Raw genomic sequence first — 57,671 nt, 5'->3', positions numbered from 1 at the left:
TGGTGACTGCCTTCCGTGCTCGGGCCGAGCGTATGCGATGGTGGTCGGTGCCCACCGCGAGCGGTGGGCACCGACCCAGTCACCTCCGGAGGAGGTGAGTTCTCACGCGGACTGGTGGAACGTCCGGGTGAGGATGTCGAGCTGCTGCTCACGCGTCAGCTTGACGAAGTTGACCGCGTAGCCGGAGACCCGGACCGTGAGGTTGGGGTAGTTCTCCGGGTGCTCGATCGCGTCCTCGAGGGTCTCACGGTTGAGGACGTTGATGTTCGCGTGGAACAGGCCCTCCCCCATCCCTGCGTCGAGGATGCCGACGAGGTTGGCGACCTGCTCGTCCTTGGTGCGTCCCAGGCCGGACGGGGTGATCGTGTTCGTCAGCGAGATGCCGTCGAGCGCGTCGTTGTAGTCGAGCTTGCCGACCGAGAGCATCGAGGCGACCATGCCGTGGGTGTCCATCCCGTTCTCGGGGTTGGCGCCCGGGGCGAAGGGCTCGCCCTTGCGGTGACCGGAGGGGAAGCTTCCGGTCGCCTTGCCGTAGACGACGTTCGACGTGATCGTCAGGACCGACTGCGTCGGGACTGCGTCGCGGTAGAGCGGCAACGCACGGATCTTGTCCATGACCGTCTTGACCACGAGCTGGGCGATGACGTCGGCGCGGTCGTCGTCGTTGCCGTAGACGGGGAACTCACCCTCGGTGACGTAGTCGATGACCAGGCCGGTCTCGTCGCGGATGGGGGTGACCTTCGCGTGCTTGATGGCCGAGAGGCTGTCGGTGACGATCGACAGACCGGCGATGCCACAGCCCATGGTGCGGACGATCTCGGAGTCGTGCAGCGCCATCTCGATGGACTCGTAGGCGTACTTGTCGTGGCTGTAGTGAATGATGTTGAGCGCCTCGACGTAGGTGCCCACGACCCAGTCCAGCATGGCGTCGTACTTGGCCCACACCTCGTCGTAGGTGAGCGGCTCGTCCGAGGCGATCGCGTCGAAGCCCGTCACGATCTGCTTGCCGGTCATCTCGTCGCGTCCGCCGTTGATCGCGTAGAGCAGGCTCTTGGCCGCGTTGACGCGTGCGCCGAAGAACTGCATCTGCTTGCCGACCCGCATCGGGGAGACACAGCAGGCGATCGCGGCGTCGTCACCCCAGTGCTGGCGGATCTGGGTGTCGGACTCGTACTGGATGGCCGAGGTCTCGATGCTGATCGCGGCGCAGAAGTCCTTGTACCCCTGGGGCAGCTTGTCGTCCCAGAAGATCGTGATGTTGGGCTCGGGCGCCGGGCCGAGGTTGCGCAGGGTCTGCAGGAGGCGGAACGAGGTCTTGGTGACCTGCGTGCGGCCGTCGTCGCCGAAGCCTGCGTCGGACCAGGTGGCCCAGTACGGGTCGCCCGAGAAGATCTGGTCGTAGTCGATCGTGCGCAGGAAGCGCGTGATGCGCAGCTTGATGACCAGCGCGTCGATGAGCTCCTGCGCCTCGGACTCGGTCAGGGTGCCCTCGGCGAAGTCACGCTCGACGTAGGCGTCGAGGAAGGCCGAGAGGCGGCCGATGCTCATGGCCGCGCCATCCTGGGACTTCACGGCGGCGAGGTAGCCGAAGTACGTCCACTGGACGGCCTCCTTGGCGTTGGCGGCCGGGCGACCGAGGTCGAAGCCGTACTGCTCGCCGAGGTTCTTGAGCTTCTTGAGCGCCTTGACCTGCTCGGAGTGCTCCTCGCGGAAGCGGGCCCAGTTCTCCGAGAACGGCTGGTCGACGACGGAGTCCTTGTCCTTGAGCTTCTCCGACATGAGGAAGTCCACGCCGTAGAGGGCGACCCGGCGGTAGTCGCCGATGATCCGGCCGCGGCCGTAGGAGTCGGGCAGGCCGGTGATGATGTGGGAGGAGCGGGCCGCGCGGATGCGCGGGGTGTAGATGTCGAAGACACCCTCGTTGTGGGTCTTGCGGTACTTGGTGAAGATCTCCTTCACCTTGGGGTCGGGCTCGAGGCCCGCCTCCTTGATCGCGGTCTCGACCATCCGCCACCCGCCGTAGGGCATCATCGCGCGCTTGAGCGGGGTGTCGGTCTGCAGGCCGACGATGACGTCGTCGTCAGCGCTGATGTAGCCGGCCGGGAAGGCGTCGACGTCGGCGGGGGTGTGGGTGTCGACGTCGTAGACACGCTTGGCCCGCTCGACCGAGAGGAAGTCCTTCTCGAGGGTGTCCCAGATGGCGAGGCTCTTCGCCGTCGGGCCCGCGAGGAACGACGCATCACCCTCGTAGGGGTGGTAGTTGCGTTGGATGAAGTCGCGGACGTCGACGGCCGCGGTCCAGTCACCCTCGCTGAAGTTGCGCCATGGCTGGGGAGTGCTGGCACCCGTCGTGTTGGTGGTGCCTTCTGCTGTGGTGGTCATCGCCGTCTCCTTGGGGAATCCCTCGACCTGTTGATCTTGTCTTCAACACTAGGAAGAGAATGATGGGACGACTTGGGACCAAAGGCCCGAGAGTGCCTGGAACGCTGAGGTGTGCATCACACCCAGCCGCGGGCTTCCTGACCGCTCTCGCCGCCCATCTCGCCGCCGCTGCGCCGCGTCGGCGAGATCCACCCGGTGAGAGCGATGACGGCCTCCGCCACGGTCGTGATCGTCGCGCCGGTCGTGTCCACCCGCGCGACCCAGTCTGGGGTGCGTGACCGCAGGTCAGCGCTCCACCGGGCACTGCGAGCCAGGTGCTCGTCCAGCCCGGAGCCCTGCTCGCGCGCGCCCAGCCGAGCTGCGAGCTCCGGGCCGTCCGCCTCCAGCAGGACGGCCGTGACCTCCGCCCGCGGATCGACCGCATCACGGAGCTCGTCGGCCTCCAGCACGCTGACGGTGTTGACGTAGACAAGACGGCGCTGACCGACCTCGCGGTAGGTGCTCCACAGCGCCTGGAGGTTCGTCAGCGTGAGCCAGGGCCTCCCGGAGTCCATCGGTCCCGGGTAGCTCGCGTCGAGGTTGTCGCCGTCGATGAGCGCGTGGGCCACCCGCGCGCGCCGCAGCGCGGCGCTGACCTCGAAGGCCACACTCGACTTGCCCACGCCGCTCGCGCCGCCGAGGAAGAGGATCTGAGTGGGGGTCGCCGTCATGGCCCTGATCATGGCGCGGGCGCACCCGGCACGCAAGGCCCGACGACGCGGCGTCAGACCGGGCCGAAGGTCACTTGTGCTCTGGGTCACCCCGTGCGGGCACCACACGCGGGCGCTCGACACACGTCCGCGCCCGGCCCGCGGGCTGCGGGCAGGGCGCGGACGAGCGCGGACGAACGGCTCAGACGTACTCGGCGTAGGCCGGGAGGTCCAGGGCCCCGTTGCCGGACAGGCCGATGACGATGACCTCCGGCTCGGTGACCGTGCGGGCGTAGGCGAGCGCAGCCGCGAGCGCGTGGGTCGACTCCGGCGCCGGCACGATGCCCTCGACCCGGGCGAAGAGGATCCCGGCGGCGAAGGCGTCGTCCTGCTCGATCGCGACGGCCTCCATGAGACCCAGCTCAACCGTGTGGGAGACCATCGGCGACATCCCGTGGTAGCGCAGCCCACCGGCGTGGATCGCCGGGGGCACGAAGTCCGTTCCGAGAGTGTGCATCTTGAGCAGCGGCGTGAGGCCAGCGACGTCGCCGTGGTCGTAGCGGTACTCTCCCTGGGTCAGCGAGGGGCACGCGGCCGGCTCGCAGGCGACGACTCGGGTCGTGGTGCCCTCACGCAGATTCTTGCCGATGAAGGGGAAAGACAGCCCCGCCAGGTTCGACCCTCCCCCGGCGCAGCCGAAGACGACGTCGGCCTGGGCCTCCCCGGCCTGGTCGAGCTGGTCCAGGGCCTCGATCCCGATGACCGACTGGTGCAGCATGACGTGGTTGAGCACGCTGCCCAGGGAGTAGTGCGCGTTCGGGTCGCCGACGGCGACCTCGACGGCCTCGCTGATCGCCATGCCGAGCGACCCGGTCGTGTCCGGGGTCGCGGCGAGGATGGCCCGGCCGGCCTCGGTGAGGTCGGAGGGCGAGGAGTGGCACACGCTCCCGTACGTCTCCATCTGCATGCGGCGGTACGGCTTGGAGTCGTAGGAGGCGCGCACCTGCCACACCTCGCAGGTCAGCCCGAGCATGGAGCAGGCCATGGCCAGGGAGGCTCCCCACTGCCCCGCGCCGGTCTCGGTCGTGAGCTTGGTGATGCCCTCGATCGCGTTGTAGTACACCTGCGGCACGGCGGTGTTCGGCTTGTGCGAGCCGACCGGGCTCACGCCCTCGTACTTGTAGTAGATCCGCGCGGGCGTGCCCAGCTCACGTTCGAGCCGGTGGGCGCGCACGAGCGGGGCCGGGCGCCACTGCGCGTAGATCTCGCGGACGACCTGCGGGATCTCGATGTACCGCTCGGTCGACACCTCCTGGGCGATGAGCGCCATCGGGAACAGCGGCGCGAGGTCGGCCGGTGTCAACGGCTCACGCGTGCCCGGGTGCAGGTGCGGTGGCACGGGCGTAGGCAGGTCGGCGTTGAGGTTGTACCAGTGCGTAGGAACGTTCGCCGGGATGGAGAAGCCAATCGGCTCGAGGGAACGTGGGGTCGCAGAGGCGGGCATGGAGATCCTTCTGTCGCGGGTTCGCCGGCGGGCGACTCCCCGCCTCGAAGGCCGCGGGACCACCCGTCGTTGGGCAAGGTCCGCGCACGCTTGAGGGGCCGACCGTTACCGGGTCGGCCACCAGAGGCGCGCGCTGTGAGTGATCACGGACACAGCATATAGCCGCCGGGCAGATCGACGTCGCAGGTCAGCGCGCGAGCGCGTCGAGCACGTCGCGGGCGATGTCCGGGGCGCCCAACCGGTTCGCGGCCACGATCTGCGCGCGGGTCGCGTGATCGAGGAACGCCGTCGGCAGCCCGACCGTGTGCACCCGGGTCCGCAGCCCGGCCTGGCTGGCCCGCTCCCCCAGCAGCGCGCCGATCCCGCCCTCGGCGAGGCCGTCCTCGATCGTCACCACGAAGTCGTGCTCGCCGCTGAGCTTGACGAGCGCGTCCGGCATGGGCAGCACCCAGGTCGGTGCCGCGACGGTTGTGGCGACGCCGTGCGCGGCGAGCAGCTCGCTCACCTCGAGCGCGGTCGTCGCCATCGAGCCGATGCCGACCAGGAGCACCCGGACAGACGCCTCGCCGGGATCCTGACGGGAGAGGATGTCCACGCCGTCGAGGGAGTCGATCGCCGGCAGCGCCTCCCCCATGCTCCCCTTCGGGTAGCGCACGACGCTCGGCGCGTCGTCGATGTCGACCGCGCGGCGCAGCGCGGCCCGCAGCGTCGGCTCGTCGCGCGGCGCGGCCAGGTGCAGACCCGGGACGATGCGCAGCATGGCCATGTCCCACATGCCGTTGTGGCTCGCGCCGTCGTCGCCGGTGATCCCGGCGCGGTCGAGCACGAACGTGACCCCGGCCTTGTGCAGGGCGACGTCCATGAGGACCTGGTCGAAGGCCCGGTTGAGGAAGGTCGCGTAGAGCGCGACGACGGGGTGCAGCCCCGCGAAGGCCATGCCGGCCGCGCTCGTGGCGGCGTGCTGCTCGGCGATCCCGACGTCGAAGGTGCGGGTCGGGAACGCCGTCCCGAAGGGCGCGAGCCCGACCGGGGCGAGCATCGCGGCGGTGATCGCCACGACGTCGGGCCGGGCGTGCCCGATCGCGACGATCTCGTCCGCGAAGACCTTGGTCCACCCGAAGCGGGACGGTGCCACGGGCAGCCCGGTCTCGGGGTGGATCTGCCCGACGGCGTGGAAACGGTCGGCCACGTCCTGCTCGGCCGGGGTGTAACCGCGGCCCTTCTCCGTGATGACGTGCACAAGGACCGGGCCACCGAAGGCCTTGGCGGCCCGCAGCGCCCGCTCGACCGCGCCGATGTCGTGCCCGTCGACGGGGCCGATGTACTTGATCCCGAGGTCCTCGAACATGCCCTGCGGGGCGACGACGTCCTTGATGCCCTTCTTCAGCCCGTGCAGGGCGTCGTAGGCCGCACGCCCGGGAGGGCCAGAGCGGTTCAGCGTGCGCTTGCCCCAGGACAGCACGTTCTCATAGCCGCGGGTGGTGCGCAGCGTGTCGAGGTGGTGGGCCATGCCACCGATCGTGGGGGCGTAGGAGCGACCGTTGTCGTTGACGACGAGCACGAGGCGACGGTCCGGGCCGGCGGCGATGTTGTTGAGCGCCTCCCAGGCCATGCCGCCGGTCAGGGCGCCGTCGCCCATGACGGCGACCACGTGCCGATCGGTCAGCCCGCGCACGACGTTCGCCTTGGCGATCCCGTCCGCCCAGCTCAGCGCGGTCGAGGCGTGGGAGTTCTCGACGATGTCGTGGGGCGACTCGGCGCGGCTGGGGTAGCCCGACAGGCCCTCGCGCCTGCGCAGGTTGGCGAAGTTCTGCCGACCGGTGAGCAGCTTGTGCACGTAGGACTGGTGGCCGGTGTCGAAGACGAAGGAGTCCGAGGGCGAGGAGAACACCCGGTGCATGCCGATCGTCAGCTCGACGACGCCGAGGTTGGGCCCCAGGTGCCCACCGGTGCGCGAGACGGACTGCACGAGGAAGTCGCGGATCTCGGCGGCCAGCTCCTCCGCCTGCGCGGGTGTGAGCCGCCGGAGATCATCAGGTGACTGGATCGATTCCAACAGCCCCATGGTGTTCCTCCTCAGCTGCCGCAGCAGCTCGGGGGCGAGCTCGCGCACGGCGTGGTCGTGCGGGATGCACAAGGAACCACTCTATTGGGCGACCGGCACGGCTGCGCCCCGATGACGGCGTCGGGCATGGAAATTCGAGGAAAACCGCAGAACGGTCGGCAGAATCACACACGATCCTCACGATCGGTCCTCCCGGCCGTCGCCGGTTCGTAGACTGAGGTCATGCGCTTCTTGGACGGACAGCAGCCCACGACCGACCTCACCTATGGCGACGTGTTCCTCGTCCCGGCCCGGTCCGAGGTGACCTCACGCTTCGACGTCGACCTCGCCAGCCACGACGGGACCGGAACGACGATCCCGCTCGTGGTCGCGAACATGACCGCGGTGTCGGGGCGGCGGATGGCCGAGACGATCGCCCGGCGCGGCGGCATCGCCGTCATCCCCCAGGACATCCCGACCGATGTCGTGGCCGACGTCGTGGCGACGGTCAAGGCGAAGGACCTGGTCGTGGAGAGCCCTGTCACCGTCGCCCCCGGGGACACCGTGCACAATGCGCTGACGCTGATCGGCAAGCGGTCCCACGGCGCGGCGATCGTCGTCGACGGAGGCCGCCCGGTCGGCATCGTCACGGCCTCGGACTGCCTCGGGGTGGACCGGTTCACGCAGGTCCGCGAGGTCATGTCGGCGAACCCGACGCTGATCGACGCCGCCGTGCTCGCCGGCTCAGGAGCAGCCGGCATGCGCGCGGCCTTCGACCAGCTGCACGCCTCCCGGCGCAAGCTCGCCCCGGTCGTGCGCGACGGCGAGCTGGTCGGCGTGCTGACCCGGGTCGGCGCGCTGCGCTCGAGCATCTACGAACCCGCAACCGACGCCCAGGGTCGCCTGCGCATCGCCGCGGCGGTCGGCATCAACGGCGACGTGGCCGCCAAGACCGCCGAGCTGCTCGCCGCCGGGGTCGACGTGATCGTCGTGGACACCGCCCACGGGCACCAGGCCAAGATGCTCAGCGCGCTGGCCGCCGTGCGCTCGGTCTCCCCCGACGTGCCCATCGTGGCCGGCAACGTCGTGACCGCCCAGGGGGTCACCGACCTCGTGGCGGCCGGCGCCGACATCGTCAAGGTCGGCGTGGGCCCCGGTGCCATGTGCACCACCCGGATGATGACCGGCGTCGGGCGCCCCCAGTTCTCGGCCGTCCTGGAGTGCGCCGCGCGCGCCAGGGAGCTGGGCAAGCACGTCTGGGCCGACGGCGGGGTGCGCCACCCGCGCGACGTCGCGCTCGCCCTTGCCGCCGGCGCCTCCCAGGTGATGGTCGGCTCCTGGTTCGCCGGCACCCACGAGAGCCCCGGCGACCTGCACGACGACGGCAGCGGCCGGCTCTACAAGGAGAGCTTCGGCATGGCCTCGGCCCGGGCCGTAGCCGCGCGGACGGCGGGCGGCTCACCCTTCGACCGGGCCCGCAAGGCGCTCTTCGAGGAAGGCATCTCCTCCTCCCGGATGTACCTGGACCCCGCGCGCCCCGGCGTCGAGGACCTCGTCGACGAGATCACCTCGGGGCTGCGCAGCGCGTGCACGTATGCGGGCGCCACGAGCCTGCCCGAGTTCGCCGAGCGCGCGGTCGTGGGCATCCAGTCCGCGGCCGGTTACGAGGAGGGTCGCCCGCTGCCCGCCGGGTGGTGAAGCCATGACCGAGTCCGTCCGCGCCCAGCTCGACCGCCTCGTCCGGTCCGGCCTCGTGTGGGACCGGGCCCTGTCCCACACGGACGCGCAGGCCCGGGCGGCGGCGGTGCTCGTGCTGTTCGGTGACATCGGACCGGCGGCGGGCGCCCTTGGGACTCCCGGCCGCACGGCCGGTGGTGGCGCGCCGGCCGTGGACCTGCTGTTCGTCGAGCGGGCGGCCTCGCTCAACCATCACCCCGGTCAGATCGCCTTCCCCGGCGGGCGGATCGACCCCGAGGATTCGGGCCCGGTGGCCGCCGCGCTGCGCGAGGGCGCGGAGGAGACGGGCCTGGACCCGGCCGGCGTCGACGTCGTCGGCGTGCTGGGCGACCTGCCGCTGCCGGTCAGCAACCACGTGGTCACCCCGGTCCTGGCCTGGTGGGATGTGCCGTGCGCGGTCGCGGCCATGGACCCCGCCGAGTCCGCAGCCGTGTTCCGCGTCCCCGTCGCCACGCTGCTCGACCCGGCAAACAGAGGGACGGCCGTGATCCACCGCGGGACGCGCGTCTTCGACAGCCCAGCCTTCGCGGTCGAGGACCGGATCGTCTGGGGCTTTACCGGACTTGTCCTCGACGGGCTCTTCGACGCCCTCGGGTGGACGCAGCCGTGGGAACCGCGGCCCATCGACGTGCCGGCCTGAACTGTCGCGGCCTGGCCGCTCGGTGTCCCGCCGGTCGATAGCATGGCGGCATGACCCACTCACCAGCCTGCTCCCTGACGACCGGTCGGCCGACCGGGTGCACGCGCCCCGCTGTCGAGGCCGACGCGTGAGCCCTGCCCGCACCGTCCTGGTCGTCCAGCACGCCGCCTGGGAGGAACCCGGGATCATCGCCCGAGCCCTCGACTCGCGCGGCCTGACCTGGCGCGCGGTCACGGCCCTGGACGATCCGAACCCCGATCTGCCGGACGTCGCCGAGCTCGACGGTCTGGTTGTGATGGGCGGGCCGATGGGTGCGCTCGACGACGCCGCCCACCCGGGTCTCGCGGCCGAGCGTCGGCTGCTGGCCGAGGCGACCGCCGCCGGGGTCCCGGTCCTGGGCGTCTGCCTGGGCATGCAGCTGCTGGCCGTCGCGCTCGGCGCCCGGCTGCATACGGGCCGCGGGTCCGAGGTCGGCATGGCCCCGGTCGCACTGACCGGCGCCGGTCTGCGTGACCCCATGCTTTACCCGCTCACGGTCGACGCCACCCCGGACCCCGTCGTGCTGCACTGGCACGGCGACGCCGTCGACGCCCCCGCCGGATCGACCGTCCTGGCGTCCTCGGATGTCACCCCCGTGCAGGCCTTCCGCCACGGCAGCGCCCTCGGCCTGCAGTTCCACCTCGAGGTGGACGGGCCTCTGCTCGCCCGGTGGCTCGCCGAGCCCGTGATGAGCGGCGACCTGTCCGCGGGCGCCGTCGCCCAGATCGCCGCCGACGCGGCCGCCCGCTTCCCGAGCCTCGTGCCGCGCGCCCACGTCGTCTTCGGCGCCTTCGCCGACGCGATCCTCAGCCGACGTGGCTGACAAGCCCGCGGCCGAGGTCGAGGTCGACGCCGCGCTCGTGCGCCGGCTGCTGGCCGACCAGTGCCCGCAGATCGACGGCCTGGGTGCGGTGGCCGAGCTTGATCTCCGCCTCGTCTCTCAGGGCTGGGACAACGCGATGCTGCGCCTCGGCGGCTCCGCCGCCGTCCGCGTCCCGCGACGCCTGTTCGGTGCGCAGCTGCTCGTCAACGAGCAGACCTGGTTGGCCGGCATGGCGACGGCGGTCGACGTCCAGGTCCCCGCTCCCCTCTTCGCCGGCACGCCGACGTCGTACTACCCGTGGCACTGGAGCGTGGTCCCGTGGATCGAGGGTCGGGAGGCCGGCGCCGTCGACCGAGCGCGGCTCGGTCCGATCGCCGCTCCCCTCGCGCGGTTCCTCACCCAGCTGCACGCCCCCGCGCCGGCCGACGGACCGGTCAACCCGGTCCGCGGCGGTCCGCTCGCCGATCGCGACGCGGTGGTGCGGGAGCGGATCAAGGCCATCGCTCACGCCCGCGGGGACGAGCTCCACGCGGTCTGGGCGCAAGCGCTCGCCTCTCCCGAGTGGGACGGCCCCGCGCTGTGGCTGCACGGCGACCTGCACCCCTTCAACATCGTGGTCGGCGGGTCCCCGGCCGGAGACGTCGAGCTGCGCGCGGTCGTCGACTTCGGCGACATGAGCTCCGGCGACCCGGCCTGCGACCTCGCGACCGCGTGGCTGACCTTCGACGCCGCGGGCCGGGCGGTCTTCCGGGCCGAGGTCGAGGCCCGCTGCGCCGTCGAGGAGAGCACGTGGCTGCGGGCGCGCGGCTGGGCGCTGATCATGGCGACCGCCATGGCGGCCCACAGCGACGACGACCCCACCTTCGCCCGGCTCGGCGCGCAGGCGCTGGACCAGGTGCTCAGCGGGGACTGACCCGCGCCGTCCGCGCGCTGCACTCGGCTCCGCTACGTGGTCTCCGGGTACCACACACGCTCGCCGTCGACCGCGGCGAAGCTTGTCATGGCGTGAGGTTTCGTCGACGTGGAGGACATGATGTCTGCGACCTCGATGCCTCGGACCAGCAGGGCGTCCCCGATCAGCGAGCGATGGCAGCGCCACGGGACCGCCTCGGCGCACATGACGGCAACCCTGCGCCGCTCGGCCAGGTTGATAAGCGTATCGATGCCGACGGCGAATGCCGGGGTCTGCATGTAGTCGGCATAGTTGCGAAAGCTCTTGTTCCGCCACGCCCCGTTGATCGAGTCGGTTCCCACCGGGGTATACCGCAGCCCGCCCAGCTCGGCCAGCCGTTCGTAGCCGATGCCCGCTGCAGCCAGGCTGCCCTCAAGAGCCTCTTGACCGAATTGCGGGTTGTGCCGAGAACCGGGCACGGTCCGGACGTCGACGACCTCCTGGACGGCGTTGTGCATGAGCATCCGGACAAACTCATCGATCGGATGCGTCGAATGGCCGATCGTGAAGACGAGCGGACCCGTCCTGGTCGCCGGAGTGGTCATCCCTCATTCAACGCCCACCCGACCGCTACCACAACGCCGTCCCACCCGAACGCCCACCTCCCATACCTCCCCGTCCGTAGGTGCCCGACCGGGCGGAGTCGGGAGGTGGCCGGGGCCGCTGGGGCCGGACGGCCCGCGGGCTGGGGCGGCTGGGCGGACATACGCCGACGGCGGGGCTCCCACCGGAGTGGGTGCCCCGCCGTCGGGCGGTGCTGCAGGGGGTGCTGCGGGTCAGTTGGTGACCAGCGACCGGAGCACGTACTGCAGGATCCCGCCGTTGCGGTAGTAGTCCGCCTCGCCCGGGGTGTCGATGCGCAGGTCGGCGTCGAACTCGACGACGCTGCCGTCGCCCTTCGTCGCGGTGACGTGCAGCGTGTCCGGGGTGAAGCCCTCGTTGAGGCCCGTGACACCAGAGATGTCGAAGGTCTCGGTGCCGTCCAGGCCGAGGGTGTCGGCGCTCTGACCGGCCGGGAACTGCAGCGGCAGGACGCCCATGCCGATGAGGTTGGAGCGGTGGATCCGCTCGAAGCTCTCGGTGATGACGGCCTTGACGCCCAGCAGCGCGGTGCCCTTGGCGGCCCAGTCACGCGAGGACCCGGAGCCGTACTCCTTGCCTCCGAGGACGACGAGCGGCAGGCCGGCTGCGGCGTAGTCCTGCGCGGCGTCGTAGATGAACGACTGCTCGCCCTTGATGAAGTTGAAGGTGTAGCCACCCTCGACGTTCTCCAGGAGCTGGTTGCGCAGGCGGATGTTCGCGAAGGTTCCGCGGATCATGACCTCGTGGTTCCCGCGGCGTGAGCCGTAGGAGTTGTAGTCGCGACGCTCGATGCCGTTCTCGGCGAGGTACTCCGCGGCCGGGGTGCCCGGCTTGATCGCACCAGCGGGGCTGATGTGGTCGGTCGTGACCGAGTCGCCGAGCTTGGCGAGCACGCGGGCGCCGGCGATGTCGCTGACCGGGTCCGGGGTGAGGCCCATGCCCTCGAAGTACGGGGGCTTGCGCACGTAGGTGGAATTCGGGTCCCACTCGAAGATGTCCCCGACCGGTGTCTGCAGGGCGCGCCACTGGTCGTCGCCGGCGAAGACGTCAGCGTAGTCCTTGGTGAACATGCCACGGTTGATGGCCACGTCGATCGTGGACTGCACCTCGTCTGCCGAGGGCCAGATGTCCCGCAGGAAGATCGGGTGCCCGGCGTCGTCACGGCCCAGCGGCTCGTGCTCGAAGTCGAACTCCATGGTGCCGGCGAGCGCGTACGCGATGACCAGGGGCGGAGACGCCAGGTAGTTCATCTTCACGTCGGGGTTGATGCGCCCCTCGAAGTTGCGGTTCCCGGACAGGACCGAGACCACGGCGATGTCGTGGTCGTTGACTGCGGCGGACACCTCGTCGGCGAGCGGACCGGAGTTACCGATGCAGGTGGTGCAGCCGTAGCCGACCAGGTGGTAACCGAGCTTCTCGAGGTAGGGCCACAGACCGGCCTTCTCGTAGTAGTTGGTGACGACCTTGGACCCGGGAGCCATCGACGTCTTGACCCACGGCTTCACCGTGAGGCCCTTCTCGACGGCCTTCTTGGCGAGCAGACCGGCGGCCAGCATGACGGACGGGTTCGAGGTGTTGGTGCACGAGGTGATCGAGGCGATCGCTACCGCACCGTGGAAGAGGTCGTAGGTCTTGCCCTCGGGGGTGGTGACCGGGACCGTGCGACGAGCATGACCGCCGATGGCTGGGGAGTCGGAGGCCGGGAAGGACTCCTTCTCTGCCTGGTCGACGCCGTCGAGGACCTCGGGCGCGTAGGTGGGCAGGTCACGCTGGAACGCGGACTTGGCGTGGATGAGCTCGATACGGTCCTGGGGACGCTTCGGGCCGGCGATCGAGGGGACGACCGTGGACAGGTCGAGCTCGAGGTACTCGGAGAAGAGCGGCTCCACGTAGTCAGGGGACTGTGCGTCGTGCCACATGCCCTGTTCCTTGCTGTACGCCTCGACGAGCGCGAGCTGCTCCTCGGAGCGTCCGGTCAGGCGCAGGTAGTCCATCGTCACCTGGTCGATCGGGAAGATGGCAGCCGTCGAACCGAACTCGGGGCTCATGTTGCCGATGGTCGCGCGGTTCGCGAGCGGGACCGCCGCCACACCCTGTCCGTAGAACTCGACGAACTTGCCCACCACGCCGTGCTCACGCAGCAGCTGGGTGATGGTCAGCACCACGTCGGTCGCGGTGACCGTGGGCGGAATCTGGCCCGTGAGCTTGAACCCGACGACGCGCGGGATGAGCATCGAGACGGGCTGACCGAGCATCGCGGCCTCGGCCTCGATGCCGCCGACGCCCCAGCCCAGCACGCCCAGGCCGTTGACCATGGTGGTGTGCGAGTCGGTGCCTACGCAGGTGTCGGGGTAGGCGCGCAGCACGCCGTCGACCTCACGGGTCATGACGGTGCGTGCGAGGTACTCGATGTTGACCTGGTGCACGATCCCGGTGCCCGGGGGCACGACCTTGAAGTCGTTGAAAGCCGTCTGGCCCCAGCGCAAGAACTGGTAGCGCTCACCGTTGCGCTGGTACTCGAGGTCGACGTTGCGCTGGAAGGCGTCAGCACGGCCGGCGACGTCGATCTGCACCGAGTGGTCGATGACGAGCTCGGCCGGAGCGAGCGGGTTGATCTGCGAGGGGTCCCCGCCCAGCTCGACGACGGCCTCGCGCATGGTGGCGAGGTCGACGATGCAGGGGACACCGGTGAAGTCCTGCATGATCACGCGGGCCGGGGTGAACTGGATCTCGGTGCTGGGCTGGGCGTCAGGGTCCCAGTTCGCCACTGCGTTCACGTGATCAGCGGTGATGTTCGCGCCGTCTTCGGTGCGAAGAAGGTTCTCGGCGAGAACCTTGAGGCTGAACGGAAGCTTTTCCGTTCCCTGTACTGCGGAGAGTCGGAAGATCTCGTACGAGGTACCTTCGACCTCGAGAGTTCCCTTTGACCCGAACGTGTCCACGCTGCTCACGTACGCTCCTTCATCGTTGGCGAGTATGGTGCCCGCTGACCTGGCGACGGACGCCACCCGCGGTGCACCACTTCTGTTACATGGGGGTTTTTCCCAGCCTACGCCGGGTGCTGCTCGTTGGCTGGGGCGGGCACGCGTGCCCCAGCGATGAATCCACGACCATCATACCGCATGTATCTTGACGTCAAGATACATTCTTGCTCGCCAGCCACGGCGTCAGCCAGCGGTGGATCGCCTCGACCAGGAGACAGCCGACGACGATCGCCCCGACGATCACTCCGACGGCGCTGCGGCTCGGGTGCTCGAGGTTGACCAGCTCATGGACCCACGGGATCCACAGGGTCGCGGCCGCGGCCGCACCGAGCACCACGATCATCGCGATCTTCCACGCCGCCCAGGGGCGGGCAACCACACCCACGACCCACAGCCCGACGACGATGAGCACGATGTAGACGGCTGTGCGCGCCTGGACGAGGGAGTCGACATTCCACACGACCGAGAAGACGACGAGCGCCAGCGCCCCGGTGACGATCCCCAGCGGGATGGCGAAGGACAGGCAGCGCCGCAGAAATCCGGGCAGGAACCGCTGGTTGTTCGGCGGCAGGGCGAGGAAGAAGGCCGGGATACCGATCGTCAGGGAACCGATGACTGTCATGTGTCGCGGCAGGAAGGGATACGGCCAGGCGAGAAGCACCACGACGACGGCGAGCAGCGCCGCGTAGGTCGTCTTGGTCAGGAAGAGGGTCGCGACCCGCTCCATGTTCGCCATCACCCGTCGACCCTGCCCAAGCACCCCGGGGAGGGTCGAGAACCGGCCGTCGACCAGGACGATGCGCGCGACGGCCTTGCTCGCACCCGCGCCGTTGCCCATGGCGATGCCGAGGTCGGCGTCCTTGAGCGCGAGGGCGTCGTTGACGCCGTCGCCGGTCATCGCCACGACGTGGCCCTGGCCTTGCAGCACGTGCACCAGCTCGCGCTTCTGCTCGGGGGTGACCCGGCCGAACACGTCATACTCGTCGACGATGCGGGCGAACTCGTCCGGGTCGTCGGTGGGCAGGTTGCGGGCATCGTAGCCCTCGACAACAACGCCCTCCCCGCGCAGTCCCACCCGGGTGGCGATCGCGGCGACCGTGTCGGGGTTGTCGCCGGAGATGACCTTCGCGTGCACGCCCTGCTCGCGGAAGTAGGCGAGCGTCTGGGCGGCGTCTGGGCGGATCCGCTCCCCCAGCACCGCGACGACCGCGGGCACCAGGTCGGCTCCGAGCGGCGCGTCGGTCGCGGGCAGGCCCTGCGGGCTGCGAGCGAGCAGCAGCACCCGGGCGCCGGTGTCGGCCTCGGCGGCCACGAGGGCGCGCGCCTGCTCGGCGCCTGAGTCCGTGCGGTCACCGAGCAGGATCTCGGGGGCGCCCATGACCCAGGCGCCGTCGGCCGTGGCGACCGCACTCCATTTGCGGGCGGAGGAGAACGGGACTACGCCGGTGACCGCGGCAGCTGTGACCTCGGCGACGCCAGCAGCCAGGGCCTTGGAGGTGGCGTTCCCGTCGGAGTCGGCCGCGAAGGCGGCGAGCGCGGCCATCGCCCCGGGGAGATCGGCAAGGGTCTTGAGGCCGGTGAGGGACACGGTCCCGTCGGTGATGGTTCCGGTCTTGTCGAGGCAGAGCACGTCGACCCGGGCGAGCACCTCGACCGCGGCGAGCTCCTGGACGAGAACCTTCTGGCGGGCCAGCAGCATGGATGCGATCGCGAAGTTCAGCGAGGTGAGCAGGACCAGACCCTCGGGGATCATCCCGACCACGCCGGCCACGGCCGCGACGACGGCGTCCTTCCAGTGGCCGTCCTGGAAGGCGGTCTCCCATCCCCCGGTGGCCCGCAGCTGGCTCCAGGCGAGCAGGAGCGCGATGGGCACGATCCCGAAGGACACGACGCGCAGGATCTTGTTGACGCCGTCACGCAGGTCCGACTGCACGGTCGAGTACTTCTTCGCCGCGGCGGTGATCCGGTTGGCGTAGCCGTCCTCCCCGACCCGGGTCACCCGGTAGACGGCGCTGCCCGCGACGATCGACGAGCCGGACAGCACCTCGTCGCCGACGTGCTTGTGGACCGAGCGCGACTCCCCCGTCAGCAGCGACTCGTCGACCTCGAGGCCCCGCGTCTCCAGGACCTCCCCGTCCGCGGGGACCTGGTCCCCGGTCGCGAGGTGCACGACGTCGTCGCGCACGATGTCTTCGAGGCGCACCTGCGCCTGGGCGCCGTCGCGGGTCACCCGCGCGAACGGCGCGTCGAGGATCGCAAGGTTGTCCAGGGTGCGCTTGGCCCGGTACTCGGTGACGATGCCGATCGCCGCATTGACGACGATGACCAGGCCGAACAGCGCGTCCGGCCAGCGTCCCGTCGCCAGCACGAGGACCAGGGCGATCACCAGGATGAGGTTGAACAGCGTGAAGATGTTCTCCCCGAGGATGTCCTTGAAGGTCCGGGACGTCTGGTGGGAGACCGTGTTCGTCAGGCCCTTGGACCGGCGGTCGTCGACCTCGGCCGTCGTGAGACCCGTCGTCTCGGTCGTGGTCGATCCGTTCATCGGTTCTCCTGCGCGTCGCCCTCACTACCGGCCGTCATCACAGCCGAAGGAACAACATACCGACCCCCGGTGACTTCCGGGCTGGCTGCCCGTCCCCGTGGGCGCGACGAACGATCCTCTGGCGTGCGCCCGAGCCGGTGATCTCCGATGATGATCGAGGGACAGGAGGGACGCCGTGAGCGATGCGTGGACCGTCGTCGTCGAGACCGAGCATGTGCGACGGTCCTTCGGCATGCTCACGGCCTACGTGCTCGCCCCCGAGGCGAACGCCGAGCTGCTCACCGAGTTCGCGCACCTGTCCCTCGAGGAGCAGGTCAGCCTGCTCGCCGCGACGCGGAGCCTGTGGCACGCCTTCGCCGGCGAGGCAGCAGCTTTGGGCGGGTACTCCGGCTCCGTGGCCACGGCCCTGCGCCACACCCGCACCCTGACCGCAGGGCGGTATCTCGACACGCTGCCGGCCGCCGTCGACGTCGCTCACCGGGTCGACGACGCGCTGTCTCTTCCAGGGGCGGCCAGCCTCGACGCCCGGCTCGCCGCCGAGCTCGGCGAGCACCCCACCCACGCCCTCGGCGCCCTCGGGTACTTCCTCGGGGCCACGAGCAGTGCGCTCGGAGTGTGCGCCGCCCAGCAGAAGTGCTCCGCGGCGACCCTGCTCGCCGCGATCGGGCAGCAGCTCGCGCTGTCCGACTGAGAACGCGCTGCGCGTCACGCCGCGGATTGGACCGCACCCTGATAGGCACGTCACGGTGTGAAGATGGACCGATGACGACGACAAGCGCCGTGCTGCGCGACGACGACCCCCGCCGCTCCGAGCTCCAGGCGCAGGGCTGGCAGGTGGTGGCGCAGTCCTGGGGAGCCCAGCTCGACGCCGCAGGCGCAGACCGGAACCGTCTGCAGACCCTCGTGGACCTCGCTCGCCCGGTCGGGGAAGTCCGAGAGCTCACCCGCGCGGACGTGGCCGCGATCCTCGCGCTCGACCTTGCCACGATCAGGGACTACCCCGGTGGCGTGGCCAGTGCGCACCCGGCGCTCACCTCCGACAGCGCGCAGGTGGGTCCCGAGCGCCGCGCCTTCGGCGTCGTCAGCCCGGAGGGCGACCTCGTGGCCATGACCTTCGTCGACCTCGATTGTGACATCGCCGAGACCGACTTCACAGTCGTCGCACCCATGGGGCGTGGTTGTTGCCTCAGCACGGCGGTCAAGGCCGCGTCGGTGCTCGCCCTGCTGGCGGAGGGCACTCGCGCTTTCCGCACCGGTGGGTCGGCCGAGAATCCGGCGATCCTCGCCGCCAACCACCGCGTCGGGTACGTCGTCGACGAGCGCTGGCTGACGTTCGCCAGCCCGGCCCCGCAGGACGCCGCTCAGAGCTCCTCGTAGACCGCGGAGTCCTGACCTTTGTTGCGACCGTCCGGGCGGCCGACCGCAGTGATCGCCGCGCTCGGGTGCCTTACCGCGTGAGGACCGCCACGCACTCCACGTGGTGCGTCATCGGGAAGAGATCGAACGCCCGCAGGCTCTTGAGCTCGTAGCCGTCCTTTGCCAGGTACGCGATGTCGCGGGCGAGGGCGGCCGGGTCGCAGGCCACGTAGACGATGCGGGACGGGGACAGGGCGACGATCTCCTTGATCGTCTTCGCGCCGGCACCGATGCGGGGCGGGTCGAGGACGACGATGTCGGCCCCGCCGATCGCGCCGTGGCCAGCGGTGCGCAGCACGTGGTCGACCGCACCCTCGTGGATCTCCACCTGCTCGAAGGCGTGGGCGTTGCGGCGGGCGTCCTTGGCGGCGCGGGGGTCACCCTCGATCGAGACGACCCGACCGACCTGGCCGACGGCCTTGGCGAGAGGAACCGTGAACAGCCCGGCCCCGGCGTAGAGGTCGACGACCGTCGCGTCGGTGATGTCGCCGTCGGCCCCGCCGCGGGCGGCGTCGAGCACGACCTGGGCGAGGAGCGACGGCGCCTCGCGGTGGACCTGCCAGAACCCGTCGGCGGCGACCCGATAGGTGATCTCTTCGCCGTCGACCACGACGGTCTCGGTCACGGCGCGGCGGACGTTGGGCCGCTTGTCGAGGCCTCCCCCGCGCACGACGTCGCCGTCGGCCAGGACGATCGGGTCGGCGCCCGAGGCGGGCGCGACGATCTCGATCGCGGTGCCCGGGGCCCAGCGGCGGGTGAAGACCTTCTCGGCCGTGGCCGCGGCGAGCACCTCGTCGGTGGCCAGGGGCATGGTGTGCAGCGGGATGATGGTGTGCGAACGGAACATGCGCATGCCGGCCCGGCCTGCGTCGTCGGCCACCAGGTCGATGCGGGTACGCCAGCCGAGGCCGCCGCGCTCGTCGTCGCCGGGGGCAGCCTCCACGACGACCTCGCGGTCGATCTTGGCCAGACGGCTCAGCTGCTCGCTCACCACGGCGGCCTTCCAGCGGCGCTGCGCCTCGAGCGCGACGTGGGCCAGCTCGCCGCCGCCGACGCCGTCGGGGCCGGCCTGGCGCCACGGCGAGCGGACCCGGTCGGGCGATGCCTCGAGGATCTCGATCGCGTCGGCGCGCCAGAACTTCGATGCCTCGCCCGAGTCGGTCAGACGCGCGAGGACCCGCTCACCGGGCAGGGTATGCCGGACGAAGACGACGCGCCCCTCATGCCGGGCGACGCAGTGACCACCGTGCGCGATCCGACCGATCTCGAGCTCGACGAGCTCGGCAGGGGCTGATTCGACAGGTGAGGCCACGGCGGGAGCGGGCACGTCAGAAGGCACAGAGTTGGTAGGCACCCGTCAAGTATCCCCTGCCGCCCGGCCGGGTCAGTACCCGATCCGGCGTTGCTTCTCCACGTAGCTCGTTCCCTCGAGCCCGGTCTGCCCCTTTGTCGAGGACAGCTGCCACGGGACCGAGGCGACCACGACTCCCGGGGTGAACAGCAGCCGGCCCTTGAGCCGCAGCGCGCTCTGGTTGTGCAGCAGCTGCTCCCACCAGTGCCCGACGACATACTCGGGGATGTAGACCACGACGAGGTCGCGCGGGCTCTCCCGCCGGATGGAACGCACGTAGGACAGGATCGGACGGGTGATCTCGCGGAACGGTGAGTCCAGCACGCGCAGCGGAACCGGCAGATCGAGCGTCTCCCACAGGGCGGTCAGGCGCGCGATGTCCTCGGCGTCGACCCCCACCGTGATCGCCTCGAGGGTGTTGGGCCGGGACGCCCGGGCGTAGGAGATCGCGCGCATCGTCGGCTTGTGCAGCTTGGAGACCAGCACGATGGCGTGCACCCGGCTGGGCAGCGCGCGGGAGGCGGAAGGATCCTCGCCGAGGGCGAGCTCGGCCGAGACGACGTCGTAGTGCTTGCGGATCGCTTTCATCAGCACGAACAAGAAGGCCATGGCGAGCAGCGCGATCCAGGCGCCGTGCGTGAACTTCGTCAGCAGCACGATGATCAGGACCGTGCCGGTCATCACCAGGCCCAGCCCGTTGACCATCCGGGACCGGCCCATCTGGGCCCGCACCTTCGGGTCGGTCTCGGTGCGCAGGCCATCGGTCCAGTGCCGCACCATGCCGAGCTGGGACAGCGTGAAGGAGACGAACACCCCGACGATGTAGAGCTGGATGAGGCGCGTGACCTGGGCGTCGAAGGCCCAGATGAGGATGATCGCGCCGGCCGCGAGGGTGAGGATGCCGTTGGAGAAGGCCAACCGGTCACCGCGAGTGTGCAGCTGGCGGGGCAGGTACCCGTCCTTGGCCAGGATCGAGCCGAGCACCGGGAACCCGTTGAAGGCGGTGTTCGCCGCGAGGACGAGGATGACCCCGGTGACCGCTGAGACGGCATAGAACGCGAAGGGGAAGCCGCGGAACACCGCCTCGGCCAGCTGGCCGATCACCGGGTGCTGGACGTAGTCGAGCGGGAGCGGCTGCCCGTTGGCGATGAGCTGTTCGTGCGGGTTCTCGGCGTAGTGCACGCCGGTGAGCTTGGCGAGGAAGAGGATCACCATGATCATCACCGCGGAGATCCCACCGAGCAGCGCGAGGGTCGTCGCGGCGTTCTTGGACTTCGGCTTCTGGAAGGCGGGGACCCCGTTGCTGATCGCCTCGACACCCGTGAGCGCCGCGCAACCAGAGGCGAAGGCCCGGGCGATGAGGAAGGCACCGGCGAAGCCCATGATTCCCTCATCGAAGCCCGGCTGGGCCACGAGCTCGAAGCCCGCGCTCTCGGCCATCGGCAGGTTCCCCGAGACGCTGCGCACGAAGCCGACGACGGCGGTCAGCCCGATCGCGAACATGAAGAGGTAGACCGGGACGGCGAAGAACTTCCCGGACTCCTTGACCCCGCGCAGATTCGCGATGGTCAACAGCACGACCAGGCCGATCGCAAACTGCGCCTCGTGGTCTCGAAGCGCCGGGATCGCGCTCGCCGCGTACTGCGCCCCCGAGGAGATCGACACCGCGACCGTGAGGACGTAGTCGACCATGAGCGCGCTGGCGACGGCGACGCCGGAGTTCTTCCCGAGGTTCTTCGTCGCGACCTCGTAGTCACCGCCCCCGGAGGGGTAGGCGTGGACGTTCTGTCGGTAGGACGCCACGACGGTGATCATGACCAGGACCACCGCGAGACCCACCCACGGGGAGATCGTCGTCGCGGTGAAGCCGGCTACCGCGAGCGTCAGAAGGATCTCGTCCGGTGCGTAGGCGACGGACGAGAGGGCATCCGAGGCGAACACCGGGAGGGCGATCCGCTTCGGGAGGAGGGTGTGCCCCAAGTGGTCGCTGCGGACTGGACGTCCTAGCAGCAGGCGCTTGGCGGCATCTGCGATATCCGACACGTTGAGCAATGCTAGGCCCACTTCCACGTTTCCCGTCCAGTCGCGGCGAAAACCTTTACGGAACCCTTGCGCCCCGGGGCCTGTCTTTGATGCATCCACTTCGCCCAACCTGGTATAGCGTTTCGGGTTGTGCACTTCGTCATCATGGGATGCGGGCGCGTCGGAGCCACACTGGCCCAGTCGCTCGAAAATTACGGCCACTCCGTCGCGGTCATCGACCAGAACCCCGAAGCCTTCCGCCGGCTCAGCCCCGACTTCGGCGGCAAGAAGGTGACGGGCCTCGGTTTCGACCGCGACACCCTCCATCAAGCCGGGATCGACGACACCTTCGGGTTCGCGGCGGTCTCCGACGGCGACAACTCCAACATCCTCGCCGCGAGGGTGGTGCGTGAGACGTACGGGATCGAGAACGTCGTCGCCCGGATCTACGACCCGCACCGCGCGGAGATCTACCAGCGACTGGGCATCTCGACCGTCGCGACCGTCCGGTGGACCGCGGACCAGGTGCTGCGCCGGATGCTCCCGATGGGTGCGACCGACGAGTACCGCGACCCCTCCGGCCAGATCGGACTCTGCCAGGTCGACGTCCACGAGGGCTGGTACGGGCACTCCATCCGGTCCATCGAAGAGGCGTCCGGAGCCCGGTCGGCCTTCGTCAGCCGATACGGCGACGGCGTGATCACGCATGCGGACATGGTGCTCCAGGAGAACGACATCCTGCACATGCTCGTCCGCTCCGACAGGTCCTCCGACATGGAACGGATCTTGACCCACGCACCGAAGGTGGAGAGCTGATGCGCATCGTCATCGCGGGAGCCGGTTCCGTGGGGCGTTCGATCGCCCGCGAGCTCCTGGTCTCCGAGCACGAGGTCACCCTGATCGACCGCCAGCCGACGTCGATGCGCGTCGCCCAGGTCCCGGAGGCGGACTGGCTGCTCGCCGACGCCTGCGAGCTGTCGACGCTGACCGAGGCCAAGGTCGACGAGTGCGACGTCATCGTCGCGGCGACCGGTGACGACAAGGCGAACCTCGTCATCTCGCTGCTCGCCAAGACCGAGTTCGGTGTGCCACGCACCGTGGCCCGGGTGAACAACCCGAAGAACGAGTGGATGTTCGACGAGTCCTGGGGGGTCGACGTCGCCGTCTCGACCCCGCGGATCATGACCGCCATGGTCGAAGAGGCCGTGGCGGTCGGTGACCTGGTGAAGATCTTCACCTTCCACCAGTCGGGTGCGGACATCCTGGAGATCACGCTCCCGGAAGACTCACCGCTCACCGGTCAACGGGTGGGGCAGATCGTCTGGCCGGAGGACACCGTGCTCGCCGCGATCGTCCGCGGCACCCAGCCGATCGCGCCGAGCCCCGACGACACCCTCGAGGTCGGCGACGAGCTGCTGATCGTCACAGGGCGGGATGCGTCCCAGGCCGAGCTGCAGGCGCTGCTGGTCGGCGCACCAGAATCCAGGTAGCCCACAGCACCAGGGCCCACAGCGGGATTCCCATGACCAGGCGCGCCGTCCCCAGCCAGCCGACCGAGGAGCTGAGGTAGAGCGGCACCTGGACGGCGAGCCGGAGCGCGAACATGGCGATCCACAACCAGGTCGCGATCGTGTAGCGGCGCATGACGGCGCGGTCCTTGCGCCACGCCGTCGACCAGGCCGGCCCGGCGGCGGGCTCGTCAGCGGGCTCTGCGGCCAGCGGCGCGTCCTTGGCCGGCGCCCCGGTCGAGACACCAAATCCGGCCCGGAGCGCCTCGACGACGAGGCCCACGATGGGCCAGCCGATCAGCACGGTCACGAGCAGCACGGCGAGGTAGGCACCGTTCGTCCACAGGCCGTAGGCGAAGTAGTCGGTCGCGTCCCCGGACTTCCAGGCCCAGAACACCCCGATGCCGACGCCGAGCAGCCCGCTGAAAGCCTGTGTGATGGGGGTGCGTTGGACCAGGCGTGCGGCGACCGCGAGGACCGCCACCGCGAGCGAGGAGTACAGCGCCGGGGACAGCTCACGCGTGATCGTGTAGACCACGACAAAGACGAGCCCGGGGAGCATCGACTCGACTGCGCCGCGCATGCCCCCCACGGAGTCGGTCAGCGAGAACTCCTTGGCGGTCAGCGCACGCACGCCAGCCGGCTGCGTCGGCTCCACGACGGGGTCGGTGTTCATGGTGTGCTCATTCCCCTGGGCGGACCCGCAGCTCGTAGCGCGGGTTGAAGATCGTGGGTCGGCCGTCGATCTGGCAGACGAGGCCTTCGATGCGTGCGCGGCGGCCTGGTTCGATCCCGGCGATCCGGCGCCGACCGAGCCACACCAGGTCGACCGAGGCGCTCCCGTCGAACAGCTCGGCCTCGAAGGCCTGCACCCCCTGGCGTGGGCGGAGGATGACCGAGCGGATGACCCCGGAGAGCGCAACCTGGACCCGGTTGCCCGCGGCCGCGGCCGCGATGCACCCGGTCTGGGCGAGGGAGTCCGTGCGCTCCTCGTCAGCCGCGATCTCCTCCTGGGAGGCGAGGACGTGGCTGAGCGCCGACCGCAGGCTCATCAGTGGATCTCGGTGATCTCGGGACCTCGGGTCAGGGGGTCGAACTCGGGCCCGGTCGGGTTCGGTGCCGCATCGGCGGCGGTCGCGTCGGCGTCGGCCCCGTCGGCGGCCGGCGTCACGGCGCTGGTCGGCAGAGTCAGCACCAGCAGGTCGCGCGGGGGCCGTGCGTCGTCGCCACGCACGACGACGATCTGCCCGAAGATCTCCTCGAGGGTCTTCGCGGCCTCGACGTCGACCGCGGCCTTGCCGCTGATCACTCCGCGCAGGAACCACCGGGGGCCGTCGTGACCGATGAACCGTGCCGGGCGGTGCCCCGTGCGCCCGTCCGGGGTGCGGGCGGGGAGGCGGGCGAGCAGCTCGCGGCCGAAGGGGCCAGGCACGTCGTCGACGGACCCACCCTGCTTGACGATGGACTCGGCGATCTCGGCGCGGATCTCGTCCCAGATCCCGTCCGTGCGAGGCGCGGCGAAGGCCTGCACCTGGAGCGCGGAGCCGTCGACCGAGAGGCCGGTGCCAGTCACCCGGTTGGTCTTCTGGTCCACCTCCATCCGCAGCTCCATGCCCTGGATGCCGGGGATACGCAGCGCGCCGAGGTCGATCCGCTTGCCGATGTCGGGGACCTCGGAGACGTCCCAGGGACCCACGCCCGACTCATAGGCCTCGACCACATGGACGGTCGCTGCCGCCTGGTCGGCAGACTCGGCCGCTTCGACCGGCTCAACTGCCTCGACCGACGTGCTGGACTCGCTGTCGGCCCCCGAGTCCTGCGTCGGTGCAGGGGTCTCTTTGGAACCGCGTCGGAACAGAGCCACTGGTTCGTCTCCTTCAGATCTTCGCTGGTACGCGCAAGGTAGGTCCACCCCGGGAAAGAACAGCCGAACTACACAGGGCGGGACAACACTAAGCGGTCCGTGACCATCACGTGACAAGACTAGGCCGCGGGCGCCTCGGTGAACTAGTTCTCCGCTACAGGTGAACTTGTCCAGCCGCCGCTCGAACCGAAGCCGCCCTCGCCGCGGTCGGACCCCGGGAGGCGGTCGGCCAGGACGAACCTGGCCCGGGCCACCTGCTGCACGACGAGCTGGGCGATGCGGTCACCGCGGACCAGCGTGATGGTCTCGGTGGGGTCGGAGTTGTACAGGGTGACGGCGATCTCGCCGCGATATCCGGCGTCGACCGTGCCGGGCGCGTTGACGATCGTCAGACCGTGCCGGGCGGCCAGCCCGGACCGGGGGTGGACGAAGGCCGCGTAGCCGTCGGGCATCGCGATGGAGACGCCGGTGGGGACGGTCGCGCGCTGGAGCGGCGCGAGGGTGACGTCGACGGTCGTCACGAGGTCGGCGCCGGCGTCGCCCGGGTGGGCGTAGGCGGGCACCGCGGCCGCGTCGTCGAGCAGGGTGATGAGGATCTCTGGGGAGTGCGTGGTCACGGTAGGAGACTCTAGCGCTGGCATCATGGATCCCATGACTTCTCCCGCGCCAGATCCTGCCCACGTGACGCCGAGCCCCGCCGGGGCGAGCTTCTCCGAGCGGTTGCTGCCCGGTCCGGGCGGGTGGATCGGTGTGGTGGTCACCGCGGCGATCCTCGGCCTCGCAGCGACCGTGGCCAGCACGGCCGCCGCGGTCGTGACCGGTCTGGTGGCACTGGCCGTCGGCGTCCTGCTGGCCTGGGCGTACTCCCCCGTCGTCGCGGTGCGCGACGGCGAGCTGGTCGCCGGGAAGGCGCACATCCCCCTCGCGCTGCTCGGGGAGGCCACGGTCCTGGACCGCGCCGAGGTGCTCCGGGCGATGGGCACCGAGTGGGACCCGCGGGCCTTCGCGTGCCTGCGTACGTGGGCCGGGGGCGGGGTGCGGGTCAAGGTCACCGATCCTGCGGACCCGACGCCGTACTGGATCGTCTCCAGCCGGCGCGCACGCGACCTGGCGGCCGCCCTGACCGCTCCGTGACGGCCAGAGTCGCGACCGCGACCGGGATCGACCGCCAACGACGCCGCGCGACCGTCCAGGGGACGATCGCGCGGTTCGTAAACGATTGAGTGCGAGCCTGAAGGTCAGGAAGCGCACTCCGAGCAGATCTGCTTGCCGTTCTTCTCGCTGGCGAGCTGGCTGCGGTGGTGGACGAGGAAGCAGCTCGAGCACGTGAACTCGTCCGCCTGACGCGGGAGCACGCGGACGGAGAGCTCTTCGCCGGAGAGATCGGCGCCGGGAAGCTCAAAGCCCTCGGCTGCTTCCGTCTCGTCCTCGTCCACGACTCCTGAGCTCTTGTCAGAGCGACGCGCCTTCAGCTCTTCGAGAGAATCCTCACTGAGGTCTTCCTCTGTCTTGCGGGGGGCGTCGTAGTCGGTTGCCATGTGTGGGCTCACACTCCATTGCAGATGTTTGGTGGGTGCCGAAGCGACCGCGAGGCCCCTCGGTGTGACGCAATTCGTTGCTTACGCATGTAATGCTCGGGCCACTCCAGTTGTTCCCGGGTGGCGAAGGGATTGTGCAACATTTTCGAGCCCACCGCATATCTTCGGCCTAGTGATTTTGCTCACTGTCCACAGATCGCGCCGATCTGGCTCTGAAAACGTCTTCGCGGCAGGATGGCAGCCGAACGACGGCTGAGTCCCTGCTGAGTACTGACTGGGTATCCGCCAGACCATACCTGGTTCAGGCGCCCTGGTCGGCCCCGTGCTCCTCGAGCAGCGCCACGAGCTCGGCCACGGACCCCCCCGGGCCTGCGACCGTCATGTCTGGGCTCGCCGGGATCCCCCGCAGCCCGGTGACGACTCCCCCGGCCTCCTCGACGATCAGCGCACCGGCAGCCATGTCCCACGGATTGAGCCCGCGCTCGTAGACGAGGTCGAGCGTGCCCTGGGCGACCATGCACAGATCGAGGGCCGCCGACCCGATCCGTCGGATGTCCCGGACCCGTGGCAGCACATGCGTGAGGACCTGCGCCTGAGCCGCCCGGCGCTCGCTCGCGTAGCCGAAGCCCGTCCCGACGAGGCTCTGGGACAGGTCCTTTGCGGCGTTGACCGAGATCGGCTGGCCGTCCCGGGTCGCACCACCTCCGCGCGAAGCCGTCCAGCTCGTCCCACCGCTCACGTGCACGACGCAACCGGCCAGGGCCGTCCACTCCCGCGGGTCCGCCGCGCCGGCCACGACCGCGACGGAGATCGCGTAGGCCGGCACGCCGTAGAGGTAGTTGACCGTCCCGTCGACCGGATCGATGACCCAGGTGAGCCCGCTCGTGCCGGCCACGTGGCCGTCCTCCTCACCGAGGATCGCGTCGTCCGGACGCTCGGCGAGGATGAGTTTGCGGAGCAGGACCTCCGACGCCGCGTCCATCGCGGTGACGACGTCGACCGGGGAGGACTTCGTCGCCGCGACGGTCACCTGGTCGGGCCGAGTGGTCCGCACGAGGTCCGCGGCGGCGAGGGCCGCGCGCTCGGCGAGGCTGCGCAGCGCGGCGAGCGCTGCGGCGTCGGGCAGGGTGACGGCGTGTGCTGAAGGGTCTGGGGTCATAGGATCATCTTGCCTGACGCCGCACGGGCCGACCTCGCGGAGGAGGACCTTCCATCTCCAGGCGCGGCGCACCGACCCACGTGCGCCACGGGGCCCCGAGAAGATGGCACCCTGGCACGTAAAGCAGGTGCCACAGGAGGACGCATGGTTGAGTTGAGTGCAGGTGAACTACGGCTCGTCGGGCTGCACGACGACGGGGAGCACCTCGTCCTGGCGGGTCCGGGTGGCAAGAAGCTCCGTCTACCGATCACCGATGCGCTGCGCGCAGCGGTCCGCGGTGATCGTCCGCGACTGGAGCACCTGAGGTCCCAGGGCGCAGGGGTACTGCCCCCGCGCGAGATCCAGTCCCGCGTGCGCGCCGGCCAGAGCGCCGAGGAGATCGCCGCAGATGCTGGCATCACCGTCGCCCAGGTCCGCCGCTACGAGGGCCCGGTGCTCGCCGAGCGTGCCTTCATCGCCCAGCAGGCCGCGGCCACCCGCGTCGGCCGGGACAACAGCTCACCGACCCTCGGAGACCTGGTCACCGACCGTCTCGCAGCTCGCGGCGTGGACACCGAGACGCTCGAGTGGGACGCGGCGCGCCCGGACGGTCACGGCTGGATCGTCACAGTGGCCTTCGACGTCGGCGGCCAGGAACGGATCGCCCGCTGGACCTTCGACGCGCCGGCACGCTCGCTGCACGCCCTCGAGGACGAGGCCCGCTGGCTCTCCGAGACCGAGATCGCCGACGAGCCCATCCCCCGTCGCCACCTGGCCTCGGTCCGCGCCTCGGTCTTCGACGTCGAGGCGGACGGCTCGATCCGCCCCGTGCTCGACGCGATCGATGCCCGCCTGACCGACTCCCGGCGCGCCGACCTCACCGTGGCTGTCCCGGACCCCCGTGACGTCGAGCTCGAGGAGACGTCGGCTCTGCTCGACGACCTGCAGGGGCGACGCGGCGTGCGCCAGCAGATGGACCTCGACGACGAGACCGGCTTCGAGGGCTTCGGCCCGCCGTCGACCTTCAACCTCGACGCGGACGCGCCCGGCGCGCACCCCGCCGGCGACGAGCGCGACGCCCGGGTCTACTCCCTCCCGAAGACCGCCCACCCGGCGGCCACGACCGATGACGCGGGCTCCCAGGAGCCCGCCAAGGCCGAGACGTCTGCCGACCCGACGGGACGTGCCCTGGTCCCGACTGCCGCCGAGGCACCGGTCGCGCCTGCGACGGCCCCGACCGCGACGAGCGATGCCACGCCGGCCGACGAGCCGGCCAAGCCGCGCGCGAGCCGCCGGGCCCGGTCCAAGGTGCCCAGCTGGGACGAGATCGTCTTCGGCGCGAAGCCGGAGTGAGTGCGCGGGCCGGAACACGTTCGGGCCCGCGCGCCTCTCAGACGCTGAGCGTCAGGTACGGGATGCGCATCTCGCGTGGGGTGAGCGAGCCGTGGACCCCGCGGAGCCCGAGTGAGGCGGCGCTCTGCGTCCGGGAGTCGACGACGGTCCCGGCCCCGGTCAGCGCCACGATCACGTCGCCGATGTACGGCGCGACGTGGTCGGACACTGGTCCCAGCCAGCCTGCGTCGATCACCTCGTCGCGGGTGGCCACGAGCGCGCCGTCGCCGAGCACGTCGCGCCAGCGGGCGGCGACGGCCGGTGCGCCGCTGGCCTTGCGGGAGTAGACGTGGACGGCCCGGGGCTCTCCGGCGACGATCTTGACGCCCTCGCTCAGCCCGGTGATCTGTGCCACGTCCCAGCGCTTGGAGACGTCGACGTCGACCATGCCGTGGTCGGCGGTGATGATCAGGCGGGTTCCGCTCGGCAGGGTCCGCGCGAGGCGTTCGATCTCGCGGTCAGCGGCCTCGAGGGCGTCGCCCCACTGCCAGGACCGGGCGCCCTCGTGGTGACCGATCTTGTCGACGTCTCCCCAGTACAGGTAGACGAGACCGGGTGAGATGAGCTCGTAGGAGGCCGCGTCGACGCGGTCGGCCAACGACTCCGCGTTCCAGTACCGGCCACCGCGCAGCGCCGCTCGGGTCATCCCGGACTGTGCGAACTTGGCCGGGCCCACCGTGGTCACCGCGATCCCGGCGCCGGTGATCGCCTCGAAGACGGTCCCTTCGCGCTGGACGTCCTCGGGGGCGCCGAGCCCGGTCCAGGACACCATGTTGGCGAGAGCGCCAGTGTGCGGGTTGCGGACGGTGTAGCCGAGAAGGCCGGTCCGTCCCGGTCCGGTGCCGGTTCCGAAGATCCCCATGGACACGGCCGTGGTCGAGGGGAAGCCGCAGGTCAGCTCGCCACCGTCGGCCAGCAGGGAGCGCATGAACGGCGCGTGGCCGCTGCGCTCGGTGAGGTTCTCGAAGCCGAGCCCGTCGATCAGGACCACGCACACCCGCTCCGCGGGCGCGAGCCGCAACAGCCGCTGGGCCGCCCCGAAGCGCCCGGCACCGTCGGTCACGCCCAGGCTCCCCGCGACGGCGGGCAGGACGGCAGACAGGCTGCGGCCACCGGAGTCCGGGAGAAGGAAGCCCAGGCTGCGGGCGGCGTCGGTGAGGCTCGTGGTGGGCCCCGGGATCACCGGATCCCGCCCCGGGCGGCGTGCCCGGTCGCTGCCGAGAGAGCCTTGGCGAAGGCGACCGCGGACCGCACGGCCTCCTGCCCCTCGGCCTGCGCGCTGATCCGCACGAGGACGTCGTCGTTGGCGACCGAGCCGGTCAGCCCGTGGTCGGCCTCGCACTGCGGGTCGGGGCACTGCGCGGGCTCGAGGTCGATGCGAGAGACGGCGCCCCAGCCGACCGCGAGGGTGAGTTCGGCAGGCGGCGCTCCAGGCACATGGTTCTCGGGCGAGTTGACCATGTGCGTGAGCACGACGGACTTCACCTGGGCCAGCGGGACGGCCTCGGTCGTCGCGGCGGCGCTCGACTGGGGTGCGGCGTGCTCGTCGACGTCGTGGCCGTCCAGGTGGTCACCCGCAGGATCGCCGGAGTGGTCGTCGACGTGGGCGAGGACCAGCCGGGAGGCGGTCAGCACCAGCACGGTCACGTGACGGCGCACCTCGGAGGTCGTGAACGTCGTCTCGACGTGGACGAGGTGGGCCTCGACGGGCTCGTCGGCGAGCGCAACGTCGAGGACGTCGGCGACGAGGTCGGGGTAGTAGCCCGCGCGGTTGAGCTGGCGGTGCAGGTCGGTACGGAGGTCAGGGCTGGTCGAAGACACGTACCCATAGTAGGCGCCGTCGCCGACAACGCCGCAGACGGCGCTCGGGTCGCTGCGCCGTGCCCGTCGTCAGTCGGGCAGCGCCCGGCGCAGGCCGTCCTTGCGGTTCGCCGCGCCCACCGTGATCCGCGCGCTGAGCACCGTGGCCCCGCGCTCGGCGACCACGACCGGGTAGAGCTCGAGGGACTGGACGTCGGGGTGGTTCTCGGCGAGCTCGCAGACCCGGCCGATGAGGTCCTCGATCGCGCTCGCGTCGGCCTCGGGCAGCCCCTTGTAGCCGAAGAGCCGCGGTGCGGCGCGGATGGACCGGACCATCTGCGCGACGTCCGTCGTGGTCAGCGGGGGGACCCCGTAGCTCATGTCGCCGAGCAGGTCGGTCGCGTCGCCGGAGAGCCCGAAGGACACGACCGGTCCGTAGAGCACGTCCTCGGTCGATCGTACGACGCAGGCCACCCCGCTCGGGGCCATGCGCTGCACCTCGAACTGGGCCGCCCCGCCGCCGTGCCGGCCGACGGGCAGGTGGTCCGCGAGCCCCAGGCACATCTGCTCGTAGTCGGTGCGCAGCTCGGCCTCGTCCGCGATGTTCAGGCGCACACCGCCGAGGTCGGCGCGGTGACGCAGCGACTCGGCCGTGCTCTTGAGCGCGACCGGCCAGCCCAGGTCGTGGGCCGCGGCCACCGCCCCGTCCACGTCCGTGACCCGGACCGAGCGCCACAGGTCGATGCCATAGCACCCCAGGAGCGCCCGGACCTCCTCCGCCGCGAGGTCGCTGCTGCGTGCGTCGCCCGCGTGGGCCTCGATGATGCGCCGAGCGCCGGCGACGTCAGCATCTGGGTAGACGAGCGCCTCACCGTGGTCCTGCCCCAACCACGCCGAGTACCGCACGACTGCGCCGAGGGCCTGGACGGCGTCCTCTGGGGTCGAGTACGCCGGCACTGTGACCATCGACCCGTCCGGAGCGGGCGCAGTGAGCAGGGGGACGAGCCCGTGCAGGCCGAGGATGCTGGCCACGGTCGGTCGGCCGGTGCGCGCGGCGGCACGGGCCACCGCCTCGCAGAACCGGTCGTCCTGGCGTCCGAGGACCGGGACGTGCACGGCGACGACCACGTCGCTCGCGCCGTCTTCGTAGACCGCGTCGACCGCATCGGTGACCTGGGCCTCGGTCGCACCGTCCTGGACGATCCCGACCCGCCCGGTGATCACGAGCCCGGCCGAACCGGCGGCCTCGGCGACCACGGCGGCCAGCGGCGCCGAGCTCGCCACGATCGCGACCCGGCGCCCCTGGGGCAGCTTCTGGTGGGCAAGGAGCTGGATGATGTCGATCATCTGGTGGGTGTTCTCGGCGCGGATCACCCCGGACTGACGGAACATCTCCTCGAGCGTGCGGCGTGGCGCGCGGGTCGTGCGCACGGCGTGCCCGGGCGGCACGATGTGCCCGGACCGGCCGGCCGTGACGACCACGACGGGCTTGACCAGGCCGAGCCTCCGGGCGATCCGGGAGAACTTGCGCGGGTTGCCGATCGACTCGAGGTAGAGGCCCACGACGTCGGTCGAGTCGTCGTCCTGCCAGAACTGCATGAGGTCGTTGCCCGAGACGTCGGCGCGGTTGCCCGCGGACAGGAAGGACGACACGCCCAGCCCGCGCCGGGCGACCGTGGCCAGGACGGTCACGGCCATCGGGGCGGACTGGCAGAACAGCCCGACCCGGCCGGCCGGTGGCAGGGCGGGGGCGAGGGAGGCGTTGAAGGTCACCTCGGGACGCTGGGCGAACAGCCCGTAGGAGCCTGGGCCGACGACGCGCATGCCCGCCGCGTGCGCGGACCGCACCACGGCGCGCTGCAGCACGAGGCCGTCCTCCCCCGTCTCGGCATAGCCGGGGCCCGCCACCACGACGGCGCGCACGGACAGCGGGGCGAGGGCGCGGACCACGTCGGCGGCCTCCGTCGCCGGGACGGTGAGGACGGCGAGGTCGGCTGGGCCGTCGACCTCGCCGAGGGTGTCGACGAAGGCGACGGGCGAGGCTGCGTCGGCGACCGCAGGCCGCTCCTCGATCGCCTGGCGGGCGTGGGGCGCGAGGCCGACGACGGTCAGGACGACCGGGTCGACGGCGCCCCGCGCGTCGAGCAGGGCACCGACCACCCGGACAGCCAGCTGGGTCTGGTAGTCGTCGGCCTGGGGCGAGGTGACCACGACGACCGAGCCGGGGGTGAACAGGCCCCGTATGCTGCGGGCCTCGGCGCGGTGCTCGCGGTCGGCCATGACCTGGCGGGAACGTTCCGTGGGGTCGAGGTCGATGCTCACCGACACGATCCCGTCGTCGACGTGCTGGGTGGTCTTGTATCCGGCCTCCCGGAAGACCGTGAGCATCTTGCCGTTCTGGGGCAGCACCTCGGCCGTGAACCGGCGCACGCCGACCTCGCGGGCGGCCGCGGCGAGGTGCTCGAGCAGGACCGAGCCGAGTCCGCGCCCCTGGTGGGAGTCGGCGATGTTGAAGGCGACCTCGGCCTCCCCGGGGCCGATCCGGTCGAAGCGGGCGACGCCGATGATCTCCTCGTGCGTACCCTGCCCGTCCGGGCCGGGCACGGCGGCCACCACGACGAGCGCGACCCGGTCGTGATGGTCCACGACCGTGAAGCGGGTGAGGTCCCGAGGGGACAGTCGTTCCATCGCGGCGAAGAACCGCATGTACGTCGAGCGCTCGGACTGGCGGGTGTGGAAGCGCTGCAGCGCGTCGCGGTCGCCGACCCGGATGGGGCGCAGCCGCGCGGTCGTGCCGTCGCGCAGCACGACGTCGGCCTCCCACTCGCGCGGGTAGGTGCGGTCCGACGCCGAACGGCTCGCTGGTTCATCCGGTGCGCTGGTCACAGGTACAGGCTATGGCGTGCCCGCTTCCCCCGAAGACCGGGCACACCGTCGGTCGTGGGAATATGTACTCTGCCCGCCACTCCTACCCTGACAACCGCTGAGGAGCCGAACCCGATGGCACGCAAGTCGACCGGCGCCGGTCCCACGATCGATCCAGCGGACTTCACCGAGAAGATCATCGACATCGATGTCTCGGCGGAGATGGAGGGATCCTTCCTCGAGTACGCCTACTCGGTCATCTACGCGCGCGCTCTGCCCGACGCCCGGGACGGCCTCAAGCCGGTCCAGCGCCGCATCCTCTACCAGATGGCGGACATGGGCCTCCGCCCGGACCGCGCCCACGTGAAGTCCGCGCGCGTCGTCGGCGAGGTCATGGGCAAGCTGCACCCGCACGGCGACACCGCGATCTACGACGCCCTCGTGCGCATGGCGCAGTCCTTCTCCCTGCGCCTGCCGATGGTCGACGGCCACGGCAACTTCGGCTCCCTGGACGACGGCCCCGCCGCCCCGCGGTACACCGAGGCACGGCTCGCCCCGGCGGCCCTGGTCATGACGACCGGTCTCGACGAGGACGTCGTCGACTTCGTGCCGAACTACGACAACAAGCTGGTCCAGCCCGAGGTGCTGCCAGCCGCGATCCCCAACCTGCTGGTCAACGGCGCGTCGGGGATCGCCGTCGGGATGGCGACGAACCTCGCCCCGCACAACCTCATCGAGGTGATCGCGGCCGCGCGCTACCTCGTGGCCAACCCCAAGGCCGCGCTCGAGGACCTCATGCGCTTCGTGCCCGGTCCGGACCTGCCCACGGGCGGCAAGATCATCGGCCTCGAGGGCATCCGGGACGCCTACCGCACCGGCCGCGGGTCCTTCCGCACCCGGGCGACCACCCGCGTCGAGAACGTCACGCCCAAGCGCAAGGGCATCATCGTCACCGAGCTGCCCTACCTCGTGGGCCCGGAGAAGGTCATCGAGAAGATCAAGGAAGGTGTGCAGTCCAAGAAGCTCTCGGGCATCACGGCCGTCACCGACCTGACCGACCGCTCCCACGGGCTGCGCCTGGTCATCGAGATCAAGACGGGCTTCAACCCCGAGGCGGTCCTCGAGCAGCTCTTCCGCTACACGCCGATGGAGGACTCCTTCGGCATGAACAACGTCGCCCTCGTCGACGGTCAGCCGCGCACCCTGGGCCTGCGCGAGATGCTCTCGGTGTGGGTCGACCACCGCCTCGACGTCGTGCGTCGGCGCTGCGAGCACCGCCTGGCCAAGCGCCAGGAACGCCTGCACCTGGTCGAGGGCCTGCTGCTGGCGATCGTCGACATCGACGAGGTGATCCAGGTGATCCGCACGTCCGACGACGCCGAGACCGCCCGCGGCCGGCTGCGCAGCGTCTTCGACCTGTCCGAGCCGCAGGCCGAGTACATCCTCGAGCTGCGGCTGCGCCGCCTGACGAAGTTCTCCCAGCTCGACCTGGAGAAGGAGCAGGCGGCCCTGACCGAGGAGATCGCCGAGCTCATGGCGATCCTGTCGAGCGACGCCCGCCTGCGCTCCGTGGTCAGCCAGGAGATGGCCGACGTGGCCCGTATCTACGGCACCCCGCGTCGCACGATCCTGCTCGACTCGGCCGGGGCCGGGGTGACCGGTGCGGCCGGCGCGGCCGGCCTGGCTCCCACCCGGGGCTCGGCGGTCCCGCTCGAGGTCGAGGACACCCCGTGCTCGGTCATGCTGTCCGCGACCGGGCTGCTGGCCCGCACCGCCGGCGACGAACCGGTCCTGCGCGACGACCACCGCCACGCCCACGACGTGCTGCGCTCGGTCGTCGCCACGAGTGCTCGCGCCGAGATCGGCGCGCTGACCTCGCGCGGGCGGATCATCCGGGTGTCGGTCCTGGACCTGCCCTCGCTGCCGCCCACCCAGGGCGCCCCGAGCCTGTCCGGCGGGGTGCCCACGATCGAGGTCTGCGCCGTCGACCCCGGGGAGACGGTCATCTCGCTCGTCTCCCTGGCCGAGGACGCGCCCACGCTCGCCGTAGGCACCGCGACCGGCGTGGTCAAGCGGGTCGCCCGCGGCGACTTCCCGGCCAAGGACAGCTGGGAGATCATCGCCCTCAAGGCAGGCGACACCGTCGTCGGCGCGGCCGCGGTCGCCGACGACGCCGAGCTCGTCTTCATCAGCTCCGAGGCAAGCCTGCTGCACTTCCCGGCCTCCGCCGTACGCCCCCAGGGCCGCGTAGCGGGCGGCATGGCGGGCATCAAGCTGGGCGCGGGCCACCAGGTGGTCTTCTTCGGGGCGGTCCTGCCCGACGACGGCCCGCACGCGGTCGTGACCGTCTCCGGGTCACAGGACGCGCTGCCAGGGACGCAGACCGGGGCGATCAAGGTCACGCCCTTCGAGGCGTACCCGGCCAAGGGGCGGGCCACCGGCGGGGTGCGGGCGCACCGCTTCCTCAAGGGCGAAGACACCCTCATCCTTGCCTGGGTGGGCGTGGCTCCCCCGCACGCGACCGGTTCGGCCGGGCAGCCGGTGTCGCTGCCGGAGGCCGACCCGCGCCGCGACGGGTCCGGGGTCGTGCTGGCGGCTCCGGTGCACGCGGTGGGTTAGGGCCCTTTTCTTCCGGCATGCCCTATGCTCGCATTTTGTGACGACACGCGCCGCGGTCCGCGGATCGAACTTCGCTGCCATGACTGTGGTCAACATCGCAGTGGCCTCGACCGTGCTCGCCGCGGGCCTGGGACTGCCCGAAGGGTTGGTGCTGCGGATCGGAGCTGCGGCCATCGTGGCCTTCGCGCTGACGTCGTCCCTCGCCCTTGCCCGGCGCCAGGGCATCGGTCGCGACGACGCTCGTCTCACCGCCCTGCAGCGGACGTTGTTCGTCGCGACCTGGGCGGGGATCCTCCTGTGGTCAGTCGCATCCGCATGGGACGCGGCGGCCACGTGGGCACTGCCCATCTCACTCGATCCGAGTGGCCCGCCACCTCGTGACGAGGGGCCGATCTGGACGCTGTCCACGGTCGGCCAGACCGTCGCCGCCGCCGGCTGGCTGGTGCTCATGGTCCACCTCTCGGCGCGCCTCAGGGGACACCGCCTGGGACGCTCCCGCGCATCGGCGGAGGCGCGACCGCCCTGGCACCGCCGGTGGCCGGACCTCGTCTTTACACTCATGGTCCCGGGAAATCTCGCGATGCTCGCGTGGGTCGTCTCCGGCGGCGGGTTGATCGCAGACAGCGGGGACCTCGGTACGGTCTTCGCCGTCATCATGGCGACACCGGTGCTGTTCGCCCTGCTCTTCTTCAGCACGATCCAGGCTGTAGATGCCGTGCCACGGGTGCACGGCCTGCTGTTCACCCCCGCTCAAGCGTGGCTGCAGATCGGCCTGTGGGCGAGTCTCGGCGCCTGGGGGGCAGGCTCGACGATGACCGATATCTACGGTGAGGAGGTTTCTGCGTTCCTCACCCTGTTCCCCGGGACCGTCGATGCCTCCGATGCGGTCGGCTGGATCGGGTTGGTTGGGTCTGTCGTGCTGTACACGCTCCTGCAGATCTCGTTGCGCAGGCGGCGCCTCATCTCGGTGCACGAACGGCGCGCGGCCGCCCGTCGTCTCAACCAGGCCAGGGCAGGTCGGTCGTAGCCGTCACAGACGGCCCGCCCGGGACCGACCAGGGACCGCGGTCCCCGGTGAGCACCGCCCCTCAGGTGAGCACCGCCCCGGCGGCCTCGCACGGGTCCACCTCGGGCGCTACGTCGCGCACCCCGCAGGCGACGGCCTGGAGCAGGTTGCGGAAGACCGCGCGCTGCGCGGGGGCGAGGGCGCCGAGGAGGCGATCTTCGGCGTCGTGCACGCGGCGCTGGAGCTCGGTGAGCGTCATGCGGCCGGTCTCGGTCGCGACCACGCGGCGGGCGCGGCGGTCCGTGGGGTTCTGCTGGCGCTCGACGAGACCGGACGCCACGAGGTCGTCGATCACGTACGTCATGACGGTACGGTCGATCCCCAGGTGAGCCGCGAGCGCAAGCTGGTTGGGCTGGTCACCGGCGGCGACCGCGACGAGCACCTGGTAGCCGCGGGTGCCGTGCGGGAGCTCGGCGAGCAGCGGGCCGAGCGTCGCCTGGTAGGCGCGCAGCAGGACGCCGAGGTGGCGACCGAGGTCGTCCTCGACGGTGGTCCTGCGCGCCGGCGCAAGGGTGGGCCCGGGGGCGGTGAGGTGAGTCGTCGCATGCTCCATGGTGGGAATTCTATCCGCAGACGCGTGGTTGCACAACACATCTGATCTGCATATGATCTGTTGAACAACACATCTGCTCGACGGCACGACCGCGGACAGACCAACGAGAAGAGGAACCGTGGAACTCGGCGTCTACAGCTTCGGCGACGTGCAGCGCGACCCGTCCACCGGCGCACTGGGCAGCACCGCCCAGGCCATGCGCAACCTGCTCGAGGCGATCCAGCTCGCCGACCAGGTGGGGCTCGACTACTTCGGCATCGGTGAGCACCACACCCGTGAGATGCCCGCCTCGGCCGGGGCAACCGTGCTCGGGGCCGCGGCCGCCACGACCAAGACCATCCGCCTGGGCACCGCCGTGACCGTGCTGAGCACGGACGACCCCATCCGGGTCTACCAGCAGCTGGCCACCGTCGACGCGCTCTCGAACGGCCGCGCGGAGATCACCGCCGGCCGCGGCTCCTCGATCGAGTCCTTCCCGCTCTTCGGCTATGAGCTCGCCGACTACGACGCGCTCTACGAGGAGAAGCTGACCCTCCTCATGCAGATCAACGACCTGGCCGACGGCGAGCGCATCACCTGGCAGGGCAAGTTCCGCTCCCCCCTGACCGATGCCGAGGTCGTCCCGCGCGCCGAGCGCGGCCGCCTGCCCGTGTGGCGCGCGACCGGCGGCAGCCCCGCCTCCTCAGCACGCGCCGGCCAGCAGGGCCTGCCCGTCGTCTACGGGATCATCGGCGGCCAGGCCGCCCGGTTCCGCCCGCTCGCCGAGCTCTACCGGGCCAGCGCCGCCCAGGCCGGGCACTCGGGCGCCGACATCACCGTGGCCGTGGCCAACCCCGGGTTCATCGGTGAGACCTCCCAAGGCGCCAAGGACCTGTGGTGGAAGCAGTGGAGCACCATGTGGTCCTCCCTCGGCCCCGCCCGCGGGGTCACCGGTCCCCCGCGCAGCGCCTATGACCGCGAGGCCGACGGCGGTGGCTCACTCTTCGTCGGGTCCCCGCAGGAGATTGCCGACCGCATCATCGCGCTGCACGGGCACCTCGGGCATAGCCGCCAGGTCCTCCAGATGGACGTCGGGCACCTCCCCCAGAAGGACTTCCTGAGGTCCATCGAGCTGCTCGGCACCCAGGTCAAGCCCCTGGTCGACGCCGCGCTGGGCGCCTCATGAGCACCTCGCCTGTCACGGGGGCTTCGTCTCTCGGAACGATCGCCGTCCTGGGCGCGGGGCGGGTGGGGACAGCGGTCGCCCGCCAGGCCCTGCGTGCCGGGTACGACGTGCTCATCGCGGCCTCGGGCGACCCGGCGGACATCGAGCTCATCGCGTCGATCATGGCGCCGGGAGCCCGCGCGGTGACCGCCGCCGAGGCGGCCGAGGGCGGCGATGTCGTTGTGCTCTCCATCCCGCTCGGGAAAGTCACCACCCTGGACCCCGCGACCTTGGACGGCAAGATTGTCGTCGACGCCATGAACTTCTGGGCCGAGACGGACGGCACGATGCCCACCCTCGCGGATGCCGACTCTTCCTCCCACCTGGTCGCGGACACCCTTCCCGGGGCGCGGCTGGTCAAGACGCTCAACCACATCGGGTATCACGACCTCGACACGGACCACCGGCCGGCCGGCACTCCCGACCGACGGGCACTGGCGGTTGCCGGGGACGACGCTGGGGCCAAAGTTGTCGTGGCCGGATTTATTGCCGCTATCGGGTTCGATGTGGTCGACGCCGGTCCGCTCGTGGGCGGGCTCGCGCTCGAGCCCGGGACGGCCGTCTTCACGGGGGTTCACACCCGCGCTGAGCTGGAAGACCTGCTGGGGGTGGGGGTGCGGGTCGGCTAGGTTGGCCCCGGCTCGTTGACTGACTCCCGCCGTCGACCTCACATCCGGCGCTTCGGAGACGTCTACCTGGTGACGGGCCGTCTTCCTCGTGGTGGATGTCGCCTGTTGTGTCCGGCGGTTCCTGGCTCAGACAGCGTGTCGGTGGCTCGGTCTAGTGTCGAGGTAGCGGTTGGGAAGCGCGATATTCCGCGGTTCTGGACCGATGCTCAGGGATTCGGATTGGTCGTCGGCAGGATTGTCAGACGTCCGGTCTAGGGTCAGAGCATCAGGTGGGAGCCCCGCGTTTGTCCGGGGACATGGCGGTTTCTGTGGCGGTCGACGACGGTGTCGGGTGGTGGGTCATGGCGGGTTCAGCGAGGGCGATGGTGCAGCCCGGGCTGGCGCTGTTCGCCGCGGCAGAAGTGGATGTTGACCGGCCGCAGGCTCCCGCTCTGGCGCCTCCCGCGTTTGCTTCTGTCCTTGGCGCCGGCGCGCTGGCGCCCGTGCCTGCCACTGGCGCTGCTTCTGTCGTGCCCGATGCACGCGGAGACGCCGACCCGTCCCCATCCTTGTCCTCTGCCCGAGTGCCTGGCGCCGCCTTAGGCGTGCAGCCGGTGGCGGTCTCCTCGAGGGCCCGGTGCGGGCGGATCGTGGAGCTGGACCGGTCGATCGCGGTGTTGACGGCGGAGCGGGCGTCGTTGCTGGTGGCGGAGCGGGACTGCGGGGAGTGGAAGAAGGCCGGGTACGCCTCGTTCGAGGCGTGGCGGGGGCAGATGTCGGGTGAAGGGCTGCGTGCGGCGCGCGCGCAGGTGACCGTCGCGACCGTGCTGGAGGAGTCGCCGGAGGCCGCGGAGGCGGTGGCCACCGGGGAAGTGACCATGGTGCACGCGGAGATCTTGGGTCGGGTGCGGGCCAAGGCTGAGCGCCCCGGCACCCCGGTGCTGACCCCGAGTGAGAATCGGGAGCTGTTGGACCTGGCGAAAGGTCAGGACGCGGACACCTTCGCCAAGACCGCCGACCGGTGGTGGGCGCGCCGGGACTCCCTCGCTCACGACGCCACCCATGAGGAGACCCGCCGCAAGCGGTTCCTGACCATCAGCCACACCCCGACAGGGACGTATATCAAGGGGTTCTTGGACGTGGTCGCCGGACGCCAGCTGGACGCGGCGGTGGAGGCTGCGATGCACCGCCCCGCCGACGGTGACGACCGCGACTACTCCCAACGCAAGGCCGACGCCCTCGTCGACGTCGCCGACCGCGCCATGAGCGGGGGATCGTTCAAGAACGGCGCTGCGGTCCGCCCGCACGTATCCATCATCATGACCGAAGACACCCTCGCCCAAGGAGTACGCGAACTGCGTCGCCGCGCCACCGTGGCCGAAGCCGAGGCTCAAGGCCCCGGTGCTGACCAGAGCGCGGGCCAGGGGGAGGTTGCAGGCGAGGGCGCTGGTGAAGGCACTCGTGACGGGGCGACGAGCGCGTCGGTCCAGTTCGAACCGGCGACCTTCGAGGACGGGACCCCAGTCCCACTCAGTGAGGTCGCCCGGATCCTCTGCGACGCCGACCTCACCCGCATCGTCATGACCGCCGACAACGTCCCCATCAACCTCGGACGCACCCAACGCCTCTACACCCGCGAACAACGCCGAGCCATCATCGCCCGCGACCGCGGCTGCCAATTCACCGGCTGCACCCAACCCATCCCCTGGTGCGAGATCCACCACATCGACTGGTGGACCAACGGCGGCGAAACCTCCCTCGACAACGCGATCCTCCTCTGCAGCTTTCATCACCACGAGGTCCACCGGCTCAACCTCACCATCGACCGCAACCCAAACCCAGCAGGCCGACCCGGGGGAACCCGCACGGTGCGAGTCGCCCGCGGCGGGGGCCGCGTCACTCGGACCCCAGGACCAGCCGAATGCCGGGTGGCACAGGCCCCAACAGCCCTGGTCAGCAACCGCCGCACGCCCATCGAGAGCCGACCACCCACTGCGGACCAACCACTCGCTGCGGACCGACCGTCGGCGGTACTCCGGCCACCCGCAATACTCGGGCCGCCCACGTCTGTATTGTCCCCCAGCCGGCCCCGGCCGCCCGGACGGGTTCGAGAATCCGCGAAGACCGGCTCACTCATGCAGGTACGTCCACCCGTCCAGAGCCAACCATCCGACAAGTACCGGGCCGTGAGTGGCCGTGAGCCACCTGGCGGAGTACAGGCACCGAACGGGGCGGGTCCGCCCGGCGACCGTCGGGCGTCGGGCGGGAACGGGCTCCCCTCGCAGGACCAGCCACTCGGATTTGCCTATCGAGGAGGGCCTTCGAGTCGGTCACCAGGCAAGAAGCGGTGGCCGAGGGCAGGCTGAGCGCCCTGCCACAGCGCTCCTTGGCACGTCACGGTCGTGCGCTCATCGGACGCACGTCGCTCGTCATTGCAACGCGATTCGGAGGGCTTGCGTCCACCCTGTGCCCACTGAGCGGGCGCTTTGCCACCCCACGCCGCACCCTCCCTAGACTGACCCAATGCTCACTCCCCGCGCCGCCGCCCTCAAGACAGCCATCTCCACCCGGGTCGTCGTGGCCGACGGCGCGATGGGCACCATGCTGCAGGCCGCTGACCTCACCCTCGATGACTTCCTGGGCCTCGAGGGCTGCAACGAGATCCTCAACGTCACCCGCCCCGACGTCATCGAGTCCGTCCACGACGCGTACTTTGCCGTCGGCGTCGACTGCGTGGAGACGAACACCTTCGGTGCGAACTGGTCGAACCTCGGTGACTACGACATCGACGACCGGATCTTCGAGCTCGCCGAGGCCGGCGCCAAGATCGCCCGGCGCAGCGCGGAGAAGAACTCCACCCCGGACAAACCCCGCTGGGTGCTGGGCTCGATGGGCCCAGGCACCAAGCTGCCCAGCCTCGGGCACACCACGTACGCGCACCTCAAGGGCACCTTCGCGACCCAGGCCGCGGGCCTGATCAGCGGCGGCGCGGACGCGATCCTCATCGAGACCAGCCAGGACCTGCTCCAGGCCAAGGCAGCGGTCAACGGCTCCAAGCAGGCCATGGTCGCCTCCGGCATCACGCTGCCGATCTTCGTCCAGGTCACGGTCGAGCTGACCGGTGCAATGCTCATGGGCTCCGAGATCGGCGCCGCGCTGACCACCCTGGCGGCCCTGGGCATCGACGCGATCGGCCTCAACTGCGCGACCGGCCCGGCCGAGATGAGCGAGCACCTGCGCCACCTGTCCAAGCACTCACCCGTCCCGGTCACGTGCATGCCCAACGCCGGCCTGCCCGTCCTGGGCAAGAACGGCGCGCACTACCCGCTCACCCCGGTCGAGCTCGGCGCCGCGCACGCCCAGTTCGCCCGCGAGTTCGGCCTCGGGCTGGTCGGCGGCTGCTGCGGCACGACGCCGGAGCACCTGCGGGCCGTCGTCGAGCAGGTCGGGGGGCTCCAGCTCGCCGAGCGCCACCCCGTCCCCGAGCGGGGCGTGGCGAGCCTGTACACCCACGTCGACTTCGAGCAGGACGCCTCGTTCCTGGCTATCGGCGAGCGCACCAACGCCAACGGCTCCAAGGCCTTCCGCGAGGCCATGCTCGCCGAGAACTGGGACGAGTGCGTGGCCATCGCCCGCGCACAGACCCGCGACGGCGCGCACCTGCTCGACGTCTGCATCGACTACGTGGGGCGCGACGGCGTGGCGGACGCCCGCTCGGTCGTCTCCCGCCTCGCGAGCGCGTCCACGCTGCCGCTCGTCATGGACTCGACCGAGCCGCCGGTCATCCAGGCCGGCCTTGAGCTCATCGGCGGACGCGCCGTCGTGAACTCGGTGAACTTCGAGGACGGCGACGGGCCGACGTCGCGCTACGGGCGCATCATGCCGCTCGTCAAGGAGCACGGCGCGGCCGTGATCGCACTGACCATCGACGAGGACGGGCAGGCACGCACCGCCGAGACCAAGCTCGCGATCGCCAGCCGGCTCATCGACGACCTCGTGGGCACCTGGGGCATGGACGTGGCCGACATCATCGTCGACACCCTGACCTTCCCGATCGCCACCGGCCAGGAAGAGACCCGCCGCGACGGCATCGAGACCATCGAGGCGATCCGTGCGCTCAAGGCCAAGTACCCCGGGGTGCACACGACCCTCGGCGTCTCCAACGTGTCCTTCGGGCTCAACCCCGCCGCCCGCATGGTGCTCAACTCGGTGTTCCTGCACGAGGCCGTCCAGGCCGGGCTCGACTCCGCGATCGTGCACGCCGCGAAGATCCTCCCGCTCGCCAAGATCCCCGACGAACAGCGCCAGGCCGCCCTCGACCTCGTGTGGGACAAGCGCGAGTACGACGCCGACGGCGCCATGACCCACGACCCGCTGGCCCGACTGCTCGACCTCTTCGCTGGAGTCGACACCGCCGCCCTCAAGGACCAGCGCGCCGCCGAGATGGCCGCCCTCCCCCTCGGCGAGCGCCTCGAGCGCCGAATCATCGACGGCGAGCTCAAGGGGCTGGACACGGACCTCGACCTCGCCCTGGCAGAGGGCATGAAGCCGCTCGACGTCGTCAACAACCACCTGCTCGAGGGTATGAAGGTCGTCGGTGAGCTCTTCGGCAAGGGCGAGATGCAGCTGCCCTTCGTGCTTCAGAGCGCCGAGGCGATGAAGACCGCCGTCGCGCACCTCGAGCCGCACATGGAGAAGTCCGACGAGGCCGGCAAGGGCACGATCGTCATCGGCACCGTGCGCGGTGACGTGCACGACATCGGCAAGAACCTCGTCGACATCATCCTCACCAACAACGGCTACACCGTCATCAACATCGGCATCAAGCAGCCGATCGCCGCGATGATCGAGGCCGCCGAGCTGCACAACGCGGACGTCATCGGGATGTCCGGGCTGCTCGTGAAGTCGACCGTGGTCATGAAGGAGAACCTCGTCGAGCTCAACAACCGTGGTTTCGGGACCCGGTGGCCCGTCCTGCTCGGCGGCGCCGCGCTGACCCGCACCTACGTCGAGGACGATCTGGCCGACGTCTTCGAGGGCGAGGTCCGCTATGCCAAGGACGCCTTCGAGGGCCTGCGGCTCATGGAGCCCCTCGTCCGGATCGCGCGCGGGGAGGCGCCCGACGCCGTCGGGCTGCCGCCGCTGAAGAAGCGCCGCCACGCCACGGTGACCGTGACGCAGACTCCCGACGAGGACCTGCCGGCCCGCTCGGACGTCGCTGCGGACAACCCGATCCCGACACCGCCGTTCTGGGGCTCGCGCATCGTCAAGGGCGTGCAGCTTGCCGACTATGCCGCCTTCCTCGACGAGCGCGCGACGTTCATGGGTCAGTGGGGCCTCAAGCCGGGCCGCGGCGACGACGGCGCCAGCTACGACGAGCTCGTCGAGACCGAGGGTCGCCCGCGCCTGCGGGAGTGGCTCGACCGGATCAAGACCGAGAACATGTTCGACCCCTCCGTCGTCTACGGCTACTTCCCCGCCGTCGCCGACGGCGACGACATGGTGATCCTGCACCACGAGGGGCCCGACGGCGGCTCCGGCGGCGTGGCGGGGACCGAGCGGATGCGCTTCACCTTCCCGCGCCAGCGCCGCGACCGTCACCTGTGCCTGGCCGACTTCGTCCGGCCCAAGGATGCCGGCGAGGTCGACGTCGTCGGCTTCCAGCTGGTGACCGTGGGGGCCACGGTCGACGCGCACACCGCCAAGCTCTTCGCCGCGAACAAGTACCGCGAGTACATGGAGCTGCACGGCCTCTCCGTCCAGCTCACCGAGTCCCTCGCGGAGTTCTGGCACTCGCGGATGCGCGAGGAGCTCGGCTACGCCGCCGAGGACCCGGCCGACCTGGACGGCATGTTCAAGGTGGACTACCGGGGCGCCCGGTACTCCCTCGGCTACCCGGCCTGCCCCGACATGGAGGACCGCCGCAAGGTCGTGGAGCTGCTGCGCCCCGAGCGGGTGGGGGTTGTGCTCTCCGAGGAGCTGCAGCTGCACCCCGAGCAGTCGACGGACGCGATGGTCTTCCACCACCCCGAGGCGAAATACTTCTCGGTGTGACGTCAGAGAGCAGAGCCAGTGATGTCTGCATGAGCGACATCCCATGAGCGCCGTCGGCAGCCAGGCCGGCACACCGGACTACCAGACGGCGCAACGTCCGTCGTGGTCGGCGTTGCCGCCTGCCGTCCGGTCCGAGGTCGAGGCGCGGTGCGGGAGCGCGGTCGTGTCCGCCGCGACCCAGTCGGCGGGGTTCACGCCCGGGCTCGCGTGCCGCCTCACGCTCGCGGACGGGACCGGCGTGTTCCTCAAAGGCGCCCACGAGACGACCTGGCCGTGGGTGGTCTCCTCCTACCGGACCGAGGCCGCGACCGTGGTCGCCCTCCCCGCGGCAGTCCGCGCCCCTGCCCTGCGGTGGACCGCAGAGGTCGACGGGTGGTTCCTGGCTGCGTACGAGGACGTCAGCGGCCGCCATCCGGCGCGCCCGTGGTCATCCGCCGACATCGATGTCGTGCTTGGTGCGCTCACGCGCGTCGCGGGCGCGCTGACGCCGGTGCCCGACGCCTTCGACGCCCCGGACTACCGTGAGGAGTTCTCGGCCTTCGCCGGCAACCTCGACGGGCTCGACCCACGTGTCGTCCCAGCCGACTACGCTCGCGAAGCCCGCAGGCTCGCCGACCGGGTGCTGCGAGACGCCCCGGCGACGACGCTGTGCCACAACGACCTGCGCGACGACAACCTCCTCATCGACGCAACGGGCGAGGTGCGGATCTTCGACTGGAACTTCGTCAGCGCGGCGCCCGCCTGGTTCGACCTCGTCGGGCTGGTCTGCTCGATCGCGGGCGACGGCGGTGACGCGGACGCGCTCGTGGCCAGGCACCCACTCACCAACGACGTCGACGCAGACCTCATCGACGGCACCTTGGCGCTGCTGTTCGGCTACTACGTGACGGCCGCCGTCCAGGAGGAGGTCGCCACGTCCCCGTGGCTGCGGCGCCATCAGCGCTGGTACCGGAACGCCACCTGGTCGTGGTTGTGCTCGCGCCGCGGGTGGGACCCCAGCGGGGTGCTCAGCCTCGGCTGAGACTCAGCGCTGCCGGGTCGGCCCAGGCCGCACGGCGCTGGGCCCTGCGCAGCGTGCCGAGCACGGGGCGCCCCAGCACGAGCACCGCGACGACGTTGGTCACGGCCCGCACGGTGTCCCAGGTCAGCGTGGACGTGGTGAGCGTGAAGACCACGAACCGGCGCAGGTTCTCGACGAGCGGCCCGCCGGGGACGTAGGACACGGCGGTGTCACCGCCGATCGCGAAGGGCCAGAACCACAGGTTCATGAGCGCGCCGAAGAGGTAGGCGACCACCACAGAGTAGATCGCCAGCGCCGCGATCTCGGCCCGTCCGCGCGGATCGACCCGCCCAGCGAGCACCCGGCCCAGCATGCCTGCGCCCAGCCCGATCCACCCGGCCGCGAGCATCTGGAACGGCAGCCACGGCCCCACGCCGGCGGTGAGCAGCGCGGACGCGAACAGGGACAGCATGCCCAGCAGGAAGCCGAAGGTCGCCCCGAAGACGTACCCCGCGAGCACCAGCAGGAAGAAGACCAGCTCGATCCCCCCGGTCCCCGCGCTGACCAGGCGCAGCGCCGCGTTGACGGCCGAGAGCACCCCGAGCATCGCGAGCGTGCGCGGGTCGAGCTCCCCGGAGCCGACCTGCAGCAGCACGATCACCAGCAGGACCGGTACGAGGACAAGCATGAGCCACGGCGCGCTCTGCCCCCCGGACCGCGGCAGCACGCTGGCCACGAGCGGCCAGCAGAACATCGCCAGCCCGAGCAGGCTTGCGACCGCCACGACAAGCCCTTGCCCGACGCCGCGCCGAAGATTGGTCCCGACGCTCCCGATCGCGAGGTCACCGGTCACGGCGCGCCCTCCGGGACCGCCGACGCATCGACATCCCTCAATGTCATCCACGTCGATGGCGCGAAGACCTTCGCGATCTGCGGGGCGAAGGCGGGCGACCCGGTGAGCATCGCCCGGGCAGGGCCGTCCGCGACGATCTCCCCTTCGGCCATGAGGACAACCCGATCGACGAGTACGGCGGCCAGCTCGACGTCGTGGGTCGCGACCGCGATCGCCGTGCCGGCGTCGGCCAGCCGGCGCAGGATCGCGACCAGGGCGTCTTTCGCGGCGTAGTCGAGCCCGCGGGTCGGCTCGTCGAGGAGCAGGACTGCTGCCGGCACGGCGAGCATGACGACGAGGGCGAGGGCGAGGCGCTGCCCCTCGGAGAGGTCACGCGGGTGGGTGTCGCGGTCGATCCCCGCCACCATCGCATCGAGAGCAGTCGATGTCGCACCGTGGGCGAGGCCTGCCTCCCGGTCCGTGGCCGCGCACTCCTCGCCGACGCTCTCGCAGAACAGCAGGCTCGTCACGTCCTGCGGCACGAGCGCGACCAGGGTCCGGGCGAGCGTCCGGGAGGCGGTCGCGGGGTCGGCTCCCCGCACGTCGACGGTGCCGCCGTCCCGGCGCCCGCTCCCCTGCAGAGCCCACAGCAGTGAGGACTTCCCCGACCCGTTGCGGCCCATGACCGCTGTCACCTCACCGGCCACCAGCTCCAGGTCGACGCCGCGCACCGCCTCGCGCGCGCCGTACCGCACGCGCACGCCGGTGGCGCGCAGCACGCAATGACCGGTCCCCGAAGTCGGCGCGGCGGCCGATGTCCGCGCACCGAGAACGAGCGCTCCCCCGGCCGGTGCGTCACGCACCGCGCTCACTGTCGCGGAGAGCGGACCACCCGGCCCGCGCGCGCGGCGTCGGGCCTCACGGACGGTGAGCGGTACCGGGTCCCACCCCAGGAGCTGGCCGAGGCGCATGAGTGGCGGGGCGACCGGCGTGCCGAGCAGCACCACGCCGGGCGCCCCAGACACGACCGTGCCGTCCCCGGGCAGGTGGAGGACCGTGTCGGCGTAGTGCACGACGCGTTCGAGGCGGTGCTCGGCGATGACGACGGTGAGGCCGAGGTCGTCCACCAGCCGGGTGATCGTGGCCAGCACCTCCTCCGCGCCCACCGGGTCGAGGGCGGACGTCGGCTCGTCGAGGACCAGCACCCGGGGTCCTGCGGTGAGGACCGCGCCCAGCGCGACGCGTTGCTGCTGCCCGAGGGAGAGCGTGTCGAGCGCCCGGTCGCGCAGGTCGGCGATGCCCACGAGGTCGAGGGTCTCCTCGACCCGGCGGCGCATGGCCGCGGGGTCGACGCCGCGCTGCTCCATGGCGAAGGCGAGCTCGGACTCGACCCGCGAGGTGACAAATCCGTGGGCAGGGTTCTGCCCGACGTAGCCGACGAGGTCGGCCATGTCCCGCGGGGGCACCTCCCGGGTCGAGCGGCCGTGCACCCGCACCTCACCGGTGAGCGTGCCGCCGGTGAAGTGCGGGGCGAGGCCATTGATGGTGGCCAGCAGAGTCGACTTGCCGGAGCCGGTGCCTCCCGCCACGAGGACCAGCTGGCCGGGCTCGAGGGCGAGGGTGAAGCCCGCGAAGACGGTCGGCCCGCCGGCGTGGGCGAAGGCGACGTCCATGAACTCGATCATGATCTCCTCCGGCGGATCAGCAGGGCGGACAGGGCGGGCAGTGCCGCAGGCAGTGCGGCCACCAGCGGGGCGAGCAGCGCGATCATCGTGAGATCGGGGAGCAGGACCGGCGGCGGGTGACGGATCTGCGGTGGGACGCCCAGGACCAGCATCCCCGCGCTGACCACAGCGCTCGCCACGACGAGCGAGGACGGCGCGGTCCAGCGCTGGGGTCGGTAGACCGTGCGGCGCGCCGTCCGGTCCAGCCGGGTGGCGGCGACCATCGCGGCGACGGCCGCGGCCGTGAGCGCGACCGGCGCCCATCCCGGCCACGCGGAGTCGAAGAGGCCGTAGGCGGCGAGCGCTACACATGTCACGGCGCCGAGCACACAGGCCGGCTGCGCCCAGCCGCGCGAGCGCCGCGACCCGGCGGGGCCTCCCGCAGCGCCTCGTGAATCGGCATCGCTCGGTCGGGGAACCGTCACACGGCTGCCATACCCTCGCGCCTCCATCGCGGCGGCCAGGGTGAGCGAGCGGTCCATGGTGCCCTCGAGCACCGGGATCACGGTCGCGCGCAGGCCACGCAGGCCCGTACGGCGCCCGCCGCGCAACCGGGCCGCCCGGCGCACGTCGACCACGGAGCGACCGAGCCCCGGGAACACGGACACCGCGATGACGAGCGAGGTCGAGAGCCCGGCGAGGGCGGGCGGCGCGTGCTTGAGCAGGTCCAGCACGTCCGCGAGGGTGTGCGCGGCACCCACCGCGAGGATCACCACGGCGAGCTGCAGCCCGCCGGCGAGGCCGCTGACGAGCGCCTCGGTCGTGAGCGTGCCGAAGAGGTCGAGCGGGCCGAGCTGCACGGTGGGCAAGGTCAGCAGGGCCGTGCCGCCGGTTGCCGGGAAGACCAGCCGGAAGGCCATGCGGATGACAACCACCGCCGCCGCGACCACGAGGTAGAGCCGGAACGGAGCGGCGTCCTGCGCGCAGCACACCACGACCAGGCAGATCGCCACGACCGCCAGGGCGAGCACCAGCACGTTCGTCGTCGCGGTCGCCACCCCCGCCACCACGAGCGCCCAGATCCACCAGGCTGCCGGGTGGACAGTCATCGACGCCTCCGCGCCACGACCGCGGCGCCCACGCCACCCGCGAGGAGGATCCCGACGGCGAGGAGCGGCACGAGCCCGGCGCCCTGGCCGCCGGAGTCACCGGTGGGTTGGTCTCCCGGCGCCGCCGGCGTCGATGCCGTCCCGGTCGATGCTGTTCCGTCCGGCTCGCCCGGATCTGTTCCCGGGGGTTCCCGGTCGACCCAGCCACCGGGCAGGTCGCCTGAGCGGGCCAGGGAGGTGGGCAGCGACGGCGCCGTCGCCGCCTGCAACCCGGTCGTGAACACGAGCCCGACGACGTCCCCGGCAGTCACTGTGAGGTCACCGGCCCCGGTCGTCGCGTAGAGCCACTCGCCGACCCCGCCCCCGTGCCCGTCTGCATGCCCGTCTGCATGCCACAGCGACCAGTAGGCCTGCTGCGAGGGGGTCCGGCTACAGCTCTCGCGCACAGTTCCCCCGTCCGGGACCTGGATCTCCTCGGCGGCGCCCGGTCGTCCGTCGACCCGGCAGACGAAGGCCGTCCCCCACTGGGTGGTCCCCTCCACGCTCACGCCGGCGGCCAGGACCGCCTCGAGCGCAGACACCGATGCGTCCGGGGCGAGGGGCGCGCATCCTCGAATCCCGTCGGCACTCAGGGCCCCGAAGTCGACGACCACGCTCACGCCGTCGCAGTCGGGCGCGGCGGACGGTGCGGGCCGGGCGGGCTCGCTCGGCCCGGCCGCGACAGCCGGGGCGGCCCACGGCACGGCTAGTACCGCGACGCAGGACCATCGCGCCGCCGACCGCCATACTGCAGACCATGCCCGACCGGTCACGGGATCAGCCGATCAGGCCGCGCAGGCCCGTTCCCGCGAGCGCGAGGGTGGCCTGTGCGCTCACGCGCACGTTCGCGGTGCCGGCCAACGGGAAGGCACCCGTGTCTGCGCCGGTGGTAATGATCTGCGACTCGAGCCAGCTCAGGACCGGGGCGGTGTCCACGTCCGCGTCGGTCAGGGCCGCGGCCACGACCGACGTGCTGTTGATGTTGGCGTCCTCGCTGCCGGCGGCCGCCCAGGACTGTCCCGCGGCGTCGGTCGAGCGGGCCGTCTCGAGCCAGGCGAGCGAGTCGGCCACGGCCGGTGCACCGACGGGGACCCCGGCGCCGAGCAGTGCGGAGACCGCGAAGGCGGTCGCGTCGACGTCCGGCACGCAGTCCGCGGGGCTGACGTCGGAGAGCTGCTCCGGGAAACCCGCACCGGCGCACTGTTGGGCTGTGAGGTAGTCCACGGCGGCCTGAGGCGCTTCGGCGGTCGCGTTCAGCGCGAGCACGGCCCATGCCTGGGAGACGGTGATGGAGTAGTCGTCGGCACCGAGGTCGCTGAACCGGCCCGAGGGAGCCTGCAGCGCCACAAGCTCGGAGACCAGGTCACGGCCGCCGAGGTCGGAGGTGTCGATCCCGGAGGTCGCCAGGGTGGCCAGGAGCTTGGCAGTAGATCCCGCGTACTGGGCGGTCGCTCCGTCCCCGATGTACGCGGCCACCGCGTCGGGGGCGGCGAGCGCGGCCGCGAAGGTCTGAGCGGAGTCGACGTCGCCGACTGCCAGCAGAGCGAGAGTGACGTCGGCGGTGAGGCCGTAGTCGTCATAGGCCGTGCCGTCGAACTCGGTCTGCAGGATCGAGGCACCCGCGGCAGAGGTGACCAACCAGGCGGCGGCCGTCTCGGCCGCCGCCTGGCTCGGTGCGGCGTCCTCGGATGTGGCTGTCGCCGACGGGCTCGTCGGCGGCGTGGAGGCGGACGGCGAGTCCGTGCCTGAGCAACCGGCCAGAGCAAGGAACGTCGCGGCAACGGCTACGAGCGGAACAGATCGACGAGTCACAGAATCCTCTTCATCACAGTGCCGCTGCTCAGCCCTCTCCGGGCATGTGTGGTCCCGGGCGTGGGACGAGCAGCGGTCACGAACGCCCGGCCACGTTGTCGCCGGGATTACCAGGCGAAGTCTAGATCGGCTGCCCCCGGCGGGAGCGGTCGTCTCACGCCGATCTCACGCCGATCTCACGCCCGGGCGAGCGCTTCCTGGACCGCGGGACCGACCTGTTCCAGCTCGATCGAGTACATCCGCGAGCCCTGCACCTTCGTGAACCCCAGGGTCGAGTACAGGCCGAAGGCACCGGAGGGGTTGTCGGTGTCGACGTCGAGCTCGGCGTACTCGATGCCGTCCTCACGATAGGCGGTCATGACCGCGGCTAGCAGCGCGATCGCAATCTTGCGTCCCCGGTACTCACGCCGCACGCCGAGCATCTCGATGTACCCGCTCGAGTAACCGGCCACGGGCCAGTCCTGCTCGTACCGTCCCGAGAGCAGATACCCGGCGACAAAGAGCTCGCCGGTGATCGAGCGGCTGTCGTCGACGACGACGAAGCTCCACCCCGGGGCGAAGGTGCTGCGGCCCTGCACCCAGGACTCCGTGGTGGCCGGCTCACTGCCCCAGTGGTCGCGGAAGGCGTCGTTGTGCGCGAGCCGGGTCGCGTCGTCGACGTCCTCGCTCCACGCCACCAGCCGCAGACCGGGCTCAAGAATCGGCTCGTGGACGTCCACGCGAAGGTCGCGGCGCAGGGTCGAGTAGAAGCGCTGCGCCGTATATCCAGCCCCCTCGTAAAGACGCCAGTGGTCGGGCGCGGTGTCCTCGAGGTAGGCCGCGATGCGGCCGGGGCCCCGGTCCGAGCGGGCTACCAGCTTGATTCGCGCGCGGTCGGTCATCCACGCGACCAGGGCCGCACCGAGGCCGACCCCGCGGGCCTGGGGGTGCACGCCGCCGGCCACGAAGGCCCGGATGGTCCCCACGTCACCTGGACGGATCTCCACGGTCGCGTAGGCGCGCAGCTCCCCCGTCGCGTCGATGCCGGCGACCGTGTCGGCGTCCAGGTCCTTCCAGTCGCCCTCGAGCATCTCCGCAACCTCACCCGGGGAGGTCCGGTACGGCGGCGCGTCGAAGGTCTCGATCGCGCCGATCAGAGCGAAGAGCGCATCGGCGTCCTGGGGGGTCAGCGGCCGCCACGTCAGGCCGAGGTCACCGGGCAGCTCGGCCTGGGTCACGGAGTGGTTCATGGTCCAAGCCTAGAGACTGACGGCCCTCGGCGCCCGTGTTTTACCCGGTTGTTCCACGCGCGAAACCTACCGGCGACATCGCGCGTGGATCAGGCGCGGCTCAGGCGTCGATCCGGCCGCGGTCCAGGCCCTCCGCACCCGCGATGATGAAGTCCTTGCGGGGAGCCACGTCGGATCCCATCAACAGCTCGAAGACCCGCTCGGCCGCCACGGCGTGCTCCGCGGTCACCCGGCGCAGGGTGCGGAAGCGGGGGTCCATCGTCGTCTCGGCCAGCTGGTCGGCGTCCATCTCTCCCAGGCCCTTGTACCGCTGGATGTCGTCCTTGTACCGCTTGCCGCTGCGGTCGAGCTTCTTCAGCACGGTCGCGAGCTCGGCCTCGGAGTACGTGTAGATGTACTCGTTCTTGCGCGACCCCGCCCCGATCACCTCGACCCGGTGCAGCGGCGGAACCGCCGCGTAGATCCGTCCGGCGTCGACCATCGGGCGCATGTACCGGAAGAAGAGGGTGAGCAGGAGCGTGCGGATGTGCGCGCCGTCGACGTCGGCGTCGGTCATCAGCACGACCTTGCCGTACCGCGCGGCGGGCAGGTCGAAGGACCGGCCCGAGCCGGCCCCGAGCACCTGGATGATCGCGGCGCACTCGGCGTTGCGCAGCATGTCCGAGACCGAGGCCTTCTGGACGTTGAGGATCTTTCCGCGGATGGGCAGCAGCGCCTGGAAGTCGGAGCTGCGTGCCAGCTTCGCCGTGCCGAGCGCGCTGTCACCCTCGACGATGAACAGCTCGCTGCGCTCGACGTCGTCGCTGCGGCAGTCGGCCAGCTTGGTCGGCAGCGAGCTCGTCTCGAGGGCGTTCTTGCGCCGGGAGATCTCCTTCTGTTTGCGCGCGGACAGCCGCGCGCGCATCTCGGCGACGATCTTGTCCAGGAGGAGGGATGCCTGCGTCTTGTCGTCTCGCTTAGGCGAGGAGAACAACGCGTTGACCTCCTGCTCGACGACGCGCGCCACGATCGCTCGCACCGGCGCCGTGCCCAGCACCTCCTTGGTCTGCCCCTCGAACTGCGGCTCGGCCAGGCGCACGGTCAGGACGGCCGTGAGGCCAGCCATCACGTCGTCCTTCTCGATCCGCTCGGACGCGTCCTTGAGCGACACCTTGAGCCGACGGGCATTGGTCTCGACCGCCTTGCGCATGACCTTGAGCAGTCCGGCCTCGAATCCCGCGAGGTGAGCCCCGCCCTTGGGGGTGGAGATGATGTTGACGAAGGACCGCAGCTCGGTGTCGTAGCCGGTCCCCCAGCGCAGCGCGATGTCCACCTCGCAGTCGCGGGTGACCTCCTGGGAGACGAGGTGGCCTCGCTCGTCCAGGACCGGCACGGTCTCCTTGAAGGTGCTCGCTCCGGTCATGTGCCAGGTCGCGGTCACGGGTGCGTCGGGGGCGAGGAACTCGACGAAGTCGACCGTCCCGCCGTGGTGCACGAACGTCTCGGAGTGCGGGCCGTCCTCCCCCGGCGTGCCGGGGACCCCTCGCTCGTCGCGGACCGTGATGGTCAGCCCGGGCACGAGGAAGGTCGTCTGACGGACCCGGGTGACCAGCTCGTCGTAGGAGAAGACCGCGGTCTTGGGGAAGACCTGACGGTCGGCCCAGTAGCGCACGCGGGTTCCGGTCTGGCCGCGCTTGACCTTGCCGACGATCTGGAGCTCGGAGGTGTCTGTGAAGGGCGTGAAGGGCGAGTCGGGGCCGGGCTGACCTCCGGCGTCGTCGAAGAGCCCGGGCTCTCCGCGGCGGAAGGTCATCCGGTGCACCTTACTGGCACGGTCGACCTCGACGTCGAGGCGTGAGGACAGGGCATTGACGACGGAGGCACCCACGCCGTGCAGGCCGCCCGAGGCGGTGTAGGAGCCGCCGCCGAACTTTCCGCCGGCGTGCAGCTTGGTGTAGACGACCTCGACGCCCGTGAGCCCCGTCTTGGGCTCGACGTCCACCGGGATGCCACGACCGTCGTCGGTGACCGTCACAGAGGTGTCCGCGTGCAGCACGATACCGATCTTCGTGCAGTGCCCGGCCAGGGCCTCGTCGACGGAGTTGTCGATGATCTCCCACACGCAGTGCATGAGGCCACGGGAGTCCGTGGACCCGATGTACATGCCGGGACGCTTGCGCACCGCGTCGAGCCCCTCCAGGACGGAGAGGTGCCGGGCGGTGTAGCTGGATTCTGCCGATGCGGTCGTCACGACCCCGATCGTAATCGGTGTCACTGACAAGACCGTCACAACGCCCTACGGCGCGCTCGGCATCTTCACCCTGAATACGCGGGGAGCGAACCGGCACCGTTCGGTGGTATGGAAAGCGACCGGGGATGGTTACATATCCATGTGACTACTACAACGACTGAAGCCCTGACCGTGGCCGACCGCTGCGACCGCTGCGGCGCTCAGGCCTACGTACGAGTTCTGCTCCCAGCCGGTGAGCTCTTCTTCTGCGCACACCACGCGCGCGCGCACTCCGAGGCGTTCACGCCCGTGGCAACCCACGTGCAGGATGAGACCGACCGCCTCCTGGCCGAGCACGGTGCTGGCGCGGCGAACCGCGGCTGAAACCGGAGCAGACGCTCCCGACAACCAGAAGAGCCCGATCCCCCGTGGGGGTCGGGCTCTTTCTCGTCCCGCCCGCCCCGCGAGCTCGTGAACCAGACGTCGAACTCGTGAACCACCCGGGTTCCCATCCGAGAAACGGGCCTGAACAACGAGTTCGGCGGACGGCTCACGAGTTGGGTGCAGACGCGACGACCCGCGCAGGTAGGCCTCCGCGGGTCGTCGTGTCTCGGGCCAGATCCGATCAGTCCAGGTAGTCCCGCAGGACCTGGGACCGGCTGGGGTGGCGCAGCTTGGACATCGTCTTGGACTCGATCTGACGGATCCGCTCCCGCGTGACGCCGTACACCTTGCCGATCTCGTCGAGGGTCTTGGGCTGACCGTCGGTCAGGCCGAAGCGCATCGAGACGACGCCGGCCTCCCGCTCGGAGAGCGTGTCGAGCACCTGGTGCAGCTGCTCCTGGAGGAGGGTGAAGCTCACCGCATCCGCCGGGACGACCGCCTCGGAGTCCTCGATGAGGTCTCCGAACTCGCTGTCGCCGTCCTCGCCGAGCGGGGTGTGCAGGGAGATCGGCTCGCGACCGTACTTCTGGACCTCGACGACCTTTTCGGGGGTCATGTCGAGCTCCTTCGCCAGCTCTTCCGGCGTGGGCTCGCGGCCCAGGTCCTGGAGCATCTGACGCTGCACGCGGGCGAGCTTGTTGATGACCTCGACCATGTGGACGGGGATACGGATCGTTCTCGCCTGGTCGGCCATGGCGCGGGTGATGGCCTGACGGATCCACCAGGTGGCGTACGTGGAGAACTTGTAGCCCTTGGTGTAGTCGAACTTCTCGACCGCGCGGATCAGACCGAGGTTGCCCTCCTGGATGAGGTCCAGGAAGAGCATGCCGCGGCCGGTGTAACGCTTGGCCAGGGAGACCACGAGGCGAAGATTGGCCTCCAGCAGGTGGTTCTTGGCCCGGCGACCGTCGCCCGCGATCCACTCGAGCTCACGGCGCGCCTTGGCCTCGAACTTTGCGCCGGAGGCGAGCCGCTCGTCGGCGAAGAGACCGGCCTCGATCCGCTTGGCGAGGTCCACCTCCTGCTCGGCGTTGAGGAGCGCGACCTTACCGATCTGCTTGAGGTAGTCCTTGACCGGGTCCGCGGTGGCGCCCGCGGTGACGACCTGCTGAGCAGGCGCGTCGTCGTCGTCGGCGTCGGAGTAGACGTAGCCGCGCGACTCGTCGACCTCTTCGGTGGCCTTCTTTGCACCGGCGGCCTCGCCGTCGGTCTCTTCGGCCTCTTCGACCGACTCGGTCTCTTCGACGTCGTCCGACGCCTTGCGGCGGGTGCGCTTGACCGGGGCGGCCTTGGCGGCAGCCGGCTTGCGGGGGGCGCGCTTGGGAGCGGCCGCGGGGGCTGCTGCGTCGGCGTCCGACGTCGCGTCGGCGGCAACCGCGGCGGCGGCGGCCGTACCGGCGGGCGCGGCTGCCTG

General features: G+C 70.7%; 46 protein-coding genes (2 of these 46 cut by a window edge). 18 read left to right on the top strand and 28 right to left on the bottom strand.

The genetic code is table 11. From position 1 onward, the window contains the following. The 5 genes from pflA to dxs all read right to left on the bottom strand — a co-directional run. Position 1, bottom strand: a 1-nt sliver of a protein-coding gene (pflA, locus tag BLQ50_RS11980) for a pyruvate formate-lyase-activating protein (protein WP_093183973.1). The gene continues 896 nt to the left of window position 1, outside the view; a 1-nt sliver of its 897-nt coding sequence is all that appears in the window; its start codon straddles the left edge of the window (only 1 of its three bases is visible, at position 1); its stop codon lies off the left edge, out of view. 101 nt (positions 2-102) lie between these two features. Continuing rightward, positions 103-2,382 (bottom strand): formate C-acetyltransferase, encoded by a 2,280-nt coding sequence (gene pflB / locus BLQ50_RS11975; protein ID WP_093183971.1) that lies wholly within the window; start codon positions 2,380-2,382, stop codon positions 103-105. Positions 2,383-2,498: 116 nt separating this feature from the next. After that, a complete protein-coding gene (locus BLQ50_RS11970) occupies positions 2,499-3,092 on the bottom strand; it encodes an adenylyl-sulfate kinase (protein ID WP_139185814.1) in 594 nt (197 codons plus the stop codon). A gap of 181 nt (positions 3,093-3,273) precedes the next feature. Continuing rightward, positions 3,274-4,575, bottom strand: coding sequence for a TrpB-like pyridoxal phosphate-dependent enzyme (locus tag BLQ50_RS11965; RefSeq protein ID WP_093183969.1), 1,302 nt, complete (start codon positions 4,573-4,575; stop codon positions 3,274-3,276). Between the two features lie 187 nt (positions 4,576-4,762). Then, positions 4,763-6,640 (bottom strand): 1-deoxy-D-xylulose-5-phosphate synthase, encoded by a 1,878-nt coding sequence (dxs, locus tag BLQ50_RS11960; RefSeq protein WP_093184344.1) that lies wholly within the window; start codon positions 6,638-6,640, stop codon positions 4,763-4,765. Positions 6,641-6,862: 222 nt separating this feature from the next. Here dxs and guaB1 point away from each other — a divergent pair, with 222 nt between their 5' ends. The 4 genes from guaB1 to BLQ50_RS11940 all read left to right on the top strand — a co-directional run bounded on the left by guaB1 (position 6,863) and on the right by BLQ50_RS11940 (position 10,771). Beyond that, positions 6,863-8,317 carry a GMP reductase gene (gene guaB1 / locus BLQ50_RS11955; protein WP_093183968.1) on the top strand — a complete coding sequence of 485 codons (1,455 nt, stop codon included), beginning with the start codon at positions 6,863-6,865 and terminating at the stop codon, positions 8,315-8,317. 4 nt (positions 8,318-8,321) lie between these two features. Continuing rightward, positions 8,322-8,996: an NUDIX hydrolase gene (locus BLQ50_RS11950; protein WP_093183966.1), complete on the top strand. Its 675-nt coding sequence runs from the start codon at positions 8,322-8,324 to the stop codon at positions 8,994-8,996. Between the two features lie 127 nt (positions 8,997-9,123). Next, positions 9,124-9,858, top strand: a complete 735-nt coding sequence (locus tag BLQ50_RS11945; protein ID WP_093183964.1) for a type 1 glutamine amidotransferase — start codon at positions 9,124-9,126, stop codon at positions 9,856-9,858. Continuing rightward, positions 9,851-10,771 (top strand): aminoglycoside phosphotransferase family protein, encoded by a 921-nt coding sequence (locus BLQ50_RS11940; protein ID WP_093183963.1) that lies wholly within the window; start codon positions 9,851-9,853, stop codon positions 10,769-10,771. The genes BLQ50_RS11945 and BLQ50_RS11940 overlap by 8 nt, the downstream gene beginning before the upstream one ends. A gap of 32 nt (positions 10,772-10,803) precedes the next feature. On the opposite strand, the gene BLQ50_RS11935 is transcribed toward BLQ50_RS11940, so the two are convergent. From BLQ50_RS11935 to BLQ50_RS11925, 3 genes are all read right to left on the bottom strand, one after another. Next, positions 10,804-11,355, bottom strand: coding sequence for a DUF488 domain-containing protein (locus tag BLQ50_RS11935; RefSeq protein ID WP_093183961.1), 552 nt, complete (start codon positions 11,353-11,355; stop codon positions 10,804-10,806). Between the two features lie 231 nt (positions 11,356-11,586). Further along, positions 11,587-14,343: an aconitate hydratase AcnA gene (acnA, locus tag BLQ50_RS11930; RefSeq protein WP_093183960.1), complete on the bottom strand. Its 2,757-nt coding sequence runs from the start codon at positions 14,341-14,343 to the stop codon at positions 11,587-11,589. A 184-nt stretch (positions 14,344-14,527) separates the two neighbouring features. Beyond that, positions 14,528-16,921, bottom strand: a complete 2,394-nt coding sequence (locus BLQ50_RS11925; RefSeq protein ID WP_093183958.1) for an HAD-IC family P-type ATPase — start codon at positions 16,919-16,921, stop codon at positions 14,528-14,530. 175 nt (positions 16,922-17,096) lie between these two features. On the opposite strand from BLQ50_RS11925, the gene BLQ50_RS11920 reads away from it, so the two are divergent. Beyond that, positions 17,097-17,612 (top strand): hypothetical protein, encoded by a 516-nt coding sequence (locus BLQ50_RS11920; protein ID WP_093183956.1) that lies wholly within the window; start codon positions 17,097-17,099, stop codon positions 17,610-17,612. A gap of 71 nt (positions 17,613-17,683) precedes the next feature. Then, on the top strand, positions 17,684-18,298 hold the full coding sequence (locus tag BLQ50_RS11915) for an acetyltransferase (RefSeq protein ID WP_093183955.1): 615 nt from the start codon (positions 17,684-17,686) through the stop codon (positions 18,296-18,298). 70 nt (positions 18,299-18,368) lie between these two features. On the opposite strand, the gene BLQ50_RS11910 is transcribed toward BLQ50_RS11915, so the two are convergent. Next, complete coding sequence (locus tag BLQ50_RS11910; RefSeq protein ID WP_425424096.1) at positions 18,369-19,691, bottom strand: class I SAM-dependent RNA methyltransferase; 1,323 nt, start codon at positions 19,689-19,691, stop codon at positions 18,369-18,371. A gap of 30 nt (positions 19,692-19,721) precedes the next feature. Further along, positions 19,722-21,731, bottom strand: coding sequence for an APC family permease (locus tag BLQ50_RS11905; RefSeq protein ID WP_093184341.1), 2,010 nt, complete (start codon positions 21,729-21,731; stop codon positions 19,722-19,724). A gap of 144 nt (positions 21,732-21,875) precedes the next feature. On the opposite strand from BLQ50_RS11905, the gene BLQ50_RS11900 reads away from it, so the two are divergent. Continuing rightward, positions 21,876-22,526: a potassium channel family protein gene (locus tag BLQ50_RS11900; protein ID WP_093184338.1), complete on the top strand. Its 651-nt coding sequence runs from the start codon at positions 21,876-21,878 to the stop codon at positions 22,524-22,526. Next, positions 22,526-23,200: a potassium channel family protein gene (locus BLQ50_RS11895; RefSeq protein ID WP_093183951.1), complete on the top strand. Its 675-nt coding sequence runs from the start codon at positions 22,526-22,528 to the stop codon at positions 23,198-23,200. The genes BLQ50_RS11900 and BLQ50_RS11895 overlap by 1 nt, the downstream gene beginning before the upstream one ends. On the opposite strand, the gene BLQ50_RS11890 is transcribed toward BLQ50_RS11895, so the two are convergent. The 4 genes from BLQ50_RS11890 to dut form a co-directional block, all read right to left on the bottom strand. Further along, on the bottom strand, positions 23,133-23,894 hold the full coding sequence (locus BLQ50_RS11890) for a DUF3159 domain-containing protein (protein ID WP_175559118.1): 762 nt from the start codon (positions 23,892-23,894) through the stop codon (positions 23,133-23,135). The two genes, BLQ50_RS11895 and BLQ50_RS11890, sit on opposite strands and share 68 nt — an antisense overlap. 7 nt (positions 23,895-23,901) lie before the next feature. Then, complete coding sequence (locus BLQ50_RS11885) at positions 23,902-24,270, bottom strand: OB-fold nucleic acid binding domain-containing protein (RefSeq protein ID WP_093183950.1); 369 nt, start codon at positions 24,268-24,270, stop codon at positions 23,902-23,904. Further along, the gene (locus BLQ50_RS11880) at positions 24,270-25,082 is read right to left on the bottom strand and encodes a DUF3710 domain-containing protein (protein WP_093183948.1); all 813 of its coding nucleotides are present in this window, start codon (positions 25,080-25,082) and stop codon (positions 24,270-24,272) included. The genes BLQ50_RS11885 and BLQ50_RS11880 overlap by 1 nt, the downstream gene beginning before the upstream one ends. Positions 25,083-25,225: 143 nt before the next feature. Then, positions 25,226-25,699, bottom strand: a complete 474-nt coding sequence (dut, locus tag BLQ50_RS11875; RefSeq protein WP_245701161.1) for a dUTP diphosphatase — start codon at positions 25,697-25,699, stop codon at positions 25,226-25,228. A 34-nt stretch (positions 25,700-25,733) separates the two neighbouring features. On the opposite strand from dut, the gene BLQ50_RS11870 reads away from it, so the two are divergent. Then, positions 25,734-26,216 (top strand): DUF3093 domain-containing protein, encoded by a 483-nt coding sequence (locus tag BLQ50_RS11870; RefSeq protein WP_093183947.1) that lies wholly within the window; start codon positions 25,734-25,736, stop codon positions 26,214-26,216. A 104-nt stretch (positions 26,217-26,320) separates the two neighbouring features. Here BLQ50_RS11870 and BLQ50_RS11865 read toward each other — a convergent pair whose 3' ends face one another. Then, positions 26,321-26,620 (bottom strand): DUF4193 domain-containing protein, encoded by a 300-nt coding sequence (locus BLQ50_RS11865; protein ID WP_093183946.1) that lies wholly within the window; start codon positions 26,618-26,620, stop codon positions 26,321-26,323. A 301-nt stretch (positions 26,621-26,921) separates the two neighbouring features. Then, complete coding sequence (locus BLQ50_RS11860) at positions 26,922-27,779, bottom strand: inositol monophosphatase family protein (protein ID WP_093183944.1); 858 nt, start codon at positions 27,777-27,779, stop codon at positions 26,922-26,924. 144 nt (positions 27,780-27,923) lie between these two features. Here BLQ50_RS11860 and sepH point away from each other — a divergent pair, with 144 nt between their 5' ends. Then, complete coding sequence (gene sepH, locus BLQ50_RS11855; RefSeq protein WP_093183943.1) at positions 27,924-29,111, top strand: septation protein SepH; 1,188 nt, start codon at positions 27,924-27,926, stop codon at positions 29,109-29,111. A 37-nt stretch (positions 29,112-29,148) separates the two neighbouring features. Here sepH and BLQ50_RS11850 read toward each other — a convergent pair whose 3' ends face one another. From BLQ50_RS11850 to BLQ50_RS11840, 3 genes are all read right to left on the bottom strand, one after another. Then, on the bottom strand, positions 29,149-30,333 hold the full coding sequence (locus BLQ50_RS11850) for an alkaline phosphatase family protein (RefSeq protein ID WP_245701160.1): 1,185 nt from the start codon (positions 30,331-30,333) through the stop codon (positions 29,149-29,151). Then, positions 30,330-30,971 carry a DUF5998 family protein gene (locus tag BLQ50_RS11845; RefSeq protein ID WP_093183941.1) on the bottom strand — a complete coding sequence of 214 codons (642 nt, stop codon included), beginning with the start codon at positions 30,969-30,971 and terminating at the stop codon, positions 30,330-30,332. The genes BLQ50_RS11850 and BLQ50_RS11845 overlap by 4 nt, the downstream gene beginning before the upstream one ends. A 69-nt stretch (positions 30,972-31,040) precedes the next feature. Next, positions 31,041-33,836: a GNAT family N-acetyltransferase gene (locus BLQ50_RS11840; RefSeq protein ID WP_093183940.1), complete on the bottom strand. Its 2,796-nt coding sequence runs from the start codon at positions 33,834-33,836 to the stop codon at positions 31,041-31,043. Between the two features lie 114 nt (positions 33,837-33,950). Between BLQ50_RS11840 and BLQ50_RS11835 the strand changes: the two genes are divergently transcribed. Further along, positions 33,951-36,434, top strand: a complete 2,484-nt coding sequence (locus BLQ50_RS11835) for a DNA gyrase/topoisomerase IV subunit A (protein ID WP_093183939.1) — start codon at positions 33,951-33,953, stop codon at positions 36,432-36,434. Between the two features lie 37 nt (positions 36,435-36,471). Then, positions 36,472-37,461: a hypothetical protein gene (locus BLQ50_RS11830; RefSeq protein ID WP_139185813.1), complete on the top strand. Its 990-nt coding sequence runs from the start codon at positions 36,472-36,474 to the stop codon at positions 37,459-37,461. A gap of 61 nt (positions 37,462-37,522) precedes the next feature. Here the strand turns inward: BLQ50_RS11830 and BLQ50_RS11825 are convergent, their stop codons facing one another. Beyond that, entirely contained in the window at positions 37,523-38,053 is a 531-nt protein-coding gene (locus tag BLQ50_RS11825; protein WP_093183936.1) for a MarR family winged helix-turn-helix transcriptional regulator, read from the bottom strand. Positions 38,054-38,171: 118 nt separating this feature from the next. Here BLQ50_RS11825 and BLQ50_RS11820 point away from each other — a divergent pair, with 118 nt between their 5' ends. From BLQ50_RS11820 to BLQ50_RS11800, 5 genes are all read left to right on the top strand, one after another. Continuing rightward, positions 38,172-39,218 (top strand): LLM class flavin-dependent oxidoreductase, encoded by a 1,047-nt coding sequence (locus tag BLQ50_RS11820; protein ID WP_093183934.1) that lies wholly within the window; start codon positions 38,172-38,174, stop codon positions 39,216-39,218. Beyond that, on the top strand, positions 39,215-39,886 hold the full coding sequence (locus tag BLQ50_RS11815) for an NADPH-dependent F420 reductase (protein WP_093183933.1): 672 nt from the start codon (positions 39,215-39,217) through the stop codon (positions 39,884-39,886). The genes BLQ50_RS11820 and BLQ50_RS11815 overlap by 4 nt, the downstream gene beginning before the upstream one ends. Positions 39,887-40,479: 593 nt before the next feature. Next, positions 40,480-42,231: an HNH endonuclease signature motif containing protein gene (locus BLQ50_RS11810; protein ID WP_175559117.1), complete on the top strand. Its 1,752-nt coding sequence runs from the start codon at positions 40,480-40,482 to the stop codon at positions 42,229-42,231. A 157-nt stretch (positions 42,232-42,388) separates the two neighbouring features. Continuing rightward, positions 42,389-45,919, top strand: a complete 3,531-nt coding sequence (gene metH, locus BLQ50_RS11805; RefSeq protein WP_093183929.1) for a methionine synthase — start codon at positions 42,389-42,391, stop codon at positions 45,917-45,919. A gap of 43 nt (positions 45,920-45,962) precedes the next feature. Next, positions 45,963-46,940 (top strand): aminoglycoside phosphotransferase family protein, encoded by a 978-nt coding sequence (locus BLQ50_RS11800; RefSeq protein WP_093183928.1) that lies wholly within the window; start codon positions 45,963-45,965, stop codon positions 46,938-46,940. Here the strand turns inward: BLQ50_RS11800 and BLQ50_RS11795 are convergent. From BLQ50_RS11795 to BLQ50_RS11765, 7 genes are all read right to left on the bottom strand, one after another. Next, complete coding sequence (locus tag BLQ50_RS11795; protein WP_245701158.1) at positions 46,927-47,772, bottom strand: ECF transporter S component; 846 nt, start codon at positions 47,770-47,772, stop codon at positions 46,927-46,929. The genes BLQ50_RS11800 and BLQ50_RS11795 overlap by 14 nt on opposite strands. Beyond that, complete coding sequence (locus BLQ50_RS11790; protein WP_093183926.1) at positions 47,769-49,436, bottom strand: ABC transporter ATP-binding protein; 1,668 nt, start codon at positions 49,434-49,436, stop codon at positions 47,769-47,771. The genes BLQ50_RS11795 and BLQ50_RS11790 overlap by 4 nt, the downstream gene beginning before the upstream one ends. After that, complete coding sequence (locus tag BLQ50_RS11785; RefSeq protein WP_093183925.1) at positions 49,433-50,524, bottom strand: energy-coupling factor transporter transmembrane component T family protein; 1,092 nt, start codon at positions 50,522-50,524, stop codon at positions 49,433-49,435. The genes BLQ50_RS11790 and BLQ50_RS11785 overlap by 4 nt, the downstream gene beginning before the upstream one ends. Further along, positions 50,521-51,267, bottom strand: a complete 747-nt coding sequence (locus BLQ50_RS11780) for a hypothetical protein (protein ID WP_093183924.1) — start codon at positions 51,265-51,267, stop codon at positions 50,521-50,523. The genes BLQ50_RS11785 and BLQ50_RS11780 overlap by 4 nt, the downstream gene beginning before the upstream one ends. A 73-nt stretch (positions 51,268-51,340) precedes the next feature. Next, the gene (locus tag BLQ50_RS11775; protein WP_093183923.1) at positions 51,341-52,375 is read right to left on the bottom strand and encodes a prenyltransferase/squalene oxidase repeat-containing protein; all 1,035 of its coding nucleotides are present in this window, start codon (positions 52,373-52,375) and stop codon (positions 51,341-51,343) included. A gap of 176 nt (positions 52,376-52,551) precedes the next feature. Continuing rightward, positions 52,552-53,604, bottom strand: coding sequence for a GNAT family N-acetyltransferase (locus BLQ50_RS11770; protein WP_093183921.1), 1,053 nt, complete (start codon positions 53,602-53,604; stop codon positions 52,552-52,554). A gap of 100 nt (positions 53,605-53,704) precedes the next feature. Beyond that, complete coding sequence (locus tag BLQ50_RS11765; RefSeq protein WP_093183920.1) at positions 53,705-55,834, bottom strand: DNA gyrase/topoisomerase IV subunit B; 2,130 nt, start codon at positions 55,832-55,834, stop codon at positions 53,705-53,707. A 108-nt stretch (positions 55,835-55,942) separates the two neighbouring features. Between BLQ50_RS11765 and BLQ50_RS11760 the strand changes: the two genes are divergently transcribed. Further along, positions 55,943-56,197: a DUF7455 domain-containing protein gene (locus tag BLQ50_RS11760; RefSeq protein WP_093183918.1), complete on the top strand. Its 255-nt coding sequence runs from the start codon at positions 55,943-55,945 to the stop codon at positions 56,195-56,197. A gap of 241 nt (positions 56,198-56,438) precedes the next feature. Here BLQ50_RS11760 and BLQ50_RS11755 read toward each other — a convergent pair whose 3' ends face one another. Continuing rightward, positions 56,439-57,671, bottom strand: partial view of an RNA polymerase sigma factor gene (locus tag BLQ50_RS11755; RefSeq protein ID WP_093183917.1) — the 3' portion only. Its footprint extends 312 nt past the window's final position; only the last 1,233 of its 1,545 coding nucleotides appear in the window; its start codon lies off the right edge, out of view; it ends in the stop codon at positions 56,439-56,441.

It is taken from the genome of Sanguibacter gelidistatuariae, assembly GCF_900096585.1.
GTDB lineage: Bacteria > Actinomycetota > Actinomycetes > Actinomycetales > Cellulomonadaceae > Sanguibacter > Sanguibacter gelidistatuariae.
The sequence above is the reverse complement of the archived record's forward strand: the minus strand, read 5'-3'. Positions and strand labels throughout refer to the sequence as shown.

Bases quoted from the DNA above. Each gene is read 5' to 3' on its own strand.
- BLQ50_RS11885 (WP_093183950.1), bottom strand. From the start codon at position 24,270: ATGAGCCTGCGGTCGGCGCTCAGCCACGTCCTCGCCTCCCAGGAGGAG.
- BLQ50_RS11825 (WP_093183936.1), bottom strand. From the start codon at position 38,053: ATGGAGCATGCGACGACTCACCTCACCGCCCCCGGGCCCACCCTTGCG.
- BLQ50_RS11785 (WP_093183925.1), bottom strand. From the start codon at position 50,524: ATGACTGTCCACCCGGCAGCCTGGTGGATCTGGGCGCTCGTGGTGGCG.
- BLQ50_RS11900 (WP_093184338.1), top strand. From the start codon at position 21,876: ATGGGATGCGGGCGCGTCGGAGCCACACTGGCCCAGTCGCTCGAAAAT.
- BLQ50_RS11800 (WP_093183928.1), top strand. From the start codon at position 45,963: ATGAGCGCCGTCGGCAGCCAGGCCGGCACACCGGACTACCAGACGGCG.
- BLQ50_RS11965 (WP_093183969.1), bottom strand. From the start codon at position 4,575: ATGCCCGCCTCTGCGACCCCACGTTCCCTCGAGCCGATTGGCTTCTCC.
- BLQ50_RS11935 (WP_093183961.1), bottom strand. From the start codon at position 11,355: ATGACCACTCCGGCGACCAGGACGGGTCCGCTCGTCTTCACGATCGGC.
- metH (WP_093183929.1), top strand. From the start codon at position 42,389: ATGCTCACTCCCCGCGCCGCCGCCCTCAAGACAGCCATCTCCACCCGG.
- BLQ50_RS11970 (WP_139185814.1), bottom strand. From the start codon at position 3,092: ATGACGGCGACCCCCACTCAGATCCTCTTCCTCGGCGGCGCGAGCGGC.
- BLQ50_RS11760 (WP_093183918.1), top strand. From the start codon at position 55,943: ATGGAAAGCGACCGGGGATGGTTACATATCCATGTGACTACTACAACG.
- BLQ50_RS11895 (WP_093183951.1), top strand. From the start codon at position 22,526: ATGCGCATCGTCATCGCGGGAGCCGGTTCCGTGGGGCGTTCGATCGCC.
- guaB1 (WP_093183968.1), top strand. From the start codon at position 6,863: ATGCGCTTCTTGGACGGACAGCAGCCCACGACCGACCTCACCTATGGC.
- BLQ50_RS11865 (WP_093183946.1), bottom strand. From the start codon at position 26,620: ATGGCAACCGACTACGACGCCCCCCGCAAGACAGAGGAAGACCTCAGT.
- BLQ50_RS11790 (WP_093183926.1), bottom strand. From the start codon at position 49,436: ATGATCGAGTTCATGGACGTCGCCTTCGCCCACGCCGGCGGGCCGACC.
- BLQ50_RS11915 (WP_093183955.1), top strand. From the start codon at position 17,684: ATGACGACGACAAGCGCCGTGCTGCGCGACGACGACCCCCGCCGCTCC.
- BLQ50_RS11770 (WP_093183921.1), bottom strand. From the start codon at position 53,604: ATGAACCACTCCGTGACCCAGGCCGAGCTGCCCGGTGACCTCGGCCTG.
- dxs (WP_093184344.1), bottom strand. From the start codon at position 6,640: ATGGGGCTGTTGGAATCGATCCAGTCACCTGATGATCTCCGGCGGCTC.
- BLQ50_RS11870 (WP_093183947.1), top strand. From the start codon at position 25,734: ATGACTTCTCCCGCGCCAGATCCTGCCCACGTGACGCCGAGCCCCGCC.
- BLQ50_RS11860 (WP_093183944.1), bottom strand. From the start codon at position 27,779: ATGACCCCAGACCCTTCAGCACACGCCGTCACCCTGCCCGACGCCGCA.
- BLQ50_RS11835 (WP_093183939.1), top strand. From the start codon at position 33,951: ATGGCACGCAAGTCGACCGGCGCCGGTCCCACGATCGATCCAGCGGAC.
- pflB (WP_093183971.1), bottom strand. From the start codon at position 2,382: ATGACCACCACAGCAGAAGGCACCACCAACACGACGGGTGCCAGCACT.
- BLQ50_RS11925 (WP_093183958.1), bottom strand. From the start codon at position 16,921: ATGAACGGATCGACCACGACCGAGACGACGGGTCTCACGACGGCCGAG.
- BLQ50_RS11950 (WP_093183966.1), top strand. From the start codon at position 8,322: ATGACCGAGTCCGTCCGCGCCCAGCTCGACCGCCTCGTCCGGTCCGGC.
- sepH (WP_093183943.1), top strand. From the start codon at position 27,924: ATGGTTGAGTTGAGTGCAGGTGAACTACGGCTCGTCGGGCTGCACGAC.
- BLQ50_RS11815 (WP_093183933.1), top strand. From the start codon at position 39,215: ATGAGCACCTCGCCTGTCACGGGGGCTTCGTCTCTCGGAACGATCGCC.
- BLQ50_RS11890 (WP_175559118.1), bottom strand. From the start codon at position 23,894: ATGAACACCGACCCCGTCGTGGAGCCGACGCAGCCGGCTGGCGTGCGT.